The organism is Streptomyces sp. NPDC047017, assembly GCF_040644175.1.
GTDB lineage: Bacteria > Actinomycetota > Actinomycetes > Streptomycetales > Streptomycetaceae > Streptomyces.
Genome location: NZ_JBEYVW010000030.1, coordinates 1 through 55,253 on the forward strand (window position 1 = coordinate 1; position 55,253 = coordinate 55,253).

Consider the following 55,253-nt stretch of genomic DNA (forward strand, 5'->3'; position numbering starts at 1 on the left):
GCGCCTCGAAGAACCTCGCCTTCAGCACCTCAAAATCCACGATCCCCGCAACCCCCTGAAGTCCAGGGTGTTGCGGGGATCAGTAGAACCCGCCCTCGTACGGCGGGGCCCCGTCGCGTCTGTGTGGCGCCCGGCGGTTCAGGAGCCGAGGCGTTCCCGGCGGACCGAATACACCACGAAGCCGGCGCCGACCGCGAGGAAGAGCGAGCCGCCTATGACATAGGGGGTGGTGTCGATGCTTCCGGTGTCGGCGAGTTCGGTGCCGCCCGGGACGCCGAGCGCGTTCGCGGACCCGGACCCGGACTCAGATCCGGACCCGGCCCCGGACCCGGATCCAGAACCAGTCTCGCTCCCGGCCGCCGCCGGCTCGGCCTGCCGCCCGGCGCCGGTGTCCCTCCCCGCCGCGCCCGCCGCGCCCACCGCCGGGTCGGCGGCCCGGCCCTGCTGGGTGAGGTGTCCCGCCGGCGCCGAGTCGGCCACCGTTCTCGCCGGTGTGCCCCCCGTCGCGCTCGCGGAGGGGACGAACCACAGGGCGCCCAGCAGGGTGCCCGCGGCGGTGGCGGTCAGCAACGTACGGCGAGCGGATGACACGGAATATCGATCCCCTTGTGGCGCTGGCGAATTGGCCGTGTGGGGCGATCGTAGTGAACGTCACGGGTCACGGGAAAGTCACGGGAGGTTTGAACTGCGGACCGGGTCCGGGACCGCCGTAGAACATCACGGTATGTACGGATTCGTACGCGCCGAGCGGGGACGCGCGCCGCTGTGACGGACGACACCGTCCCGGAACCGGCGCTTCCGGCGGGCCGGTCCGTACCCCCCGGCGGATCACCGGAGGGCTGCCGCGGCGCATGTCCGGGCCCGCCCTGGGCAGCACCCGGGGAGTGGACCCGACCCCCGCCGGCCCGCGCCCGCAGCCGCCGAGGATGATGGCGAAGGGCCCGGGGACGTGGTGAGGCCCACACCTGTGCGCCCTGGGGAACGGGACGAAACGGTCGTAGCGTTGATGATTCGCGACGGGGGATTCGAGGGGTCTTGGGGATTTCGGCAACGATGGAGAAGCGTGTGATGACGAACAGTAAGCGGCGCAGGGCCCTGATGGCCTCGTCCGCACTGCTCGGCGGTGTACTGGTGCTCTCGGCCTGTTCCGGCAGCAGCAACGCGGCCGGCGGGGACGGCGGCGACAGCACTTCGCAGGCCAAGGCCGACAAGGCGGCGGCCCAGGAGTCGTCGGAGGCGCAGATCAAGATCACGCCGGCGGACGGCTCGGACAACGCCTCCATCAACAACTCCGCCGCCGTCACCGTGGCCCAGGGCACGCTGACGCAGGTCGCGATGACCACGGCCGACGGCAAGGCCGTCCAGGGCCAGATATCGGCGGACAAGACGAGCTGGAAGCCCAGCACCCAGCTGAGCCGCTCCACCACCTACAAGGTCGCCGCCACCGCCACCGACGGCAAGGGCCGCGCGGCGCACGAGAACGCCTCGTTCACCACAGTCGCCCCGGCGCACAGCTTCATCGGCTCCTTCACGCCGGACAACGGCACCACCGTCGGCGTGGGCATGCCCGTCTCGATCAACTTCGACAAGGCGATCACGAACAAGGCGGCCGTCCAGAAGGGCATCACCGTCTCCTCCTCCAGCGGCCAGGAGGTCGTCGGGCACTGGTTCGGCGCCAACCGCCTCGACTTCCGCCCCGAGCAGTACTGGAAGGAAGGCTCCACCGTCACCCTGAAGCTCAACCTCGACGGCGTGCAGGGCGCCCAGGGCGTCGTCGGCGTCCAGCAGAAGACGGTCACCTTCCACGTCGGCCGCAATCAGGTCTCCTACGTCGACGCGAAGACCAAGCAGATGAAGATCACGCAGGACGGCCGGACCGTCAAGACGATCCCGATCTCCGCCGGTTCGCCCGACCACACCACGTACGAGGGCCAGATGGTGATCTCCGAGAAGTTCACCCAGACCCGGATGAACGGCGCCACGGTCGGCTTCAAGGACTCCGACGGCAAGGGCGAGTACGACATCAAGGACGTACCGCACGCCATGCGCCTGACCAGCTCCGGCACCTTCATCCACGGCAACTACTGGGGCGCGCCGTCCGTCTTCGGCGGCGCCAACACCAGCCACGGCTGTGTGGGCCTGCAGGACAAGAAGGGCGCGAGCGACCCGAGCACCCCGGCCGCGTGGTTCTACAACCACACGCTGATCGGTGACATCGTGGTCGTGCAGCACACCGGCGACAAGACCGTCTCCCCGGACAACGGCCTCAACGGCTGGAACATGAGCTGGACGCAGTGGAAGGCCGGCTCCGCCGCCTGATCCGCCCCGCCCCGCCCGCCGGCGCCGCCCTCCCGCAGGGCGGCGCCGGTTTTTTCGCACCGCCCACCGGGCACCGGCCACCCGTGCTGTCCCGCCTGCCGCCGGGTGTCCCGTACCGCCGCCGGGGTTTCCCGTACCGTCGCCGGGCTTCTCATCCTTCTCTTATTCCGGGCTTATCCCTTCATCACGGTGCGTCCCTAACTTACGGCCATGTTCTTCACCTACCTGAGGCGCGAGTTGCGCCGCCGCAGAAAGGCGGCCCTCGTCGTCGCCTCCGGTCTCGCGCTGGGTATCGCCCTGGTCATCGTGGTCACCTCCGTGTCCAGCGGCATGAGCAAGGCACAGGACAAGGTCCTCCAGTCGCTGTACGGGCTCGGCACCGACATGACCGTCACCAAGGCGGCCACGCCCCCCACCGGGGACTCCCAGCGCCCGCGCTTCAAGTTCGGTGCGAAGGGCGACGGCGACAGCGGCACCCAGAGCAGCGACATGGTCCGGGTGCAGGGCTTCACCACCCTGCCCGCCACCACGGTGACCCAGGTCGCCGGGCAGAAGGGCGTCGCGGCCGCCGTCGGCGGGCTCAGCCTCGACGTGGTCAAGGTCGACGGCCAGTTCACCCGCGGCCAGTTCCGGATGCAGAACGGCGGCGGCCAGGGCGGCCGGCGCGGCGGCCAGTCCACCCCGCAGGGCACGGTCCAGGGCGGCGGCGCCGACTTCGACGTCAACCAGTACACGGTCTACGGCGCCGACGTCACCCAGCCCGCGCTCGGCCCGCTGACCTCCTCGAAGGTCACCAGCGGCCGTACCTTCAAGACCACCGAGACCGACGCGAAGGTCGTCGTCGCCGATTCCGCGTACGCCCAGGAGAAGAAGCTCTCGGTCGGCTCCACGGTCACCATCAAGAACGTGAAGTACCAGGTGATCGGCATCGCGACGGCCACCAGCGGGGACGCGGCGGCCAACCTCTACTTGCCGCTGGAGCAGGCGCAGGCCCTCAGCGGCGACAAGGACAAGGTCACCACCGTCTACGTCAAGGCGGCCGACTCCCAGCAGATCGCCTCCGTCAAGAGCGCCGTCCAGAAGAACGTCCCGGGGACCACGGTCACCACCTCCGCCGACCTGGCCAAGACCGTCTCCGGCTCGCTGTCCACCGCCTCCGGCCTGGCCGAGAACGTCGGCAAGTGGCTGTCCATCGCGGTGCTCGTGGCCGCGTTCCTGGTCGCCGGGCTGCTGACCTCCTCGGCGGTCTCCCGCCGGGTGCGCGAGTTCGGCACGCTCAAGGCGCTGGGCTGGAAGTCCGGCCGGGTGACCGGGCAGGTCGTCGGCGAGGCCGTCGTCAACGGCCTGGTCGGCGGTGTCCTCGGCATCGCACTCGGCCTGGCGGGCGCGTACACGGTGACCGCGGTCAGCCCGAGCCTCCAGGCGCAGCTCGGCGGCTCCGGCGGCGGGACGGGCGGCGGCTTCGGCGGCCACGGAGGCGGCTTCGGCGGGGGCGGTGGCTTCGGCGGCGGCGGGTTCGGCCGGCAGGCCGCGAAGTCCCTCGACGTCTCGCTCACCGCGCCGGTCAGCCTCACCACCATCGCCGTCGCGGTCGGCCTGGCCGTGGCCGGCGGACTGATCGCGGGCGCGTTCGGCGGCTGGCGCGCCTCGCGGCTGCGGCCGGCCGACGCGCTGCGGCGCGTCGAATAGCGGCCGCCCGGCCCGCCCTCCCCACTCATCCCAGGAGCTGTTCCACCATGTACGAACTCCGAGGCGTCACCAAGCGCTACACCCGCGGCAAGGAAGCCGTCCACGCCCTCGACGGCGTCGACCTGACCATCGGTGACGGCGACCGCCTGGTCATCCAGGGCCCCACCGGCGGCGGCAAGTCCACGCTGCTGCAGATGCTCGGCGGGCTGGACCGGCCCACCTCCGGCGAGGTCGTGCTGGACGGCACCGACCTGGCCAGGCTGCCCGAGGCCCGGCTGACCCGGGTGCGCAGCGAGAACATCGGCTTCGTCTTCCAGTCCTTCAACCTGATACCGACGCTGACCGCGCAGGAGAACGTCGAGACCGCCCTCGTACCCCTCGGCGTGAAGGCCAAGGACCGGCGCGAGCGGGCCGCCGAGGCGCTGTCCTCGGTCGGGCTCGGCGAACGGCTCGGACACCTGCCCGGCGAGATGTCCGGCGGCCAGCAGCAGCGCGTCGCCATCGCCCGCGCGCTGGTCAAGCAGCCCAAGGTGCTGCTCGCCGACGAACCCACCGGCAACCTGGACGAGTCGACCCGCGACGAGATCATGGCCGTACTCGAACGCCTGTGGGAGGAGCGCGGGCTGACGTTCGTCATGGTCACCCACGACTCCGCCCTGGCCCGCAAGGCGCCGCGCCTGGTGACCATCCGCAAGGGCCGCGTCACGGTCAAGGAGAACGCGCAGGCGTAGCCGAACGGGACCGAGGCCGCCCCCGGTTGAGGTGTCCCCCCGGGGGCGTGCGGAGGAACGGGGGACCGGCGGTCAGGGGGCCGTCCGGGACGGGCCGGGCGCCGCGTCCGCGCCCCAGCTCGCCAGCAGGCGCAGCGCGTCCGCCGACGCCGAGCCCGGCTCGGCGTGGTACACGATCAGGGACTGGTCGGCGTCGTCGGCCAGCTTGAACGTCTCGTACCGGAGGGTCAGCTCGCCGGCCAGCGGATGCCGCAGCCGCTTGACGCCGTGGCCCTTCTCCCGGACCTCGTGCGCCGCCCACAGCCGCCGGAAGTCCTCGCTCTTGACCGAGAGTTCACCGACCAGCGCCGAGAGCCGCGGGTCCTCCGGATAGCAGCCGGCCTCCATGCGCAACGCCCGGACGACGTCGACCGCCTTCTGCTCCCAGTCGATGTACAGCTCGCGGTATCCGGGGCTGAGGAAGACCAGCCGCGCCCAGTTGCGCTCCGGTGCCGGCAGCCGCTCCCAGTCGCCGAAGACGGCCGTCGCCAGCCGGTTCCAGGCCAGCAGCTCCGAGCGGCGGCCGACGATGTAGGCCGGCACCCCGTCCATCGTGTCCAGCAGCTGCCGCAGCGAGGCGCGCACCTGCTGGGTCGGCGCGGTCTGCTTCTTCTTGTGCTTGGGCTTGGCCAGATGGGTCAGATGCGCGTGCTCGGCGTCGCTCAGCCGCAGCGCGCGGGCGATGGAGTCCAGGACCTCCGCCGACACATTGCGGCCGTTGCCCTGCTCCAGGCGCGTGTAGTACGCCACCGACACCCCGGCCAGCTGCGACAGCTCCTCGCGGCGCAGCCCGGGCACCCGGCGCCGGCACCCGTAGTGCGGCAGCCCGACGTCCTCCGGCCGCAGCCGGGCCCGGCGGGTGCGCAGGAACTCGCTCAGCTCGGCCCGGCGGTCCAGACCGGCACCGGTGTCCGGACCTGCGCCGGTGGCCGGTCCGGTGCCGCTGTCCGGACCGGCGCCCGTCGCGGGGTCCTGCCGGGGGCTGTCGGGCTGTTCGTCCATACCTCCAGTATCCGTGGTCGTACGCACGGCAGCCTGACCCCGTCAGTAGTAGGACCAGCGAGCGTACGCAAGGCCGTGACCTGGGTGGATGTCGCCCGGCGGGGCACTCTGGAAGGGTGCCGGGCCGGACAGGCGGCCGGGCACGGCAACCGCTAGGAGAATCCTCGTCATGACCACTGTCGCCGCATACGCCGCACCCGCAGCGAAGGCGCCGCTGGAGCGCACCACCATCGAGCGCCGTCCGGTCGGCGAGTTCGATGTGCTGATCGACATCAAGTTCACCGGTATCTGCCACTCGGACATCCACCAGGCCCGCGAGGGCTGGGGCGAAGCGATCTTCCCGATGGTCCCCGGCCACGAGATCGCGGGCGTGGTCTGCGAGGTCGGGCCCGGCGTCACCCGGTACGCCGTGGGCGACCGCGTGGGCGTCGGCTGCATGGTCGACTCCTGCCAGGAGTGCGACAACTGCCGGGCCGGCCTGGAGCAGTACTGCGACCAGCGCCCCGTCTGGACGTACAACGCGGTCGGCAAGGACGGCGAGCCGACCTACGGCGGCTACGCCCAGCAGATCGTCGTGGACGAGAAGTTCGTCGTCCGCGTCCCCGACGGGCTCGCCCTGGACGTGGCCGCCCCGCTGCTGTGCGCCGGCATCACCACGTACTCGCCGCTCAAGCACTGGGACATCGGTCCCGGCAAGAAGGTCGCGGTCGTCGGCTTCGGCGGGCTCGGCCACATGGGAGTCAAGATCGCGCACGCGCTCGGCGCGGAGGTGACCGTGCTCTCCCAGTCCCTGCGCAAGAAGGACGACGGGCTGAAGCTGGGCGCCGACCACTACTACGCCACCAGCGACCCGGCCACGTTCGAGCAGCTCAAGGGCGGCTTCGACCTGATCCTCAACACCGTCTCGGCCCCGCTGGACTTCCCCGCCTTCCTGTCGCTGCTGCGCACGGGCGGCGCGATGGTGAACGTGGGCCTGCCCGAGGAGCCGGTCCAGGTCCCGCTCGCCGCGCTGTTCGGCAACCGGCGCAACCTGACCAGCTCCAACATCGGCGGTATCGCCGAGACCCAGGAGATGCTGGACTTCTGCGCCGAGCACGGCCTGGGCGCCGAGATCGAGCTGATCGGCGCCGCCGAGATCAACGAGGCGTACGAGCGGGTGGTGGCCAGCGACGTGCGCTACCGCTTCGTGATCGACATCGCGACGATCTGACCGCCGCGCCTCACTGGGGCAGGGTGGCCGGGCTGCCGCCGTTCGCCTCGTAGCCGGCGACCGCGAGGGCCCGGTAGACGGCGAACTCGGCGGCCGGGTCCTGCGACAGTATCCACGGCAGCGCGCCCACGTGGCCGTCGACGTGGAGGAGCTGGTCCATGGCCTCGGCCCAGCGCTCGGAGCGGACCAGGAAGAACACCAGCAGATGGCGGACGTGCGCCGCCACCGGGTCGCCGGGGCGGGCCGCGTGGAGCGCGTGCAGCGCGCCGTGCACCGCCTTGGTGACGACCTCGCTCTGGTAGAAACCGCGGACCAGATTCACCTCGGGAAGGTGCTCGAAGACCGCGAACAGCGGCAGGGCGGCCAGCAGCGAGCCCCGCGGGGCGCGGGCCGCGGCGGCCTGGGCGAACTCCATCGCCTGCTGCCGCGAGCCCTGCCACTTCTCGCACCAGTAGTGCAGGGCCGCCAGGTGCGCGCCCATGTGAGCCGGCGCGCGGTCGAGGATCTTCAGCCAGAGGTGCTCGAACTGCTGCCGCTCGTACGCCAGTCCGCGGGCCACCGACAGCTCGGCGATGTACGGGACCGGGTCGCCCGGCGCCGCCGACGCGGCCCGGCCGCAGGCGTCCCGGGCCTCCTCCATGATGATCCGGAACTCGTCGGTGCCCGGCGTCGCCGTGCGCCACGCCTGCTGCACCAGGAACTCGGCGTGCACGGCCGCGCCGCCCGCGTCCTCGGGCTGCTCGGCCCGCCACACCCGCAGCCACTGCCCGCCGGGCGTCTCGTGCACCCCGCCCGGCCGCTGCCCCAGCTCCAGCGCGGCGGCCCCGGCGAACGCCTGCACGCGCTGCCAGCGCACCTCGCCCTCCGCCTCGGTGCCCGCGAGCAACTGGGCGGCCGCGCGGTAGTCCTGGGTGCGCTGCACCAGGTCCAGCACGTCGAGGAGGTCCTGGTCGGGGCCGGGCATCCGGACGTCCAGCTCCTCCGTCGGCACGAAACCGTAGGTCGCCGGGTCCGCGGCGTCCGGGTGCCCCGGCGGCACCTGCTCGATGACGCCCCGCCCGCGCCGGAGGAACGGAAGCAGCACGAAGCCCAGCAGGACCACCGCCGTCAGGACCCAGAGAATCTCCATGCCTCAAGCGAACCAGACGCCCCCGACAATTGGCGAACCTGCGCCCGAGCCTGTGGATAACCCCGCCCGGGCACGGCACCGCGGCCCGATGCGGCCCGATGCTGCCCGATGCGGCCCGATGCTGCCCGGTGCGTCCCGGCGGCGGGTGTGACGGCAGCATGACGTCCGGCGCCCGCAGGCCGCATGCGGCCGCCACCGGGGCCCTCGGCGCACTACGCTCAAGCCCATGAGCGACAGGCACATCAGTCAGCACTTCGAGACCCTCGCGATCCACGCGGGCAACACCGCCGATCCCCTCACCGGCGCGGTCGTCCCGCCGATCTACCAGGTCTCGACCTACAAGCAGGACGGCGTGGGCGGTCTGCGCGGCGGCTACGAGTACAGCCGCAGCGCCAACCCCACCAGGACCGCCCTCGAAGAGAACCTCGCCGCCCTGGAGGGCGGCCGCCGGGGCCTCGCGTTCGCGTCCGGACTGGCGGCCGAGGACTGCCTGCTGCGCACGCTGCTCACCCCGGGCGACCACGTGGTCATCCCGAACGACGCCTACGGCGGCACGTTCCGCCTGTTCGCCAAGGTCGTCTCGCGGTGGGGCGTGGAATGGTCGGTCGCCGACACCAGCGACCCGGCCGCCGTACGGGACGCCGTCACCCCGAGGACCAAGGTCATCTGGGTGGAGACCCCCTCCAACCCGCTGCTCGGCATCACCGACATCGCGGCCGTCGCCCAGGTCGCCCGGGACGCGGGCGCCCGGCTCGTCGTCGACAACACCTTCGCCACGCCCTACCTCCAGCAGCCGCTGGTCCTCGGCGCCGACGTGGTCGTGCACTCGCTGACCAAGTACATGGGCGGCCACTCCGACGTCGTCGGCGGCGCGCTGATCACCGGCGACGCCACGCTCGGCGACGAACTGGCGTACCACCAGAACGCCATGGGCGCCGTCGCCGGACCGTTCGACTCCTGGCTGGTGCTGCGCGGCACCAAGACCCTCGCGGTGCGCATGGACCGGCACAGCGACAACGCCACGAAGATCGCCGACATGCTCACCCGGCACGCGCGCGTGACGAGCGTCCTGTACCCGGGACTGCCCGGCCACCCCGGTCACGAGGTCGCCGCCAAGCAGATGAAGGCGTTCGGCGGCATGGTGTCCTTCCGGGTCGAGGGCGGCGAGGAGGCGGCCGTCGAGGTCTGCGACCGCGCCAAGGTGTTCACGCTCGGCGAGTCCCTGGGCGGCGTCGAGTCCCTGATCGAGCACCCCGGACGCATGACCCACGCCTCCGCGGCCGGCTCCGCCCTGGAGGTCCCCGCCGACCTCGTCCGCCTGTCGGTCGGCATCGAGAACGTCGACGACCTGCTGGAGGACCTGCAGCAGGCCCTCGGCTAGGACGGTTCCGGCCGGGGGACATGGGGGGCCGGGGTGGGTTCAGGCCGAGAGGCGGCCGCCCCGGTCCTCCGGACCCGCCCAGTCCTGCGAGTGCCGGGGCCGCTCACCGGCGACCGGGCGGAGCAGGGGGCCCGCCAGCAGCCACAGTCCCGCCCAGACACCGCCCATCGTCAGGGCGGCGTGTCCTTCCGCACGGCCGGAGGACGAGAGCGCCGCGCCGAGGATCAGCAGGCCGACGGCCACGGCCGCCGAACCGCCGGCCAGGATCCAGCGGGTGCGCGGCTTCCAGCCGTTGGCGTGCGGGGATTTCTCGTACGTCTTGCGCAGCGCACCGCGTATTCCGTGCCTGCGTTCCCTGAACCCCCAGACGATCCAGAGCATGAACCCGACCAGGTTGAGGAGCATCCCGGCGTTCAGGATGCCGTCCAGCCACAGCACGTGCGTGTAGTCGATGAATCTTCCCGCGCCGGTCTCCACCGCTGCGATCTCCATGGCGGACGGGTTGCCCCGGAGCCACGGAGGTACCGCTTCCGTATGCGCGGATCGCGACACGCGGCCCCGACGCCCCGGGGGCACCGGGGGCACCGGGCCTCACCAGTCCGTCACCTGCGGAGTCGTCTGCGACGGTGGCTCCACCCAGGGCCGTACGGTCAGGGCCCAGACCGTGAAGGCGAGGACCGCGGCGCACAGGAGCAGCCACAGCGTGCGGCGGGCCAGGGCGCGGCGGCGCAGCATGCGGCCGCCGCGGCGCACGGCCTCGTCGTACAGCCCGGCGGGCACCTGGGGCGCCGCCTGCTCCAGGATGCGCCGGGCCGCCGCCTCGCGCTCCGCCCTGTTCACGCTCCGCCTCCCCTCACGCGCCCGCGCCCGATCCCGCGCCGGCCTTCGCGCCGGCGCCCGCCTTCGGGCCCGCGCCCGCTTCCGCGCCCGCCACCGCCGGGGCGGACGGTGGCGCGGACCGCGCGGACGGCGCGGGCGGATGCGCCAGCAGGCCGAGCGCGCGGTCGCACAGCACGCGGACGCGTTCCGGCGGCAGGCCCAGCAGGGCCGCCGTCTGCTCCTCGGCGACCCCCTCGTACAGCCTGAGCACGACGACCAGGCGCGCCTGCGGAGCCAGCCCGGCCAGGACACCGGGCAGCCGGTGGCGGGCACCGGCCCGCACGCCGTGCCGGTGCCAGGCCTCGCGGGCGAACCGGCCCGCCAAGAGCTGACGGGCCCGCTCGTAGGGGTCCTCGCCGCGCAGCCCGTCCCAGCACGCGTACGTGTGCGCCAGGGACAGGGTCAGCAGGCGCCGCGCGCGCGGGTTGGCGTCCGGGGCCTCGGCGGTGAGCAGCGTGGCGGTGTGCAGCAGCCGTCCGCCCGCGCCCGCGACGAACGCCTCGAACTCCCGGGCCCGGCGAGCACCTCGCCGCCCCTGCCGTTCTCGCACCACGCCTCCCCCAAGGCCGACCGTGGAACGGGACCCGGCGCGCACACGGGCGACGGAAACCTCGTGCGGCGGGACCCCGGGTCTCATATCAGGCCAGGGGCGGCCCGCCGGTCAAGACTCGCGCGGCGGTCGGTGCGCGCCGGTGCGCCGCAGGACGCGGGGACCGGGCGCCCCGGTGCGGCTCAGGAGGCCGGTCCGGCTTCCGGTCCCGGCTCCGCGGCCGAGGTGCCCGGAGAGGTCTGGCGAGCGGAGAGGGCGTGGTTGAAGCGGGTCAGCAGGGAGCAGAAGGCCTCGCGCTCCTGCGGCGTCCAGCCCTCGGTCAGCTCGTCCATCAGCCGGCGCCGGGAGGAGCGCACCTCCTCCAGGCGCGCCGCCCCGCGCGGGGACAGCTGCAGCACCACGGCCCGCCCGTCCTCCGGATGCGAGGTGCGCTTGACCAGCCCGGTGTCCACGAGCGGCGCCACCTGCCGGGTGACCGTGGAGGAGTCGATGCCCATGCCCGAGGCGAGCGCCTTGACACCCATCGGGCCCTCCTTGTCGAGGCGGTTGAGCAGCAGGTAGGCGGCGCGGTCCATGGTGTTGCGCACCTGCCCGACGCCGCCGAGCCGGGTCTGTTCCGCCCGGCGGGCGAACAGCGCCACCTCGTGCTGGAGGGTGTCGAGGAGACCGGGGTCACCGACGGTCGTCATGTCCATCGACATTTCAGGTGTTGTGGGCATGGCCGGGGGCTCGCTTCTGAAGAGCTGCTGGGTTGGGGGACAGGGTACGCGGCCCGGCCATGAGGCGTACCGGCGCTGCGCGAACCGGTCTCGCGGGTTGGTCACAGCGGTCCCGCACGGCCGTGAACTGCGAGACTCGACCCATGAGCTACGGCACCACCGGCGCCCCCTCGTCCGTCACCCTGGACGACGTGCTGGGCGCCCAGAAGATGCTCTCACCGGTGGCGCGGGTGACCGCGATGGAGAGCAGCAGACACCTGTCCCAGCTGGTGGGCGCGCCCGTACACCTCAAGTGCGAGAACCTCCAGCGCACCGGTTCGTTCAAGCTGCGCGGCGCCTACGTGCGGATCGCCGGGCTGCTGCCCGAGCAGCGGGCCGCCGGTGTGGTGGCTGCCAGCGCCGGCAACCACGCGCAGGGCGTCGCCCTCGCCTCCGCGCTGCTCGGCGTGCACGCCACCGTGTTCATGCCCAGAGGCGCCCCGCTGCCCAAGATCAGCGCGACCCAGGACTACGGCGCCGAGGTGCGGCTGCACGGCCAGGTCGTCGACGAGACGCTGACCGCCGCCCAGGAGTACGCCGCCGAGACCGGCGCCGTCTTCATCCACCCCTTCGACCACCCCGACGTCATCGCCGGCCAGGGCACCGTCGGCCTGGAGATCCTCGAACAGTGCCCGCAGGTGCGCACCATCGTCGTCGGCATCGGCGGCGGCGGACTCGCGGCCGGTATCGCGGTCGCGGTCAAGGCGCTGCGGCCGGACGTGCGGATCGTGGGTGTGCAGGCGGCGGGCTCGGCGGCGTATCCGCCCTCGCTGGCCGCCGGACGGCCGGTGGCGATCGAGCACCCGACGACGATGGCCGACGGCATCCGGGTCGGCCGGCCCGGCGACGTGCCGTTCGGCCTCGTCGAGGAGCTGGTCGACGAGGTGCGCACGGTCGGCGAGGACCAGCTCTCCGCCGCGCTGCTGCTGTGCCTGGAGCGGGCCAAGCTGGTCGTGGAACCGGCCGGGGCGAGCCCGGTGGCCGCGCTGCTGGGCGGCGCGGGCGCGGACAGCGGCATCGAGGGCCCGGTCGTGGCGGTGCTGTCGGGTGGCAACGTCGATCCGGTGCTGCTCCAGCGCGTGCTGCGGCACGGCATGTCGGCGCAGGGCCGCTACCTGGCGGTCCGGCTGCGCCTGACGGACCGGCCGGGTGCGCTGGCCACCCTGCTCGGGGTGCTGTCGGCGGTCGACGCCAACGTCCTGGACGTCAGCCACGTACGGACCGACCCGCGGCTCGGGCTCAGCGAGGCCGAGGTGGAACTGCACCTGGAGACCAAGGGCCCGGCGCACTGCGCCGAGGTCGGCCACGCGCTGCGCGAGGCCGGTTACCCGGTCATCGACTGAGACGGGTACGGGTACGGCCTCGGGTGCGGGTACGGCCTCGGGTACGGGTACGACGAAGCCCCCGGTGCTCCGTGCGGGGCGCCGGGGGCGGTCAGGAGCCGTACGGCGGCTCAGCCGTTGTAGGGCTCGGCCTTGAGGATCTTCACCGAGGCCTTCTTGCCGTTGGGCAGCTCGTACTCCGCGTCCTCGCCGACCTTGTGGCCGATCACGCCGGAGCCCAGCGGGGACTGCGGGGAGTAGGTCTCGATGTCGGCGCTCGCGTACTCGCGCGAGGCCAGCAGGAAGCTGAGGGTGTCGTCCTCGTCACCGTCGAAGGCGATCGTGACGACCATGCCGGGCGCGACCGCGCCGTCCGTGGAGGCCGGGGCCTCGCCGACCTGGGCGTTCTCCAGGAGCTGGGTCAGCTGGCGCACGCGCAGCTCCTGCTTGCCCTGCTCCTCCTTGGCCGCGTGGTACCCGCCGTTCTCGCGCAGGTCGCCCTCCTCGCGCGCGGCCGCGATCTTGGCGGCGATCTCCGTGCGCGCAGGACCAGTAAGGTACTCAAGCTCGTCCTTGAGCTTGTTGTACGCCTCCTGGGTCAGCCAGGTGACGTTCTCGCTGGTCTGGGTCACAGGTGCTCCTCGTTGGTACTGGGAATACAAATCATCGCCCTACCAAGAAGAATGTTCCCTCGCGGAAGGGCGAAACCACGAGCCTAACAATTCAGCGGCGAAAGGGGGAGGACATAAGCCATCAGAATCACGTCAGCGCAGGTCAGCCGCGTCAGTCGGCGTGGCAGCCCAGCAGCTCGCCGGTGGTGCCCCGGGACGTGGTCCGCAGGGTGAGGATCTTGTCGACCTGCTTGGCGTGCTGGTCGAAGCGGAAGTCCGCGCGGCCCACCTCGTCGCCGTCGGCCGCCTGTGAGCGCAGCGTGCAGTAGCCGTGCGCGTCGGCGTCCTTGTGGACCTCCAGATGGATCTGCACCTCGTCGTCCGCCGTCTGGAACGAGACGACCTGTGCGCTGATCTCGCTCTGGCCCACATAGTGGTAGGCGAAGTAACCGACCAGGACGAGCAGCAGCGCGCCGAGGACGGCGGCCGCGATCTTGAGCTTGTGGTCGGCGCGGTCGTCCCCCGAGCGGCCGTAACGGCCCTCGGGCAGCCGGGTGCTCGCCGTGCTCATGATCGTCCTCTCGGCCGGGGGCGGGACGGGGGTCCCGCGAGGGGCTTCCGGGGCCGTACCCCGGAATTATTCGCTCCCCGATTCGGTCACTATAGAAGCCCCGGCCCGCCGCTCGACCGCCGCCCCGGCGCGACCGACCGCCGGGACGGCACCGTGCGACGCCCGCCGGGGCCGGGCACCGACTTGACCTTGAGGACTGAGCCTTGACTGACCAGCTGCGACTGATGGCCGTGCACGCGCACCCCGACGACGAGTCGAGCAAGGGCGCGGCCACCATGGCCAAGTACGTGTCCGAGGGGGTGGACGTGCTGGTGGTGACCTGCACGGGCGGTGAGCGCGGCTCCATCCTCAACCCCAAGCTCCAGGGCGACACGTACATCGAGGAGCACATCCACGAAGTACGCAAGAAGGAGATGGACGAGGCCCGGGAGATCCTCGGCGTCGGGCAGGACTGGCTCGGCTTCGTCGACTCCGGGCTGCCCGAGGGCGACCCGCTGCCGCCACTGCCCGAGGGCTGCTTCGCCCTGGAGGACGTCGACAAGGCGGCCGGCGAGCTGGTGCGCCGCATCCGTTCCTTCCGGCCGCAGGTGATCACCACCTACGACGAGAACGGCGGCTACCCGCACCCCGACCACATCATGACCCACAAGATCTCCATGGTGGCGTTCGAGGGCGCGGCGGACACCGAGAAGTACCCCGAGGACGAGTACGGCCCGGCCTTCCAGCCGAAGAAGCTGTACTACAACCAGGGCTTCAACCGGCTGCGCACCGAGGCCCTGCACAAGGCCCTGCTGGCCCGCGGCCTGGAGTCCCCCTACGGGGAGTGGCTGGAGCGCTGGGAGAAGTCCGGGCACAAGGACCGCACGCTGACCACGCACGTGCCCTGCGCGGACTTCTTCGAGGTCCGCGACAAGGCGCTGATCGCCCACGCCACGCAGATCGACCCCGACGGCGGCTGGTTCCGGGTGCCGATGGACGTGCAGAGGGAGGTCTGGCCCACCGAGGAGTACGAGCTGGCGAAGTCCCTCGTGGACACCTCGCTCCCGGAGGACGACCTCTTTGCGGGCGTTCGGCAGCACTGAGGGACAATGCCTGACATGAGCGCAAGCGCGAGCCTGGCAACCACGCATCTGGTCACCCTGGCCGAGTTCGACAAGAACAAGGTCACCCCCGGCGTCCTCGGCTTCATCGTCTTCGCGGTGATGGCCCTGGCGGTGTGGTTCCTGATGAAGTCCATGAGCCGGCACATGGGCAAGGTCGACTTCAAGGAAGCCCCGGACAGCGAGGAAAAGGCGTCCGGCACGGGCGCACAGGGCACCGGCACCGGGCGGGCCCACCCCTCCAAGGGCTGACCGGCCCTTTGACGGGCTGACCGGTCCCTTGACGGGCTGACCGGTCCCTTGACGGGCTGAGCGGTCCCTTGACGGGCTGAGCGGCCGCTCCGAGGGTTGACCGGCTCCTTTCAAGGATCGGCCGCACCGCCCCTCCAGGGGCTGACCGGCCCGCCGCGACCGGTCGCCCGGCAGAGTGATTCCGTGACCCCGCGCACCCGGGTGCCGCGGAGTCACGGCGCGGTGCGCGCGGGTCACTCCGGGTGCGCGCGCGAGTCACCGCGCGGTGCGCGGGTCACTCCGGGTGTACCCGAATCACGCCGGGGGGGGGGCGTCACCCTGCGCTGCTGTGCGCGTCCGCTCACCCCTCTCACCCCCGGTCACGCGCGATCTCCACCCCCATCACCTCGCGCGCGTGCCGGTCCGGCACCATGCCCAGGCGCCAGCCCTGCCAGCCCGCGTCCAGGTCCACGCCGCGCTCCAGCAGCAGCCGGTAGGCGTCGAGGGAGTGCTCCAGCCTGCCGTCGCGCAGCCGGTGCCCGGCCCGGGCCAGGGCGGCCAGGTCCTCCTGGGCGACCGCCGTACCGACCTCCACCCCGCCCGGCGCCGCGTACGGCAGCAGGGTGCAGCGCAGGAACCGGGCCCAGTCCTCGCCCCGGCGGTCGCCGTAGGAGCCGAACAGGGCCAGCGCCTCGTCGCACAGGGCCAGGGCCTGCGCGCTGCGGGCGTTGCCCGCGTCGACCACGGCCAGCTCCAGGCAGGTCCACGCCTCGCCGTGGGCGACGCCGATGCGCTGGAAGTCGGCCCGGGCGTCCACCAGGAGCTGGCGGGCGAAACCGGAGTTGCGCAGCGAGCCCGTCTGCGCCGCCCGCTGGTCGCGGGTCACCCGCGCCGAGTGGTGCCGGGCGCACGCCAGGCCGTAGACGTCCCGCATCCGGGAGAACATCGTGCGGGCGCGCTCCAGCTCGCGCACCGCCTGGTCGAGCGCGCCGGTCTCCTCCAGCGCCTGCCCCAGGTGGTACAGCGTCCACGCCTCGCCGCGCGCGTCCTCGTTGTCCCGGTGCCGGGCCGCCGCCCCGCGCAGCCCCTCCACCGCCTCCGGGGCCTCCCCGGCCACCAGCCGGGCCCGGGCCAGCTGGGTCAGCGCCCACGCCTCGCCGCGGGCGTCGCGGGTGCGGCCGTACCGCTCCAGGGCTTCGCGCAGATCGTCCTCCGCGCGCTCCACCTCGCCCAGCCGCAGCGCGAGCTGGCCCAGCTGGAAGTGCGCCCAGGCCTCGCCGTGCACCGAGCCGCCCTCCCGGTGCAGCACCAGGGAGCGGGTCAGCAGGTCCAGCGCCTCGGACAGATTGCCCCGGTCGCGCTCCACCGCCGCCAGCGCGTGCATCGTCCACGCCCGGTCGGTGGCCAGCTCGGGCACCGACTGCAACTGCATCGCCTCGCGCAGCCGTGCCGCCGCCTCGGTCAGGTTGCCCTGGTGGTGCAGGGTGATCCCGAGCGAGTTCAGGGCCCGGGCGGCGCCCGCGTCGTGGTCGGCCTCGCGGTAGAGGTCGACGACGGAGGCCAGGGTGGTGCGCGCCTTGTCCAGCTCGCCGAGCTGGCGGGCCGCGATACCGGTACGCCACTGCACCGAGCGGACCAGCAGTCCCTGGTCCACGGCCTGCGTCAGCTCGCTGATCTCACCGAGCCGGTACAGGTCGCCGCGCAGCAGGCAGTAGTCGCACAGCGCACCGAGCAGGTTCAGCACGGCCGCCTGGTTCACGCCCTCGGCGTGCCGCAGCGCGGCCGTGATGAAGCTCGACTCGTCGTCCAGCCAGCGCAGCGCCTCATCGAGGGAGGTGAAGCCGTGCGGGCTGAACCGGTCCGAGCGGGTCGAGTTGTTGCCGTCGACCAGGCGCAGCACCGAGTCGGCCAGCTCGGCGTAGTTGCCGATCAGCCGGTCCTGCGCGGCCGTCCGCTCGGCGGGTTCCTCCTCGTCGAGCAGGCGGGCGTGGGCGAAGGCGCGGACCAGGTCGTGCAGCCGGTAGCGGCTGCCGCGCACATGGTCGATCAGGCCCGCGCGGGCGAGCGCCGTCAACTGGCGGGTGGCCTCCTCCTCGTCCGTGCCCAGCAGCGCGGCCGCCGCGGCGGTGCCGAGCGAGGCGCGTCCCGCCAGGGCCAGGCGGCGCAGCAGCCGGCGGCCCGCCTCCGGCTGGTCGGTGTAGCGCAGCCACAGCGCCCGCTCCACCGGCTGCACCGGCCCGTACGCCTCCAGGTCCGTGGCCAGCCGGCGCGGCGAGCGCGGGCCGAGCGCGGAACCCGCGATGCGCAGCGCCAGCGGCAGCCCGCCGCACAGCCGGCGGACGCGCTCGGCGGACTCGGCGTCGTAGGGCTCCGAACCGTCCTGCGCGGCCGCGCCCATCAGCTCCTCCGCACCCGCCTCGTCCAGCGCCTCGACCGGCAGCTGGTACACCCAGGCCGGCAGGTCGGCGGGCAGCTCCAGGGGCTCGCGGGCGGTGACCAGGACCAGCCCGTCGGACCGCTCGGGCACCAGGGCGCCGACCTGGCCGGCGTCCGAGGCGTCGTCCAGCACGATCGTCACCGGCAGCCCCGTCAGCTGCTGGTCGTACAGCTCGCCCAGCCGCTTGAGCTGCTGCTCGGCGGAGGAACGGTCGCGGAAGAGCAGCTGCTCGCGGGGCGCGCCGAGCCGGTTCAACAGGTGCAGCAGCGCCTCGCGGGTGCTCAGCGGGGCGTCCTCCGGGCTGCCGCCGCGCAGGTCGACGACGACCGCGCCGCGGAACTGGTCCCGCAGGTCGTGCGCCGCCCGCACGGCGAGGGTGCTACGCCCGGAACCGGGCGCCCCGTGCAGCACCACCACCGTCGGCCGGGTCTGGCTGCTCGCGCGGGCCGCCTGCACCCACTGCCGGATCCGCGCCAGCTCCTGCCGCCGCCCCGCGAACACACCGACCGGCTCGGGCAGTTGCCCGAACGACTGCTCCAGCACGCTGCGCCGGCGCGCCGCCGCGCTCTTGTCCGCGCCGCGCAGCCGGGGCGCCGCCTTCTTCGGCGCGGTGGCGGCGGTCAGCACGCGCTGCTGGTCCAGGAACGGGCGGATGCCGCGCACCTCCAGCGCCGTCAGCCACTGGAGCCGCAGCTGCTCGGCGCCGCCTGGCTGCCCGGCCGCGCCCGCCCGGTGGTGGGCCGCGGGCAGATGGGCGGCGGTCACCTTCGCCACGGTGGCGGCCGCGCCGGCCACCCCGGCGACCACGCCCGCGCCGACGGCGGTGCCCGTACCGGTGCCCAGCGCCACATCGGCCACCACCGCGCCGAGCGCCCCGACCACCGCGACCACCAGCGGTGTCCCGGCGCCCTCGCGCGCATAGCGCTGCGCGAAGGTCAGCTGCCCGGCCGCCGCCTCGTCCAGCGCCCGGGTGTACGCCGCGTACTCCTCCTCCGCCGGAGCGGCGAGCGTGTCCAGCGCCGTCCGCGCCCGGGACAGCAGCACGGCCCCGTCCACCCGCCCGCCCGACCGCCGGACCTCCTCCTCCACGGCCCGCGCCAGCAGCCGCTCGGCCTCCGCCCGATGACCGTCCCGCATGTCCCGTCCCCCTCCGCACGCAACTCCATTGCCTACGAGTGTCCTTCGCCCCGCCCGCGAGCGCGAGGGTGCGTGGATCATCGGGCGGGGCTTGTGGGGGGCGCGTTCGGGAACCTTGTGGGCGATCACGGAGCCGGCCGCGAGGAAAGGCGCCTTCAGGTACTCGCGAAGCTTCTGCTCTCCCTCGCCGTCAGATGATCCCCAGGTCCACAGTGACGGAGAAGGGCGCGGCAGCCTTGATCGTGCCGGTGAACATGTCGCCGTCCCGGTAGGCCCTGGCGGCGGGGTCGAGAACGTAGGTGTAGACGATCGGGACACCGGTGGCGGCCTGCTCGACCCGCCAGTAGAAGGGGATTCCGGCCTTGGCGTACTGGTCCACCTTCACGATCCGGTCGGTGGTCTCCGAGCCGGGCGACACGACCTCGACGACCAGAAGTACATGCTCGGGGCGGGTGGGCGTGAGGTCGATGGTCTCCGCCCGGTAGACGATGACGTCAGGACGGCGGTTGGTGAGCGGGACGTCCTGCAGACGGACGTCGAAGTCCGTGTCGGCGTTCCAGTCCGGGCCCGCAGCGGCGTCCAGAGCGTTGGCCAGGATGCGGGCCAGCCGGTTGTGGCGCTTGGAGGCGCTCGGGCTCACGACGACCATCCCGTCCACGATCTCGATGCCGGCGCACTGCTCCTCGGACCAGGAGTCGTACTGTTCCGCGCTGATCTGCGTATGCATCCACGCGGGCGCCACCATCTCGGCGGTCATGGTGTACCTCCTTCGAGAGGCCTCGGCAGGTCCGGCGCTGCTGCGCCAAGCCTACTGTTTGGAGGTGCCGGGCTGCCTGACTCGGAAGGGAAGGAGCCGCCCGCCACGTGATGGCTCACCAGTGCAATTCGGCCAAGCGAGCAGGGCTCGTGAGGGTTTCGTCGGCCGAGCCGGGTGCTGTGAGAGGCTGGATCACATGAACCGGCTGGCTGGTGTGACCTCGCCTTATCTGCTTCAGCACGCGGACAACCCGGTCGACTGGTGGCCGTGGACCCCGGAGGCGTTCGAGGAGGCGCGGCGGCGGGATGTTCCCGTGCTGCTGAGCGTCGGGTACAGCGCGTGCCACTGGTGCCACGTCATGGCCCACGAGTCCTTCGAGGACCAGGACACCGCCGGCTACCTCAACGAGCACTTCGTGAGTGTCAAGGTCGACCGGGAGGAGCGGCCCGATGTCGACGCGGTGTACATGGAGGCGGTGCAGGCGGCCACCGGGCAGGGTGGGTGGCCGATGACCGTGTTTCTGACGCCGGAGGCCGAGCCGTTCTATTTTGGTACGTACTTTCCGCCCGAGCCCCGGCACGGGATGCCCTCCTTCCGGCAGGTGCTGCAGGGGGTGCGGCAGGCGTGGGAGACGCGGCGGGAGGAGGTCACCGAGGTCGCCGGGAAGATCGTGCGGGACCTCGCCCAGCGGGAGATCGGCTACGGGGGCACCCGGACGCCGGGCGGTGAGGAGCTGGGGCAGGCGCTGCTCGCGCTGACCCGTGAGTACGATCCGCAGCGCGGCGGCTTCGGCGGGGCGCCCAAGTTCCCGCCGTCCATGGTGATCGAGTTCCTGCTGCGCCACCACGCCCGCACCGGCTCCGAGGGCGCCCTCCAGATGGCCCAGGACACCTGCGAGCGGATGGCCCGCGGCGGGCTGTACGACCAGCTCGGCGGCGGCTTCGCGCGCTACTCGGTCGACCGCGACTGGACGGTCCCGCACTTCGAGAAGATGCTGTACGACAACGCGCTGCTGTGCCGGGTCTACGCCCACCTGTGGCGTACCACCGGCTCCGCGCTCGCCCGCCGCGTCGCCCTGGAGACCGCCGACTTCATGGTCCGCGAACTGCGTACCGAGCAGGGCGGGTTCGCCTCCGCGCTGGACGCCGACAGTGACGACGGCAGCGGGCGGCATGTCGAGGGCGCCTACTACGTGTGGACGCCGGAGCAGTTGCGCGAGGCGCTCGGCGAGCAGGACGCGGAGCTTGCCGCCCGGTACTTCGGGGTCACCGAGGAGGGCACCTTCGAGGAGGGCGCCTCCGTGCTGCAACTGCCGCAGGACGACGGGCTCTTCGACGCGGAGCGGATCGCGTCCGTGCGGCGCCGGCTGCTCGCCCGGCGCGCCGAGCGGGCCGCCCCCGGCCGGGACGACAAGGTCGTCGCCGCCTGGAACGGCCTGGCGGTCGCCGCGCTCGCCGAGACCGGCGCCTACTTCGACCGCCCCGACCTCGTCGAGGCCGCCCTCGGCGCCGCCGACCTGCTGGTCCGGCTGCACTTGGACGAGCACGCCGCGCTGGCCCGCACCAGCAGGGACGGCCGGGTCGGGGCGAACGCCGGGGTGCTGGAGGACTACGCCGACACCGCGGAGGGCTTCCTCGCACTCGCGTCCGTCACCGGCGAGGGCGTCTGGCTCGACTTCGCCGGGCTCCTCCTCGACCAGGTCCTGACCCGGTTCACCGACCCCGCCACCGGCTCCCTGTACGACACCGCCGCCGACGCCGAACAGCTGATCCGCCGCCCCCAGGACCCCACGGACAACGCCACCCCGTCCGGCTGGTCGGCCGCCGCGGGCGCCCTGCTCGGTTACGCGGCCCACACCGGCTCGGAGGCGCACCGCACCGCCGCGGAGCGGGCGCTCGGCGTGGTCCAGGCGCTCGGCCCGCGCGTGCCGCGCTTCACCGGCTGGGGGCTGGCCGTCGCCGAGGCCGCCCTCGACGGGCCGCGCGAGGTCGCCGTGGTCGCCTCCGCGCCCGACGAGCCGGGCGCCCGGGAGCTGCACCGCACGGCCCTGCTGGCGGCCGCGCCCGGCGCCGTGGTCGCCTTCGGCACGGCCGACGGCGACGAGTTCCCGCTGCTCGCCGGCCGTCCCCTGGTGGGCGGCGAGCCGACCGCGTACGTCTGCCGCGGCTTCACCTGCGACGCCCCGACGACCGACCCGCAGGGGCTGCGGGCCGCGCTGGGCGGCTGACGCCAGGTATCGGGCCGGGTACCGGGTCAGGTGCCGGATCTGACGAAGTCCAGCGCCCCCGCCACGATCGCCTCCAACTGCTCGTGGTGGGCGCCCTTCCAGTAGGCGCGCCCGCAGTCGCGGCACTGGGCGAAGACGTCGTACGTGCTGCGCGTGCCGTGTTCGAGCCGGTCGGCCACCTCGTCCTTGGTGGCCTGCCGCAGCGGGCCGTTGCAGGCGGTGCAGCGGGTCCAGGGCCGCAGTCCGGGGTGGAAGCGGTCCAGGACGTCGTGGAGCTGGTCCTCGGGGCGGGTGCTGTAGACGAAGGCGCCCGCCCACAGTTCGCGGCGGCGCAGCAGCCCGCGGTCGCGGCTGAGCAGCACCCGCCGCTCGGCCGCCGAGCGGGCGGCGAGCGCCGGGTCCCCGATGTCCGTGGACTCGTACGCCGTGTCCACGCCGAGCAGGCGCAGCCGGCGGGCGAGGGTGCCCAGGTGCACGTCGAGCAGGAAGCGCAGCGGAGCGCCGGGCACCCGCTGGGGGCGTACGACGGCACCGACCCGGACCGTCTCGCCGGCCCGCGGCACATGCGCCACGGGCACCTCGCGGCCGTCCACCTCCAGTGCGCCGACCTCGGTCAGCGGGACGCCGAGGGACTCCACGACATGGCCGAGCGTGGAGACGCCGTCGGTGACGACCGCGGTGGCGCCCCGGCGTCGCCCGTGCGGGACGAACAGGCGCAGGCCGGGGGCGAACTCGACATGGATCTCAGGACCGTTCACCCGGTCAGGATGGCACGGGCGGCACCGGGCGCCTCAGCCGTTCTCCGGCGGCGGCCCGTGGCCGAGGACGGCGAGGGCGCGGTCGACGAGGTCCGCGAGGTCGTCGCGGTGGCCGTGCTCGGCCCAGTACAGGGTGGTCTCCAGGAGCGTGCCGGCCAACGCCATGGCCCAGGCCCGTACCTCCAGGCTCTCCGGGTCGCGGCCGGTGCGCTCGGTGAGGGCGGCGCACAGCAGGCGGCCGGTGGCCGACGCGCTCTCCATCATCCGCGAGCGCACCGCGGGCACCTCGACCATCAGCCGGGTGCGCAGGCGGGAGATCTCCGGGTCGTCGTCCACGCCCGGGGCGAGGGCCTCGCGCAGCACCTGGCGGACGGACTCCGGCCACGGCTCGCCGGCCGGCCGGGCACGCAGCCGCGCCGCCGGGAACGGGTCGTACGCGTCGGTGAGGACGATGTCCTCCTTGGCGGGGAAGTACCGCAGGACGGTCGACGGCGACACCTCGGCCCGGTCGGCGATCTGCTCGATCGTCGTGGCGTCGTACCCCTGCTCCCGGACCAGCGTGTACGTCGCCGTGCGGATCGCCTCCCGGGTCCTGATCTTCTTCCGCTCCCGCAGGCCGGTCCGGGGACGGTCGGCGGGAGCGTTTCCGGAAGAGCCCCCGGGTCCGCCCCCGGGAGCGGACGGGGAAGAGGGCTTGGGGGAGCGTGCGGCCGTCATGGGTTCATTGTCCGGTGTTCGCCCCGGGGCTAGCCGTGCTGGTACGCCACCAGGGAGATCCCCACGTAGTGCACGACGAAGGCGGCCAGGGTCAGGGAGTGGAAGACCTCGTGGAAGCCGAACCAGCGCGGGGAGGGGTTGGGGCGCTTGATGCCGTAGATGACGCCGCCCGCGCTGTAGAGCAGTCCGCCGGCGATCACCAGGACCAGCACCGCGATGCCGCCGGTGCGCAGGAAGTCGGGCAGGAAGAAGACGGCGGCCCAGCCCATCGCGATGTAGCACGGGGTGTAGAGCCAGCGCGGGGCGCCGACCCAGAAGACGCGGAAGGCTATGCCGGCCAGGGCGGCGGCCCAGATGCCCCACAGCAGCCACTCGCCGGTACCCCCGGGCAGGAGCAGCAGGGCCAGCGGGGTGTAGGTGCCCGCGATGATCAGGAAGATGTTCGCGTGGTCCAGGCGGCGCAGGAGGCCGCCCATGCGCGGACCCCAGTCGCCCCGGTGGTAGAGCGCGCTCACCCCGAACAGCAGGCAGGCGGTGAGGACGTAGATCCCGCAGGCGACGCGCCCGCGGGTGGAGTCGGCGAGCGCGGTCAGCACCAGGCCGGCGATCAACACGGCCGGGAACATGCCGAGATGCAGCCAGCCGCGCAGCTTCGGCTTGATCGGATGCGGCAGGGAGAGCGCGACCGGACCGCGGCCGTCGGCCGGCGTGTCCAAGGGCGCGTCGGAGGCGGACGCAGTCATGCGCGCATGGTACCTACGTCACCGTAAGTCGGTCGTCAGTGCGGTCGGTGAGCGCGGTGATCACGGGCGAACGGGGCGAACGCAAAAAGTCCTTCAGTCGAAGCCAACACGAACGCAAAGAATCGCGGAAATCGTGGGATTCGTCACGCTGCTCACCTGTGCGGCCCTCTGGACAGATGGGCACGCGCGTCGGATGATCAAATGAGTGCGGTCGGCACCGGATGAGCGGCTACGAAGCATCCGGGTCGCAGCCCCCACGGGGCGGACAAGACAAAAACCCCTCATTTAGGAGCAATCGTGGCGCGCGACATCGCGGCTCCCTCCGTCGTTCCCACCCAGCACCAGGACCTGGTCTCGTGGGTCAACGAGATCGCCGAACTGACCCAGCCGGACAACGTGGTCTGGTGCGACGGGTCCGAGGCCGAGTACGAGCGGCTGTGCGAGGAGCTGGTCCGGCAGGGCACCTTCCGCAAGCTCGACCCGATCAAGCGCCCGAACTCCTACTACGCGGCCTCCGACCCGTCCGACGTGGCCCGCGTCGAGGACCGTACGTTCATCTGCTCCGCGAAGGAGGCGGACGCCGGCCCCACCAACCACTGGAAGGCCCCCGCCGAGATGCGGGAGATCTTCCGGGGCGAGGGCGGCGAAGGCGGCATCTTCCGCGGCTCGATGAAGGGCCGGACGATGTACGTCGTCCCGTTCTGCATGGGCCCGCTGGGCTCGCCGCTGTCCGCGATCGGCGTCGAGATCACCGACTCCGCCTACGTCGCCGTGTCCATGCGCACCATGACCCGCATGGGACAGCCGGTCCTCGACGAACTCGGTGCCGACGGCTTCTTCGTGAAGGCCGTGCACACCCTCGGCGCCCCGCTGGAGCCGGGCCAGGCGGACGTCCCCTGGCCGTGCAACTCCACCAAGTACATCTCGCACTTCCCCGAGGACCGCGAGATCTGGTCCTACGGCTCCGGCTACGGCGGCAACGCGCTGCTCGGCAAGAAGTGCTACGCGCTGCGCATCGCCTCCGTGATGGCCCGCGACGAGGGCTGGCTGGCCGAGCACATGCTGATCCTCAAGCTCACCCCGCCCACCGGCGAGTCCAAGTACGTCGCCGCCGCCTTCCCGAGCGCCTGCGGCAAGACCAACCTGGCCATGCTGGAGCCGACGGTCTCCGGCTGGACCGTGGAGACCATCGGCGACGACATCGCGTGGATGCGGTTCGGCGAGGACGGCCGGCTGTACGCGATCAACCCGGAGGCCGGTTTCTTCGGTGTCGCGCCCGGCACCGGCGAGCACACCAACGCCAACGCGATGAAGACGCTGTGGGGCAACTCGGTCTTCACCAACGTCGCCCTCACCGACGACAACGACGTGTGGTGGGAGGGCATGACCGAGGAGGTCCCGGCCCACCTGACCGACTGGAAGGGCAACGACTGGACGCCCGAGTCCGGCACCCCGGCCGCGCACCCCAACGCCCGCTTCACCACCCCCGCCGCCCAGTGCCCGATCATCGCGCCGGAGTGGGAGGACCCCCGGGGCGTGCCGATCTCGGCGATCCTCTTCGGCGGCCGCCGGGCCAGCGCGGTGCCGCTGGTGACCGAGTCCTTCGACTGGAACCACGGGGTCTTCCTCGGTGCGAACGTCGCCTCCGAGAAGACCGCCGCCGCCGAGGGCAAGGTCGGTGAGCTGCGCCGCGACCCGTTCGCCATGCTGCCGTTCTGCGGCTACAACATGGGCGACTACATGGGCCACTGGATCGAGGTCGGCAAGGACAAGGACCAGTCGAAGCTGCCGAAGATCTACTACGTGAACTGGTTCCGCAAGGACGACCAGGGCAAGTTCGTCTGGCCCGGCTTCGGCGAGAACAGCCGCGTGCTGAAGTGGATCGTCGAGCGCCTGGACGGCAGGGCCGAGGGCGTCGAGACGCCGATCGGCGTGCTGCCGACCGAGGCGGCCCTGGACACCGACGGCCTGGACCTGTCCGCGTCCGACCTGAAGTTCCTGCTCACGGTCGACAAGGACGTATGGCGTGAGGAGGCCGCGCTGGTCCCCGAGCACCTGAACACCTTCGGCGACCACACGCCCACCGAGCTGTGGGACCAGTACCGCGCGCTGGTGGAGCGCCTGGGCTGAACCGGCCGGCCACGGCAGCACCCGCGAGGGGCCGGACACGCGCGACGGCGTGCGGGTCCGGCCCCTCCGGCGTGCGCGGGCTCACCCGGACGGCGTACACCGCCGTATGGCCCGGTCCGCTCCGGGTACCCGGGGGCCGTCCCGGTGAAGGAGTGTGATGAGGGCATGGCTGGAGACGGCGACTTCTACAAGCACGACCGTCCGGACGAGACCGACCTGGAGGAGGACCGCCCGCGCGGCGGCGGCCCCGAGGACCCGCAGGGCCGGGGCAACTGGCCGGTCTGGGCGGTGGTCCTGGCGATCCTGGTGCTGTTCGTGGTCTTCGTGGTCATCTTCGGCTGACGCCGGCGCGCCCGGCGCGCATCCGGTGTGCCCGGTGGTCCTGGGTGTGCTCGCCGCGCCCGGCCGGTGCCCGGCGGGTTCCGCGGGTGCTGATGGCGCCCGGTCCGCGCGTCGCTGCGGGTGCACGCGGACCGGGGCCGTTTCAGGAGCCCTTCGGGGAGAGGGGCCGGCGGGGGCCCTTCGCCGTCAAGGGCCGGCGGGAACCCCTCGGGGAGAGGGGCTAGTGGGCGGCACCGCTGAGCTTTTGGTGGTCATCCCGCCCGGCGGCCGCGTGCGCGTCCATCCGCTCGGCCGCCAGGATCGCCGCCGCCGTGTCCGCGCGGGAGGCGGCGACGACGAGGGCGCGCCCGGCCAGCGCGTGCGCCCGCCGGTGCAGCGCCGCCGCCTGGCCGGCCACGTCGCCGGGGGGCGCCGAGGCGCGCAGCGGAGCGCGGCCGCGCAGCCGCGTGACCTGCTCCGCGAGCCGTTCGGCCGCCTGGTCCAGGTCGGCGCACGGGCCGCTCGCGCGCAGCTCGTCGGTGACGGCGAGCAGGGCGGCGAGATGGCCCGCGAGCTGGAGGTCCAGCTCCTCCTCGCGGGAGCGGTGGGGGAAGTCGGAGGGGGTGCCGGCCATCGTGCTGTGGACCGACTTGCTGCGGATCGGCTCGTACATGGGATGGCCTCCTGTGCTCTGACAGAAAGCATCCTACATTAGAATCCGTCTAAAGTTGAGTCGGGTCGCGGAACCGGACCGCGAGGGCACGCACAGTGAGCGCCACAGGGGCGTCACACCTGGCCGTACCCGTCCAGGAAGGTGCCGATCCGGCTCACCGCGTCCCGCAGGTCGCCGACCGTGGGCAGGGTGACCACGCGGAAGTGGTCGGGCTCGGGCCAGTTGAAGCCGGTGCCGTGGACGACCATGATCTTCTCGCGGCGCAGCAGGTCCAGGACCATCCGCCGGTCGTCCTTGATCTTGAAGACCTTGGGGTCCAGGCGCGGGAAGAGGTACAGCGCGCCCTTGGGGCGTACGCAGGTGACGCCCGGGATCTGGGTGAGGAGCTGGTGGGCGGTGTCCAGCTGCTCCTTGAGCCGGCCGCCGGGCAGCACCAGGTCCTCGATGGTCTGCCGCCCGCTGAGCGCCGCGACCACGCCGTGCTGTCCCGGCATGTTGGCGCACAGGCGCATGTTGGCGAGGATGGTCAGGCCCTCGATGTAGGAGTCGGCGTGCGCGCGCGGACCGGACAGGGACATCCAGCCGACCCGGTAGCCCGCCACCCGGTACGCCTTGGACATGCCGTTGAACGTCAGGGTCAGCAGGTCGGGGGCGACGGCGGCGGTCGGGGTGTGCACGGCGCCGTCGTAGAGGATCTTGTCGTAGATCTCGTCCGAGCAGACCAGCAGGTTGTGCCTGCGGGCGATGTCGGTGAGCCCCTTGAGCACCGCCGGGTCGTAGACCGCGCCGGTGGGGTTGTTGGGGTTGATGACGACGATCGCCTTGGTGCGGTCGGTGACCTTGCGCTCCACGTCGGCCAGGTCGGGCATCCAGTCGGACTGCTCGTCGCAGCGGTAGTGCACGGCGATGCCGCCGGACAGCGAGACGGCGGCGGTCCACAGGGGGTAGTCCGGCGCCGGGACGAGGACCTCGTCGCCGTCGTCGAGCAGCGCCTGCATCGCCATCACGATCAGCTCGGAGACCCCGTTGCCGATGAAGACGTGCTCGACGTCGGTCTCGATGCCGAGGGTCTGGTTGTGCATGACGACCGCGCGGCGGGCGGCCAGCAGGCCCTTGGCGTCGCCGTAGCCATGGGCCGTGGACACATTGCGGAGGATGTCCTCCAGGATCTCCGGGGGGCACTCGAAGCCGAACGCCGCCGGGTTGCCGGTGTTCAGCTTGAGGATGCGGTGACCTGCGGCTTCCAGCCGCATCGCCTCCTCCAGGACCGGACCCCGGATCTCGTAACAGACGTTGGCGAGCTTCGTCGACTGGATCACCTGCATGTCTGGGAGCTTACGGCCCGGTAACGCCCGATGGCTCGTGTTTTCCGCCACTGGGGATGCCCGCGTCCCGGAGCCTGGCGTGTGGATCATGCCGGGTGACCCCGTGCAGGGAAACCCCTATGACCTGAAACCGCTCCTTGTCCCCGCCCCGCGCTGCGCTGAGAATGCGCATGACAAATCAGAGGGCGGCCGGGAGAACTCCGGCCGCCCCCGTCGCAAGAGGGGACCCCCACATGAGAAAGCCTCTCGTCGCCGCGCTCTTCACCCTGGCGATCGCCGGGGCCGGCGCGGCACCCGCCCTGGCGCAGGGCGCCGAGGGCGGCCCGGCGCACGCCGCCGCCCCACGGGCGGCCGCCGCCGTCAAGCAGGCGCCCACGGCCAAGGCGGTCGACTTCGCCGGCACCGTCGCGCTGAGCAACTGCTCCGGCTCGGTCATCCGCTTCCCCGCCTCCGCGGACAGCGACCCGGCGCTGGTGCTCAGCAACGGCCACTGCCTGGAGACCGGCTTCCCCGAGCCCGGTGAGGTCATCACCAACCAGTCCTCCAGCCGCTCCTTCGGGCTGCTCAACTCGGCCGGCTCGCAGGTGGCCACGCTGCGCGCGAACAAGGTCGTCTACTCCACGATGACCGACACCGACATCACGATCTACCAGCTCACCCGCACCTACGCGCAGATCAAGAGTTCCTACGGCATCAGCCCGCTGACGGTGAGCGACACCCACCCGGTGGCCGGCACCGCCATCAAGGTGGTCTCCGGCTACTGGAAGAAGATCTACAGCTGCAACGTCGACGGGTTCGTCTACCGCCTCAAGGAGGGCGACTGGACCTGGAAGGACTCGCTGCGCTACACCTCCGCCTGCAACACCATCGGCGGCACCTCCGGCTCGCCCGTCGTCGACGCGTCCACCGGCAAGGTCGTCGCCGTCAACAACACCGGCAACGAGGACGGCGAGCGCTGCACGGTGAACAACCCGTGCGAGGTGGACCAGAGCGGCAACGTCACCGTCCGCAAGGGCATCAACTACGCCGAGGAGACCTACCAGATACCGGCCTGCTTCACAACCGGCAACAAGCTGAACCTGAACGCGGCCGGGTGCGTCCTGCCCAAGCCGTAACCGCCCGGCGCGGGGCGGGCGGTCACACCGGAGTGCGGCGGACCGCGCGCCCCGCCAGCACATCCGTGCGCCGCCCGTCCTCGATCACGAACCGGCCGTCGACCAGGACGTGCGGAATGCCCGTGGGCAGCGCGCGCGGCCGGTCGAAGGTCGAGCCCGCCGCCACCGTGGCCGGGTCGAAGAGGACCAGGTCGGCCCGGTGCCCCTCGCGTACGACGCCCCGGTCCGGCAGCCGCAGCCGCGCCGCCGGGCGGCCGGTGAGGTGTGCGACGCACTCCTCCAGCGACAGCACGCCCAGCTCCCGCACGTACCGCCCGAGGTAGTGCGGGAAGGTGCCGTGGGCGCGCGGGTGCGGCTTGGTGCCCTGGAGGATGCCGTCGGAGCCGCCGGTGTGCACCCGGTGCCGCATGATCGCCCGTACGTTCTCCTCGTGGCCGACGTGCTGGAGGATCGTGGTGCCGAGCCGGTCCTCGACCAGCAGGCGGCGGGCGACGGCCCAGGGGCTCTCCCCGCGCCGGGCCGCCGACTCCGCGACCGTGCGGCCGACATGGCCGGCGAGCGCCGGGGCGGTCACCCCGGAGACCTCGATCGTCTCCCACTCCACCGGCACGCCGTGGCAGCCGTCCGCGCCGGTGACCTCCAGATGGTGGCGGACCCGCTCGGCGGTGTCCTCGTCCGCGAGCCGGGCGAGGACCCGCTCCGGGCCGCCCTCGCTCGCCCAGCTCGGCAGCAGTGCGACCAGGGTGGTGCAGCCGGGCGTGTAGGGATAGGTGTCGAGGGTGATGTCGGCGCCGGCGGCGAGCGCCTCGTCCAGCAGCGCCAGCAGCTCGGGCGCGCGGCCCTTGTTGGGGCCGAAGTTCATGGTGGCGTGCGCCAGGTGCAGCGGGCAGCCCGCCTCCCGGGCCAGGGCCACCATCTCCGCGTACGCCTCCAGGGCGCCGGCGCCGTAACTGCGGTGGTGCGGGCAGTAGTAGCCGCCGTACCGCGCCACCACCCGGCACAGCTCGGTCAGTTCGGCGTCCCGGGCGTACATGCCGGGCGTGTAGGTGAGCCCGGAGGACAGGCCCACCGCGCCCTGCGCCAGGCCCTCGGCGACCAGTCGCCGCATCCGGTCCAGCTCGGCGGGCGTGGCCGGGCGGTCCTCCCAGCCGACCGCGAGCGCGCGGACCGTGCCCTGCGGGATCAGGTACGCGGCGTTCACCGCGATGCCCCCGTCCAGCCGGTCCAGGTACTCGCCCACCGACCGCCAGTCGAAGTCGACGTCGTCGCCGTGCCCGTTCCAGCCGGTGATCGCCCGGCGCACCTCGGCCAGGGTGCGGTCGTCGACCGGCGCGTACGACAGCCCGTCCTGGCCGATCACCTCCAGGGTGACGCCCTGGGCGGCCTTCGCGCTGTGATCGGGGTCGCGCAGCAGGGCCAGATCGCTGTGGGCGTGCATGTCGATGAAGCCGGGCGCCAGGACCAGACCCTCGGCGTCCACCGTGCGGCGCGCCCAGGGGCGTCGGCAGCCGGCCGCCGCGGCCTCCTTGACGACCGACACGATCCGGCCGTCGCGGACCGCCACGTCGGCGCGGTAGGAGGGCGCGCCCGTGCCGTCCACGACGTCCGCGTCGCGGATGACGAGGTCGGCGCGGTCGGCCGGCTCGACCGGGTCCATGGGGCTCCTCCTCTTCCGGTCCCAGAAGGACGTGTGGTCTTGGCCGTGTGGTTCTGGCTGTGCGGTTCTGACCGTGTGGTTCTGGCTGTGTGGTTCCGACCGTGTGGTTCTGGCCGTGTGGTTCTAGAAGAACGTGCGGACGTAGTCGACGACCGTGCCGTCCGCCTCGGCCACCGGGATCAGCGGCCACTTGTCGAAGGACGTGCACGGGTGGGACAGCCCCATCCCGACCCAGTCGCCGACCGCGAGGTCCGCGCCGGGGGCGGTGCGCAGCCAGGCGTGCTGGTCGGACAGGCCGGTGACCGTGATGCCGGTCGCCGGGCGCTCGGCGTCCGCGCCGGGGCGGCGCACCACCTGGGCGAAGGGCAGGTCGAGGTCATGGGCCGCGTCGCGCTTGCCGGCGTTGACGAACGCCTGCTCCCCGGTGGGCCGCGAGACGACCTGCGCCCACAGCCGGAACGCCGGCTCCAGCGCGCCCTCCTCGGGGACCCGGTTGAACGGGGTGAGCGCGCGGTAGTGGCCGTCGTCGTGCGAGACGTACGCGCCCGAGCGCAGCAGCTTCAGCACCGGCCGGGACAGCTCGGGGACGCGGGCGAACTCGTCGGCCACCGCGTCGAACCAGGCGCTGCCGCCCGCGCTGACGACGATCTCCTCCGCCCCGGCGAACCGGCCGGCCGCGTCCAGCCCGGCGGCCAGCGCCACCAGCCGCCGCAGGTACGCCCGTACCCGCTCCGGGTCGGCCCGCGGGACCTCGCCCTCGTACCCGGCGACCCCGACGAGCCGCAGGGTCCCGGCCGCCGCGACCGCCGCCGCGACCGCCGCGCACTCGGCCTCCGTACGCGCCCCGGTGCGCGCGCCCTCGCCCGCGCCCAGCTCCACCACCACGTCCACCGGACGCCCGGCGCCCGCCGCGCGCAGCGCCGCGTCCATCAGGGCGACCCCGGGCACGGAGTCGGCGTAGCAGACGAACCGGAAGGACGGGTCGGCGTCCAGTTCGGCGGCGATCCAGCGCAGGGCGGCCGCGTCGACCAGCTCGTTGGCGAGGAAGACCCGCCGGACGCCGAAGGCCCGCGCCACCCGCACCTGGTGCGGCACGGCCAGGGTGATGCCCCAGGCGCCGTGCTCGATCTGCCGGTGGAAGAGCTGCGGGGCCATGGAGGTCTTGCCGTGCGGGGCGAAGGCCAGGCCGTGCCGGGCGGCGTAGGTCTCCATCAGCTCCAGGTTGTGCGCCAGGCGCTCGGCGGACAGCGCCAGCACCGGTGTGGCGAAGCCGCCGGTGAACAGGTTGCGCCGCTGGGCGGCCAGCTCGCCGACGGTCAGCCCGTCCGCGTCCGGCGGGAGCCCCTTGAAGCGGTGGTCGACCCGTTCCTCGGCCAGGCCGGTGAGCGCCTCGCTGCTCATGGAACCTCCCTGATCAGGTACGTTGCATTATGTGCAATGCTCATTGCGTATATCGCTTGGTGCTGTCTAACATCTCGGCCACGCGAGGTCAACGAAACGACCGCGCCCGCACCCCCCGGCACCGGCCCCGCACCCCCACCACCGAACCGAGGAGCTACGAGCATCGTGACCCCCACCGGACCCCGCGACGGCCCCGGCGTCGTGGACGTCGTCGCGCTCGGCGAGTCCATGGTCACGTTCCTGCCCTCCCGCCCCGGCCGCCTCGCCGACGTCCCCTCCTTCACGCGGGCCATCGGCGGCGCCGAGTCCAACGTGGCCTGCGCGCTCGCCGCCGCCGGGCACTCCGCCCGCTGGATCAGCCGGGTCGGCGCGGACGGCTTCGGCGACCATCTGGTGGAGACGATCGGGGCGTACGGCGTCGACGTGGCCTGCGTACGCCGCGATCCAGGACGGCCCACCGGCGTCTACTTCCGCACCGCGGGCGACCGCGCCACCGACGCCCACGAGGTGGCGTACTACCGGGCCGGGTCCGCGGCCTCCGCGATGGCCGTCGACACCCTCGACCGGGCCGCCGCCGACGCCTGCCGGGTGCTGCACCTGTCCGGGATCACCGCCGCGCTCTCCCCGCGGTGCCTCGGCCTGCTGCGGCACCTGCTCGCCCCGCGCCCCGGCCGCCCGCTGCTCTCCTTCGACGTCAACCACCGGCCGGGCCTGTGGCGGGCGCCCGGCGGCGCCCGGGTGCTGCTGGACCTGGCACGCGGCGCCGACCTCGTCTTCGTCGGCGAGGACGAGGCCGAACACGCCTGGGCGGTGCGCGGCGGCCCGCGCGCCGTCCGCGACCTGCTGCCCGAACCCGCGACCCTCGTCGTCAAGCAGGGCGGTGCCGGAGCCACCGTCTTCCACTCCGGCGGCACCGCCTTCGTCCCCGCCCTGCACGTCGACGTCGTCGCACCGGTCGGCGCCGGCGACGCCTTCGCCGCCGGGTTCCTCTCCGCCACCCTGCGCGCCCTGCCCGCCCGCGACCGGCTGCGCCACGGCCACCTGATGGCCGCCGCCGCCCTCACCGTCCCCGGCGACCTCGCCCCGCCCCCCGCCCGCGACCACGCCGACCGCCTGGCCGCCCTCGACGACCGGGCGTGGGGGAGACTGCGACTCGGCCCCGGCTGGACGGACACCGCCCAGGGGCCCCAGGAGGAGGAACGTACGCCATGAGCCAGACCGTCGACCGCGCGCTGAGCATCCTGCCGCTGCTCGCCGAGGGCCCCGCCGACCTCGGACAGGTCGCCGACCGCCTCGGCGTCCACAAGTCCACCGCCCTGCGGCTGCTGCGCACCCTGAACGAACACGGCCTGGTCTACCGCCAGTCCGACCAGCGCTACCGCCTCGGCGCCCGGCTCTTCGCCCTCGCCCAGGAGGCCGTGGAGAACCTCGACATCCGCGAGATCGCCCACCGCCACCTGCTGCGCCTCAACGAGACCTGCGGCCACACCGTGCACCTCGCGGTGTACGAGGAGAACGAGGTCCTCTACATCGACAAGGTCGACAGCCGCTACCCGGTGCGCATGTACTCGCGGATCGGCAAGCCCGTCGCGATAACCGTCGCCGCCGTGGCCAAGCTGCTGCTCGCCGACCTCCCCGAGCCCGAGCGGCGCACGGTCGCCGAACGGCTCGACTACCCCCTGTACACGGCCCGTTCGACCCCCGGCCCGGCCGCCTTCCTCAAGGAGCTGGCCACCGTGCGCGAACAGGGCTGGGCCACCGACCTCGGCGGCCACGAGGAGTCCATCAACTGCGTCGCCGCCCCCGTCCGCGGCGCCGACGGCCGGGTGGTCGCCGCGATGTCGGTGTCCGCGCCGAACGTCGTCGTCACCGCCGACGAACTCCTCACCCTGCTCCCGCTGGTGCGCCGGACCGCGGACGCCATCAGCGGCGAGTACTCCGGCAGAACCCCCGTGACCACCCCAGACAGGGACACCGTATGACCGAGAAGACCGCCCTCACGCCCACCACCCACACCGTGCCGCCCGCGAAGTTCTCCCACGGCGTGCGGAAGGGCGACATCCTCCAGGTCGCCGGCCAGGTCGGCTTCCTGCCCGCCGAGGAGGGCAAGCCCCCCACGCCCGCCGGCCCCGGCCTGCGCGAGCAGACCCTGCAGACCCTCGCCAACGTCAAGGCCATCCTCGAAGAGGGCGGCGCGAGCTGGGACGACGTGATGATGATCCGCGTCTACCTCACCGACGTGGACCACTTCGCCGAGATGAACGGCATCTACAACACCTACTTCGAGGAGCAGGGCCTCACCCAGCCGCCCGCCGCGCGCACCACGGTCTACGTGGGCCTGCCCGCCGGACTCCTCATCGAGATCGACGCGCTCGCCGTCCTCGGCTGACGCCCGCCTCGGCTGAAGCCCCCCTCGGCTGACACTCCACCCCTCGGCTGAAGCCCCCCTCGCCCCACCGCACGTCGTCCCGCACGGCGCGGCGCCCGCACTTCCCGGGTGCCGCGCCGCGATCCCCCCTGCCCGAAAGCCCCCTGCACTTACGGTACTTAGCCAGAGGACCCCCGAATGTCCCCCTCGCTCGCCGCCGCAGCCCCGCAGACACCCCCGCACACCGGAGGGCTGCTCCTCCTCGTCGACGGGACGACCGGCCTGCTCCTGGTGGCCGCCCTCGGCATCGCCCTGCTGCTGTTCCTGATCATCAAGGCGCGGCTCCAGCCGTTCGTCGCGCTGCTGGCCGTCTCCATAGCCGTCGGCCTGCTGGCCGGCCTGTCCGTCACCGAACTCTTCGGCACGGTCCAGAACACCGGCGCCGTCTCCACCATCGAGTCCGGCATGGGCGGCATCCTCGGCCACGTCGCCATCATCATCGGCCTGGGCACCATGCTCGGCGCGATCCTGGAGGTCAGCGGCGGCGCGGAGGTCCTCGCCGACCGGCTGCTCGGCCTCTTCGGCGAACGGCGCGCCCCGCTCGCCATGGGCCTGACCGGCCTGATCTTCGGCATCCCGGTCTTCTTCGACGTCGGCATCTTCGTCCTCGCGCCGCTCGTCTACGCGGCCGCCAGGCGCGGCGGCAAGTCGATCGTGCTGTACTGCATGCCGCTGCTCGCCGGCCTGTCCATGACCCACGCCTTCCTGCCGCCGCACCCCGGCCCGGTGGCCGCCGCCGGGCTGCTGCACGTGCAGCTCGGCTGGATCATCCTCATGGGCGTCGTCTGCGGCATTCCGGCGGTGCTGGCCGCCTGGGCGTACGCCGCCTGGATCGGCAGGCGCGTCCTCGTCGAGGTGCCCCAGGACATGGCCGAGGCGGCCGAGGAGGCCAAGCGGGCGGTACTGGAGGAACAGCGGGCCTCCGGCGTCCAGCCGCGCGAGACGCCCGTGCCGCTGGGCACCGTCCTCGGCATCATCGGCACCCCGCTGGTACTGATCCTCGCCGCCACCTTCTCCTCGGTCGCGCTGGACCCCTCCACCGGCCGGTCCGTGATCGAGTTCTTCGGCCACCCCTTCGTCGCCCTCACCATCGCCCTGGTGCTCGCCTACTACCTGCTGGGCGTGCGCCGCGGCTGGTCCCGCAAGTCCCTGGAGAAGGTCTCCACGGCCTCCCTCAAGCCGGTCGGCAACATCCTGCTGGTGGTCGGCGCGGGCGGTGTCTTCGGCGCGGTGCTCAAGGCGAGCGGCGTGGCGCAGGCCCTGTCCGACACCTTCCACGGCGTGGGCCTGCCGGTGATCGTGCTGGCCTACCTGATCTCGCTGGTGCTGCGCGTCGCGCAGGGCTCGGCGACGGTGGCGATCGTGACCACGGCCGGGATCGTCGCCCCGCTGCTGGCCGCGGGCCACCACTCCCAGGCGTTCACCGCCCTGGTCATCATGGCCATCTCGGCCGGCTCCATCTTCGCCTCGCACGTCAACGACGGCGGCTTCTGGATGGTGGCGAAGTACTTCGGCATCAGCGAACGGGACACGCTGCGCACCTGGACGGTCCTGGAGAGCGTGCTGTCGGTGGCGGGGTTCGCGGTGGCGGCCGTGCTGAGCCTGTTCGTGTGAGCGGTCGCCGGCCGGTTGTAGGAGTCTGATAACGAAGTAGGGGCTGACTGTCCCCGGCACAGGATCGTGAACCATACTGCCCGCTGTGGAGCAGCGCAAAGGTTCGAGCAGCCAGCCCCTGAAGAACGAGCCCGTGACGGGCGCCGGATTCGACCCGGCGTTCGTCCCCGGCCTCACCTCACCCGCGCAGGCGCGCCCGCGCACGGAACCGGAGACGGAACCGGAAGCGGAAGCGGTAGCGGAACCGGTGGAGACGCGGCCGGAGGAGGCGGCGGCGCCGGTCACGCCGGCCGAGGACGCGGTGCCGGACGGCCCCGGGCCCGGCGCCGGTTCCGACGCCGAGGACGGCGAGGACGCCGGCGAGCCGGACGCCGAGGAGCCGGACGGCCCGGTGTTCGAGGCCGCCGACCGCCGCGCCCGGATCGTCGCCGACCACCGGGGCGTACGCCTCGTCCTCGACGACCAGGAGTGCGAGTTCCGCTGGGACGAGATCGCCGCCGTCGAGTCGGCGACCCCGCGCTTCGGCAAGCGGTTCACCGTCACGGTCCACACCCCCGAGCGCCGCTGGTACCCCATCGAGATCGAGGCCCCGTCGCGGTCCCGCTTCAGCGAGTGGGAGACGCGGTTGGACGCGGTCCTGGACGCGTACTTCGAGGACGGGGAAGCGGAGGCGGAAACGGACGAGTCGCCCAAGGACGAGTCCACCAAGGACGGGACGCCCAAGGACGGGACCACCAAGGACGAGTCGTCCAAGGACGGGACCACCAAGGACGAGTCGTCCAAGGACGGCGTGGAGTCCTGACCGCCGCCGATGCCGCACCCCCCTCGGCGAGGGCGGTGCGGCACCGGCCGTTCCGGTTCCGGGGCCGGTGGCAGCCGGGGTTACGGCAGGGCGTGGACGTGCGCGCCCACCGAGTTCGACCAGGCGTTGCCCGCCGCCGCGTCCCAGTTGGTGGACCAGGTCATGGCGCCGCGCAGGTCGGGGTAGGTCTTCGACGGCTTGAAGGTGCCGCAGCCGGTCTGCCTGGTCAGGCAGTCCAGGGCGTTGTTCACCACGGTGGGGGAGACATAGCCGCCGCCCGCGGCGCTGGATGAGGCGGGCAGGCCCAGGCCCACCTGGGACGGCGCGAGGCCGCCTTGGAGCTGGATGCAGGCAAGGGCCGTCAGGAAGTCGACGGTGCCCTGCGCGTACACCTTGCCGTCGCAGCCCAGCATGGCGCCGCTGTTGTAGTACTGGGTGTTGACGACCGTGAGGATGTCCTTGATGTCCAGCGCGGTCTTGAAGTAACCGGCGGACGTCGACTGCATGTCGATGGTCTGCGGGGCCATCGTGATGATCAGGGACGGTCCGGCCTTGGCGGACAGGGCGCGCAGGGCCTGTGCCATGTAGGTGGGGTTGAGGCCGTTCTCCAGGTCGATGTCGACGCCGTCGAAGCCGTACGTCTGCATCAGGGAGTACACCGAGTTGGCGAAGTTGGCCGCGGAGGCGGAGTCGCTGACCGAGACGGTGCCCTTCTCGCCGCCGACCGAGACGATGACCTTCTTGCCGGCCGCCTGCTTGGCCTTGATGTCGGCCTTGAACTGGTCGACGGTGTAGCCGTTCAGGCCGGCCGAGTCGAGGGTGAAGGTGACCGCGCCCGGCGTGGTGGTGGCGTCCGCGAAGGCGACCGCGATGATGTCGTAGGCGGCGGGGACGTCGGAGATCTTCTGCACGGTGGCGCCGTTGTTGAAGTTCTGCCAGTAGCCCGTCACGGCGTGCTTGGACAGGGTGCCGCCGCCTCCGCCTCCGCCGGTGGCCGACGTGGTGGCCGTCACCGCCGCCGACCTGGCCGACTCGCCCGCCGCGTTCACCGCGGTGACCTGGAAGGAGTACGCGGTCGAGGCGGTCAGTCCGGTCACCGTGGCCGATGTGCCGCTCACCGACTGGACCTTGGCGCCGCCGCGGTAGACGTTGTAGCCGGTCGCGTTGGAGACGGGGTTCCAGGCCAGGGAGACCGAGGAGGACGTGGTGCCGGTGGCCGCGAGGCCGGCCGGCGCCGCCGGGACCGTGGGCGCCGGGTCACCGCCGCCGCCCCCGTCCGGGCCGGAGACCGACACGTCGTCCGCGTAGTACGCGGCCTGCCCGTACCAGCCGTGCAGGTACACCGTCACCGAGGTGGTCGAGGACCCGGTGGTGAAGGTGGTGGACAGCTGCTTCCAGCTCGCCGTGTCCGGCGTCCACGTCGACACGTCGGTGGTGCCCGTGCCGGTGGCGCCCAGGTAGGCGTACCCGCCCTGCACCCACGCGCTGAGCGTGTACGTCGAGTTGGGCTTGACCGCGACCGCCTGGGTGCACTGGGCGTTGTCCTGCCCGGCCGGGGTGGCCTTGAGCGCGGCCGAGCCGCTGTGCACCGGCGAGGAGACGGTCGTGCCGCTGCCGGCCGAGCACGTCCAGTTGCTCAGGCCCGACTCGAAGCCGGCGTTCCTGGCGTTGTTGACGTCGGCGGCCGAGGCCAGGCCGGTGCCCGCGAAGGAGAGGGCGAGGGCGGCGATGACGGCTCCGGACCAGATGGTCAGCGGCCGGAGCCGACTGGGGCCGGTCGTGCCTGGTGCGCCTGGTACGCGGTCCACTGGGTCCTCCGAGGGGAAGAAGGGGAGGGAGGGGGAGGGGGCTGAGCGACGGTGGCCACCGTTGGTCGTACAAGTTGGTCCAGACCAATTGGCTTGTCAAGAGGTCCAGACCAAGAACGGTGCCGTTCCTCCCGGTTCGGCCCGCACCCCCTTCCCGCGCGCCCGGCGGCCGCGGTCAACGGGCGGCACCGGCGCCCACGCTTGAGGGGGTGTGCAGGATGCACAACCTGCCCCCTTTTGCAGTGACTTGTGCGCCCCCAGTTGCCATAGAGCTGCTGAATCGCTGTTCTCCCCTCACAGCGCCGTGGTTACAGTGCTCACGTAGTCACGCTGTGAAGTCGACTCGGTGCGCCGGCGGAACGACGGCGGGCCGGCAGGGGCGTCAGACGGGGAGTGCGCGTGTCCACTGCGATCGCTGTGACCGGCGCCGACATGGCGCTGCCCGCGCAGGACGAGCGGACCGTGCCCGCCGTCGTCCTGCGCGACCTCGGCCAGGAGCCGTTGGAACGCACGCTCGACACCCTGCGGACCCTGCTCGACCAGCACGGACACCTGATCGTGGTGTGCTCGCGGGCCCTGCCCGAGGCCGCGGTGCGCCGGCTGCACACCGCCCGCGTGCTGCTGGAGAGCGACCGCATCGCCCTGTTCCGGCCCGAGCTGCCGCCCCTGGCCGTCGCCGTCCTGGCCCGGCAGTTACGCCAGCTCGCCTCCTGCGACCTCGGCCCCGGCGTACTCGCCTCCGCGGGCCGGCTGCTCACCCACTACGTCCACTGCGGAGCCGTCCTCAACTCCGTCACCCGGCTGGACCGCGTCCCCGTCGGCCTCAAGGCGCACGCCAAGTCCTGGGTGCCGGGCAGCCAGTTCGGCGTCATCGCCCACCCCGAGCCCCAACTGGTCCGCATCGGCCCCGAGGCCGCCCTGGCCGGACCCGACTTCGCCACCTGGCTGCTCGTCGCCAAGGGCCAGCTCCAGAGCGACTGGATCACCACCTCCCTCGCCCCGGCCTGGCAGGTGCTCGGGCTGCGCGAGGCCGCGCTCCCGGCCGAGTCCGCCGCCTGGTGGGGCACGGGACGGCTGGTCGAGTTCTGCGGCTACCTGCCCGACCTGTCGGTCCTCTACCAACTGGTCACGTCCGTGCGCCAGAGCCCCTGCCACTGGTGCGGCATCGACGTCATCGGGGACCGCTGCGTCTTCTGCTCCGCCGTCCCGCCCCTGCCCGAGGAACCGGCCCGGACGGCCCCGACGGCCCGGACGGGCGGGCCCCGCCGCGGCCACGCCCCTCACGACCCCACTGCCCCTCACGACCCCACTGCCCCCGAAGGCCCCCAAGGCCCCTACGAGAGCCGCACATCCGCCGGGTGAGCCCCGGGCACCGCCCTCCGATTCCGCTCGAACGACTACCCCCCGACGAGGTCGTACGGTTCATGAACTCCCGTCAGCGCCGCGGCGTGATAATCCTGGTCCTGTCCGTCATCTGCGCCCTCGGCGCGTTCGTGGGCGTGCTCTCGGTCATCGGCGACGTCAAGTCCAAGGTCGGCCCCGAGGTCACGGCGTACCGGCTCAGGACCGACGTGCAGCCCTACACGGCGCTGAGCACGAGCCAGTTCGAGAAGATCTCCATGCCCAGGCGGTGGCTGTCGCCCACCGCCGTCACCGACCTCGCGCAGCTCCGCGGCAAGATCGCGGTCACCACGCTCCAGCGGGGTTCCCTGCTGCAGAGCGACATGATGGTGGACCGGCCCGCCCTGCGCCCCGGGCAGCAGGAGGTCGCCATCATGATCGACGCGGCGACCGGTGTGGCCGGCAAGATCACACCGGGCGCCACGGTCAACGTGTACGCCACCTTCCCCGGGCAGCGGCAGGGCGACCCCGCCCAGTCCAAGATCATCGTGACCGGTGCCAGGGTGCTCGACGTGGGCCACATCACCGCCCTCGACCCGGGCGCCGACAACCGCGGCCAGCAGCCCTCCGAGGCCGTCCCGATCACCTTCGCGCTGACCACCATCGACGCCCAGCGCATCACCTACGCCGAGTCCTTCGCCCAGCGGGTCCGGCTCGCCCTGGTCGCCCCGGGCAGCGACACCGGCGTCCCCGCCAAGGACCGCACGTACGAACTCGCGAACGACAAGTGAGAGGCCCGCACGCATGCCCACCAGGATCCTCCCGGCCGTAGGCGACGCGGACGCGGTCCGGTCCATCACGACCCTGCTCAGCCAGCTCCCCGACGCCGAGCCGCTGCCCCCCGTCGCCGACTCCACCCAGCTCGTCGACTCCCTGGCGCGGCTGGCCGCCGAGTCCGTGGACGACCTGCCCGAGATCGTGGTCGTGCACGAGCGGATCGGCCCGGTCCCGGCCCTGGAACTGGTCCGCGAGGTCGCGCTGCGCTTCCCGGCGGTCGGCGTCATCCTCGTCACCGCCGACGCGGGCCCCGGCCTGTTCCCGGCCGCCATGGACGCCGGCGCCCGCGGCCTGCTCGCGCTGCCGCTGAGCTACGAGGAACTGGCCGCCCGGGTGCAGGCGGTGGCCCAGTGGTCGGCGGGCGTACGGCGCCACCTCGGGCACGGCGGCGACGTGCTGCCCGGTGTGGGCGGGCGCGTGGTGACGGTCAGCGGCGCCAAGGGCGGCGTCGGCGCCACCCTGACCGCCGTCCAGCTCGCCCTGGCCGCCCAGGCCGCCGGGCGCAGCACCGCCCTGGTCGACATGGACCTCCAGACCGGCGACCTCGCCTCCTACCTGGACGTGCAGTTCCGCCGCTCGGTCGTCGACCTCGCCGCCATCGCCGACATCTCCCCGCGCGTCCTGGCCGACGCCGTCTTCCGCCACGACAGCGGCCTCGCGCTGCTGCTCGCCCCCGCCGAGGGCGAACGCGGCGAGGAGGTCACCGACCGGGCCGCCCGGCAGATCATCGGCGCCCTGCGCTCCCGCTACGAGATCGTCGTACTGGACTGCGGGGCCCAGCTGAGCGGCGCGAGCGCGGCGGCCGTGGAGAGCGCCGACACCGCCCTGCTGGTCACCACCCCCGACGTGGTCGCGGTGCGCGCGGCCAAGCGGACGGTACGGATGTGGGACCGGCTGCAGATCCGCAAGGCGGAGGAGACCACGGTCGTGGTCAACCGCCACACCCGGGCCACCGAGATCCAGCCACCGCTCATCCGCAAGATCACCGGCACCGCGGTGGCCGGCACCGCGATCCCCGCCAACTTCAAGGAACTCCAAGGCGCGGTCGACGCCGGCCGCGTCCACGAACTGGACAACCGGAGCACCGTCAAGCAGGCCCTGTGGGGCCTGGCCGGCGAACTCGGCCTGGTCGCGGCCCCCGAGACCGCCGCCAAGGGGCACGGCCGGCCGCGCGGCGAGCGGGGCGCCGGGGGCCTGCGGCGGCGCAGGGAGGCGGGCGGATGAACAGGCGCACCGCAGCGCGGTTACGGTCCGACAGCGGACAGGTCGCCATCGAACTCCTGGGCATGGCACCGACCATCGTCATCACCCTCGTACTGCTGTGGCAGTGCGTGCTGCTGGGCTACACGTACACCCTGGCGGGCAACGCCGCCGACGAGGCGGCCCGGGCGGCCACCGCGGCGACGGGGGACCGGACGGCGGCCTGCCGTGCGGCCGGCGAGCAGGACCTGCCGGCCGCCTGGCGCGACGGCGCCGACATCACCTGCGGGGCGGGCGGCACGGGTTACGTCACGGCCGACGTACACCTGAAGGTCCCCGTCCTCCTGCCCGGCCTGATCGGCTTCCCGATCCCGGTGACCGGCCACGCCGCCGCGGTGGAGGAGGTGAAGGACTGACATGCGCCGCGTTCGTACCGCTGGAGGTGGCTGCGCTTGTGTCGCCGGTGGTGGCTGCGCCGGTCAGGGTGGAGGTGGCTGCGCTTGTGTCGCCGGTGGTGGCTGCGCCGGTCAGGGTGGAGGTGGCTGCGCGTGTGTCGCCGGTGGTGGCTGCGCCGGTCAGGGTGGAGGTGGCTGCGCGTGTGTCGCCGGTGGTGGCTGCGCCGGTCACGGCGGAGGTGGCCGCGCCCGTTACGCCGGTGGTGGCCGCGCTCGTACAGCCGATGGCGGCAACGTCCGCGCCGCCGGAGATCGCCGCGCTCGTACCGCCGGTGGCGGCAGCGCCCGCACGACTGGTGACGGCAGCGCTCTTGCGGCCGGTGACGGCAGCGCCCGTACCGCCGGAAAAGGCCGCATCGCGCTCCCCGCGCCCTCCGGGCCCTCCGCGCGCCCCGCCCCCCGCCGCGAGCGCGGGCAGGTCGCCATCGAGTATCTCGGGTTCATCCCCGTCCTGTTGCTGGTCGCCCTGGCCGCCGTCCAGATCGGGCTCGTCGCCTACAGCGCCCAGCAGGCCGGCACCGCGGCCCGGGCGGGGGCCCGCGCGGCCTCCCTGGACAAGGACGCCCAGCAGGCGTGCGCCGAGGCGGTCAGCGGCTGGCTCGCCGGGCGTACCAGCTGCGCGGCCGCGCCCGGCGGCGACACGGTCACCGTCACCGCCACCGTCCGCATCCCGTCGGTCATCCCGCTGTGGAACCCGGTCGGCACCGCCACCAAGACCGCCACCATGCCGCTCGACCACTGACGAAGGACGAGGAGCCCGCACCCATGAGCCTGCGCGCACGGATCACCTCCCCCGAGGAGAACGGCAACCGGGGCGAGGACGGCCATCTGGTCGCCTCCTACCGGGCCAAGCTGCTGGAGGAGATCGACCTCGCGGAGATGAGCGCGCTGGCCACCGCCGACCGGCGGGCCCGGCTGGAGCGGGTGCTCGGGCACATCATCAGCCGCGAGGGCCCGGTCCTGTCCACCGTCGAACGCGCCCAGCTGATCCGCCGCGTGGTCGACGAGGCACTCGGCCTCGGCATCCTCGAACCCCTCCTCGAAGACGCCTCCATCACCGAGATCATGGTCAACGGCCCCGACGCGGTCTTCGTCGAGCGCGGCGGCCGGGTCGAACAGCTCCCGCTGCGCTTCGCCTCCCACGACCAGCTGATGCAGACCATCGAACGGATCGTCTCCACCGTCAACCGGCGCGTGGACGAGTCGAACCCGATGGTCGACGCCCGGCTGCCGTCCGGCGAACGCGTCAACGTGATCATCCCGCCGCTGTCGCTGACCGGCCCGATCCTCACCATCCGCCGCTTCCCGCGCTCCTTCACCCTGCCGGAGCTGATCTCCTTCGGCTCGCTCGACGAACCCATGCTGTACCTGCTGGCCGCCCTGGTGCAGGCCAAGTTCAACATCATCGTGTCCGGCGCCACCGGCACCGGCAAGACCACTCTGCTCAACGCCCTCTCCGGCCTGATCCCCGAGGGCGAACGCATCATCACCATCGAGGACTCCGCCGAACTCCAGCTCCAGCAGGCGCACGTCGTACGGCTGGAGGCGCGCCCGCCCAACGTGGAGGGCCGCGGCCGGATCGGCATCCGCGACCTCGTGCGCAACTCGCTGCGCATGCGCCCCGACCGCATCGTCGTCGGCGAGGTCCGCGGCGGCGAGTCCCTGGACATGCTCCAGGCCATGTCGACCGGCCACGACGGCTCGCTGGCCACCGTGCACGCCAACAGCGCCGAGGACGCCCTGATGCGCCTGCAGACCCTCGCCTCCATGTCCGACGTGGAGATCCCCTTCCCCGCCCTGCACGACCAGATCAACAGCGCCGTGGACGTCCTGGTGCAGCTCACCCGGTTCGCCGACGGCGCCCGCCGCGTCACCGAGATCGCCCTGCTGGACAGCCACGGCAGCGAGCCGTACCGGCTGGCGACCGTCGCCCGCTTCGCCGCCCGCCCGATGACCGGCGACGGCCGTATCCATGGCGTCTTCGCGTACCACCCGCTGCCCCGCCGCGCCGCCGACCGCCTCTACATGGCGGGCCAGCCGCTGCCCGCGGCCTTCGGCGTCGCCCAGTCCGCCGACCAGTTGGCCACCCGGGAAGCCAGGTAGGAGCACCCCATGGACATGACCACGGACAGGTGCACGGGCCGGAGCACGGACAGGTGCACGGGCCGGAGCACGGACAGGAGCACGGACAGGAGCACCCCATGGACTTGAGCACCCTCGTCGCCCTCACCACCGGCGCCACCCTGCTGGCCTGCGTCCTGGCCGTCGTCGGCCTGCACGCCCACACCACGGGCCGCGCCCAGCGGGCGGAACTCGTCGACCGGCTGACGTACACCGGCCCGGCCCCGGCCGGCCGCCGGCGCCGCTTCCCGAACCTCGACCGCCGCCTGCGCCGCACCAAGACCGGCCGCCGGCTGGAACGGAGACTGGCCGCCACCGGCCTGGACGTCACCCCCGGCGAGTTCTTCGCCGCCATGCTCGCCGTCACCGCCGCCCTCTGGCTGATCGGGCAGGCCGCCCTGGCCCCCTTCTTCGGCCCGCTCGCCGGCCTCCTCGGCATCTGGGCGGCCCTGCAGTTCCTCACCTGGCAGCGGCAGAAACGCATCGAGAAGTTCATCAACCAGCTTCCCGAACTGGCCCGCATCCTCGCCAACGCCACGCAGGCCGGCCTCGCCCTGCGCACCGCCATCGGCATGGCCGCCGAGGAACTGGAGGCCCCGGCAGGCGAGGAACTCGGCAAGGTCGCCCACCAGCTCGCGCTGGGCGCCTCGATGGACGACGCGCTCGGCGAGTTGGCCGACCGGCTGCCCTCACGTGAACTGGTCGTCCTGGTCACCACCCTGGTCCTGTCCAACCGGGCGGGCGGCCAGGTGGTCAGCGCCCTGCGCAACCTCACCGAGACCCTGGAGGAACGCAAGGAGACCCGCCGCGAGATCCGCACCCAGCTCTCCCAGGTCACCATGACCTCCTACGCCGTCCCCGTGCTCGGCGTCGGCGCGCTCTTCCTGATGAACGGCGTCCGGTCGGGCGCCCTCGAACGCATGACCGGCTCCCCGGCCGGCCAGATCGCGGTCATCATCGCCTTCGCCCTGTACGCCGTCGGGTTCTTCCTGATCCGGCGGCTGTCCCGCATCGACGTCTGAACCACCCGGCCGACGCAAGACGGAAGGAGGCGCGGCGACCGATGGCATGGCTGCTCGCGCTCATGATGGGCCTCGGCGTCTTCGGCGCCTTCGCCGGCGTCCGCATGTACCGCGCCGACGCCCGGCTGCCCAGCGACCTGGCGCTCGCCCTGGAGGTCGGCGCCACCCGCACCGGCGCGGTCGACTCGGTCATCGACCGCCTCGGCATGCGCTACGCCCCCGCCGTCCTGCGCCTGATGGGCCCGAAGCTGGTCGCCCGCTACCGCCGCAGGATCGACCTGGCCGGCAACCCGGGCGGCCTGACCATCGACCGCTACGCGGCCCGGCGCGCGGTCTACGGCTTCCTGGGCGGCGTCGGCGGCCTGGTGTTCGTGGTGCGCGGCCAGTATCTGGTGGCCGTGCTCCTGCTCGCCTTCGGCGCGTTCTGGACGGAGGTCGGCATCTGGTCGGCCATCCGCATCCGGCGGGACGTGATCGAGCGGACCCTGCCGGACTTCCTCGACGTGCTCGCGGTCGTGGTCAGCGCCGGACTCGGCTTCCGCCAGGCCCTGGACCGCGTCGCCACGCGCTACGAGGGCCCGTGGGCGGACGAACTGCGCATCACCCTGCGCCAGATGGACCTCGGCATGAGCCGCCGCGAGGCCTTCGCGGAACTGCGCCGCAGGAACGACTCCGAGCAGGTCGCCATGTTCGTCACCGCCCTCCAGCAGGGCGAGGAACTGGGCGCCCCGATCGTGGACACGCTGGTCGCCCTCGCCAAGGACATGCGCCGCACCGACGCGCAGAACGCCCGCCGCAAGGCCGCCCGCGCCGTCCCCAAGGCCACCTTGATGATCACCACCTTCATGGTCCCGGCCACCCTGATCCTCCTCGCCGCGGGCCTGATCCTGGGCTCCGGAGTGGACTTCGGCTCGGTGACGGGGAAGTAGGGGAAGTCAGGGGCGGGACGAGGGGGAGGGGTGAGGTCATGACGGTGACGGGGGAGCGGACGGGGCGGGGAGCGGGCCCGGCGTCGGTGTCGACGTCGGCGCCTTCGCCGCTGCCGGGGATACCGAGGCAACCGGGTGGGCGTATGACGCGATCGGCACGGGCCGGACGACGCGATACGGCAGGTGACCGGGCAGGGGACGGCCACGAGGCCCCGGACGATGGCGGCGTCATGGATGACGTGGCCGGGGTCGGCGTCCCGGACGGCGGCGGCGAGCGCATCCAGATCAGCGCGCTCCAGGCGATGTGCCGCCACGTCTTCGCCTTCCGCCTGGCGATGATCGCCCTCTCCGCCCCCGCCGCGCTCGTGCACGCCGCCCCCGGCCTGGCCGTGCGCCTGGTCGGGACGGCCGTGGTCGTCACGTTCATGGGCTCGTACGTCCTCTTCCGGGACTGGGAACGCTTCGGCCCCCTCCTGCTGCGCCACCCCACCCTCCTCGCGCTGGACACCCTCCTCGGCTCGCTCCTGCTCGTCGCGGCCGGCCCCGACAGCCCCCTGGCCTACGTCAGCGTCTGCACCCCCCTGCTGGCCGGCCTGGTCTACAGCTGGCGCGGCGCGGCGATCTTCGCCTCGCTCCAGTCACTGATCCTGCTCCTCGTCCACACCGCCTCCAGAGGCCCGCACACCGGCCTGGCACAGGCCGCGCTCTTCCCCGGCCTGTGCCTCATCGCGGGCGCGGCCGGCGCCACCCAGCGCACCCTGCTGCTCCGTTTCGGAGCGGCGACGCGGGCCCTGACCGCGGTCCAGGCGCGGCTGGCCGTCACCGAGGCGGTGGCCGCCGAACGGGCGCGCCTGGCACGGGAGATGCACGACTCGGTGGCGAAGACGCTGTACGGCGTGGCACTGGCCGCCGACGGCCTGGCGAACACGGCGGGCGCGGCGGGCACGGACCATGGGGACCCGGAGCTGATCGCGCGGCAGGCGGAACTGGTGGCCCGCTCGGCACGCCGCGCCGCCGCCGAGGCACGGGAGCTGCTGACGGACCTGCGCCGCGAGAACGACCCGAGGCAGGGAATCGACATCCTGGCGGAACTGGCGGCCAAAGTGCGGGATTTCAGCGTTCGCACGGGACTGCCCGCCGTCTGCCGCCACCGCCCGTCCGACGACACGGACGCACCGGACGCGGGAGACATGCCGTTGCTGCCCCCCGCCGTGGCCCGGCAGCTCCTCGCGGTGGCCGCGGAGGCGATGGAGAACGCCCACCGCCACGCGGCACCGACCCGCGTCGAGGTGAGCGCGGGCCGCGAAGGCGACCTGCTGTGCCTCACCGTCAGCGACGACGGCCGCGGCCTGCCCCCCGGCACAACGCTCGAACAATTACGCGGCTCGGGCCACTTCGGCCTGGTCGGCATGGCCGAGCGGGCGGCGTCGGTGGGCGCCCGCCTCCGCATCGGCCGCGGCACTCACCAAAGGGGCACGGAGGTCCGCCTGGAACTCCCGCTGGGAGCCGTGACGCCACCACCCCCTGACTCTTTGACCCTGTGAACCCCGAGAGGAGGCCACCGATGCCGACGCCGACGCCGACGCCGAACGAGCAACCCGCGCCCCTGCGCGTCGTCGTCGCGGACGACAACCCGGTCGTCCGCGCCGGCCTGACGGCCCTGCTCTCCGGCCGCCCGGACATCACGGTGGTCGCGGAGGCCGCCGACGGCCGCGAGGCGTGCGAGGCGACCCGCGCCCACCGTCCGGACGTCGTCCTCCTGGACGTCCGCATGCCCGGCGTCGACGGCATCTCCGCGCTGCCGTACCTCGTGCCGATCGCCCCGGTGGTGATGCTCACCTACAGCCGCGAGCCGGAGGTCGTCCAGGAGGCCCTGCGCCGGGGCGCGGGCGGCTATCTGGTCCACGGCGAGTTCACAGCCGCCCAACTGGTGGACGCGGTACGCGACGTCAGGGCGGGCAGGGCCCACTTCACCGCCACGGCGGCGGACGCGCTGCTGGCCCGGCTGCGTGAGGACGGTCCCCCCGGGGGGTCGAGAGGCTTAGAAGATGCAACTGCACATGCGCATCAGCCATCAACTCCCAACCAGCCCAACATTTCTGTAAAAAACCTTTCGCACTTGCAACTGAATATGGGACAGTCGTCGTCGGGACGGGCGAGTGACCGCCCGGCCACCGTCGACAGGTCGAAGTACCAACTCAGCGCGAGGGAGGCGGAGATCATGGATCTCATCGCGTCCGGCATGACGAACCACCAGATCGCCGCCGCCTGCTTCATCAGCGAGAAGACCGTCAAGAACCACATCAACCGCATCTTCGCCAAGCTCCACAGCACCAGCCGCTCCGAGGCCGCCGCAAAGTGGCTGGGCACGGCTCCGGGCTCGTCGCACCGAGGGCGGGGGTGAAAGCCGGGATGCCGCTACGACTTTGGGCCCGGAAATGGGCCCAGGGACCCTCGCGGACCCTCACCCCTCCGGCGTACGGTTCCGCCGCCGCAAGCGGCACCGAGCCCGAACCCGGAGGGGAACACCATGAGCAACCTGATGCTGAAGACCGCGGTTGCGACCAAGATCCGCGTGAACGGCTGGAAGAACACCACGGCGGAAGCGATGCGCCGCCGCGCCGGCGACAAGGGCCAGACCGCGGTGGAGTACCTGGGCATCATCGCGGTGGTGGTAGCGATCGTGCTGGCGATCACGGGCACGGGCATCGGCCAGACGATCCTCGGAAAGATCACGGGACTGATCGCCAAGGTCGGCAATTGACACGACCGCGGCGCCACGGCGACGAAGGGCAGGCTTTCCCCATCTACCTCACGGTGGTGGCGGGCCTGCTCTTTCTCGCTTTCGCGTACTTCGCGGTCGGCCAGGCGACGGTGAACAGGAGCGGTGCCCAGACGGCCGCCGACGCGGCGGCGCTCGCGGCGGCCCAGGACACCCGGGACCAGCTCGCCGGAGAGTGGGTCAAGGACATACTCGATCCGGCCAAGTGGCAGCAGATCTTCGACGGCGACGGCCCGGGGCTCCAGCTGTCGTGCCGGCGGGCGTACGAACTGGCCCAGCGGAACGACGCCCATGTGCTGGACTGCGCGCCCAGCGGGCCGCTGTCCTACGCGGTCGATGTCGAGACCGACAAGTCCATGGGGAAGTCGGTCGTCCCCATCACCGAGAACAAGCACTCGAAAGCGCACGCCACTGCCGTGATCGAGCCGCTCTGCTCGTTTCCGTCTCCGGCTGCGGCTCCAGGCCCTGACGCGTTGCCGCGTCTCACCTGCAAGAACAGGTACTGGGACCTGGATCCGAAGGATCTCACCGACCTTCCCAAGCCGAACGATCTCTTCGACGTCCATCTGGCCGACCGATAAGCGAACGACGAGTGACGAAGGAAGCAGAGCGATGAGCATTCGTTTCACTGCGAAGGCCCACAGGGGGGTGGTCGCCCTGGCCTTGACGGCCGGACTTGCCTTCGGAGCAGTCGGCTGCGGTGGTGGGGGCAGCGGGGGCGGGGATGACAAGAAGCCGGAGGCTCCGGCGACGGCCTCGAAGGACGGCGGTTCCAATCCGAGTACGCAGGAGGGGCAGTCCCAGGCACCCATCGCCGAGATTCAGGGCCAGGACGGACTGCTTCTTCAAATCACGTCCGCTCAGCGGGACGCGGGTGGCTTCGTCACGGTCAACGGAACACTGAAGAACGACGGAGCCAAGTCGGTGGTTGTCCCGCCACAGACCAGCGGCAACGAAACCGAGATCATCAAGAACGGACCCTCGCTGGGCGGCGCCACGCTCGTGGACGCGAAGGGTAAAAAGCGCTACTACGTGCTGCGGGACACGGACGGGCGGCCGTTGACCACGACCGGTCTCGGCAACATGGAACCAGGCCAGACACTCCCCGTCTTCATGCAATTCCCCTCCCCCCCGACCACCACCACAGACGTCACCCTCCAACTCCCCACCTTCTCCAGCGCCACCGTCAAGATCTCCGGATGAGGCGGCCACCATGACCCGACCCCGTCTCACCCTCACCCTCACCCTCACAGCCACCACCGTCCTCCTCGCCGCCCACCTCTGCGGTGCCGTCGCGGCGCGGGCGGACGGCGGGCCGAGTGTGCCGCCCGGCACGGAACCCTCCGCGTCCGCTCCCGTGAAGGTCGACCCGAACGACCCGGACCTCAAGCTCCCCGAGGGCGCCACCCTCGCCGCGCCCAAGGTGCTGGACATCAAGTCGGTGGTCGAGGACCAGGGCGGCGAGGAACGCCGTGAGGACACCAACACCGACGTGACGTTCGCCCTTCAGGCCGAGGTGCTGTTCGCCAAGGACAGCGCGAAACTGAGCGACCAGGCACGCTCCCGTATCGACGCCATCGCACAGGAGATCAAGAAGCAGCACGCGACCCAGGTCCGCGTCTTCGGCTTCACCGACAACCTCGGCACCCACGAACACGGCGTCGCCCTGTCCAAGCAGCGCGCCAACGCCGTCCAGGACGTCCTCTCCCAGGAGCTGAACGACCCGACCGTCACCTTCGACGTGCGCGGCTACGCGGAGGACTACCCCATCGCGGACAACTCCACGGAGGACGGCCGCAAGAAGAACCGCCGAGTGGAGGTCACCTTCCCCCGCACCCAGAGCTGAGCGGCCACCCCTACACCCCTTGCTCGCCCTCCGCCTCCGCCTCCACCGCCACCCGTACCCCGGCCCGCAGCCCCCACCCCGCCATCGCCCCCGCCGCCGCCTCCAGGACATGGCGGGAGCGGAGGCGGGGGAGGCCGAGGCGGTTGGGCCGCATGGTGCGGACGGCGAGGACGCGCAGCCCGCGGTCGAGATAGGCGACGTCGATCGGGACGCGCATGCGGAAGGTGTGCACCCCGCTCGCCGGGGAGAGCAGCATCGCGCCGTCGACCGTGTCCCGGCCGAGCAGGCCCTTGGTACGGGCCCGGTAGGAGGTCGCCAGCTCCACCCCGACCCTCACCGGCGCCACCGCACCAGCCCCTTCGCGCTCACCCCCGTACACGACCAGCGTCCCCACCCCGTCCCGCCAGCGCCGCCCCATGCCCCGTCGCCTCCTCACCGCCCCGACCACCACCACCACCGCGCCGCCGCCGTCATCGTCGTCGAGCCGCAGCCGTACGACCGTATCCGCACCACGGCGCCCCCACACGCCCTCCACCGATGCCCGCCCGCCCGCGCCGCCGGCGAATAGGGCGAGCGCCACCAGCCCGTACCTGAAAAGATCCCCCCATGGCAGCCCCCCACCCCGGCCCGCACCCTCAACCCCACCCCCACCCCCGCCCCAACCCCCGCTCCCGCTCCCACCCTCGCCCCTTCGAAGATCTCGTGGCCGAGGGGGTCGCCGCGCCCACCGAAGGGTGGGACTTCTCGTGGTTCGAGGGGCGGGCCACCGAGGCGCGGCCCTCGTGGGGGTACGCCGTGTCGCTGGCCGGACGGCTGTCCCGCGCGCGGGCGGTGCTCGACGTGCAGACCGGCGGCGGCGAGGTCCTCGACTTCGCGCTCGGGCGGGCCGCCCGGGCGCCCGCGCTGCTCGCGGCCACGGAGGGCTGGCCGCCCAACGTCGCCAAGGCCACCGAACTGCTGGGCCCGCGCGGCGTCGTGGTGGTCGCGGCCGAGGAGGACGCGCCGCTGCCGTTCGCGGACGCCGCCTTCGACCTGGTCATCAGCAGGCACCCGGTCCGCCCGCACTGGACGCGGCTCCTGCGCGTCCTGCGGCCCGGCGGCACGTACTTCGCCCAGCACGTCGGACCGGCCAGCGCCTTCGAACTCGTCGAGTACTTCCTGGGCCCGCAGCCCGAGGAGGTCCGCACCGCCCGGCACCCCGACCGGGAGCGGGCGGACGCGCGGGCGGCCGGGTTCGAGATCGTCGGCCTGCGCGCGGAGCGCCTGCGCATGGAGTTCCACGACATCGCGGCCGTCGTGCACTTCCTGCGCAAGGTGGTCTGGATGGTGCCGGGCTTCACCGTCGAGGCGTACGAGCCGAGGCTGCACGAGCGGATCGCGGCCGAGGGCCCGTTCGTGGCGCACAGCACGCGCCATCTGGTGGAGGCCCGCCGGCCCGGGTGACGCCGTCCGGTGGTGACGGGACGGCGTCCGGAGCGGCTCCCACCGGTCACAGTTTCCACATCGTTATCGCCTGCCCCTCCCGTCACTAGGCCGTCTGGCGTAAGTTCAGACCAACGAAATTCGCGTGCGCAAAGCTGCGCGGGGTGGGCATCGCGCAGTGGAGGGGGCTGCGCGAAGCCGGGCCCCTGATGGCGGCGGCCACGCGGCCGCCGGCCGGCCGCGGCCGGGGCGCCGCCCGCGTCAAGCGGGTGTTCGCGGCCGGGTCGCCCACACGGGGGACTCGGGGACAACTCGCCGAGCGCGTCCCAGATGGCGCAAACCTTTCGAAATCTGTCGCATCCAGGCTGTATTGCCTGTGAATCCACTGTGATCCGGCCATGATCGGCTCATGATCGGTCGCGGAATGGCAGCTTCCAGACCCCTGGAGGTGTCGCCGGGCGACTCCGGAGAGTAGTTGTGGCGCGCTGATGCACGCAGCATCACTTACGAAGGGTTATGGTGGAAACCCCCCCCTCGGGCCGGTCCGTCTCCCCCCCACGGACCGGCCCGTTTTTCTTGCACGGCGCTGCACGACGGCGCTGCACGGTGCCGTACGACGCTTCCCCCGGGCCCCTCCGGCTTCCCCGCGGAGGGCCGGCACCGCGTCGTACTCCCGGGCGCGCGCCACGGCCCGTGGGGGCACCCTGGGGAGGGCCGGGGGTAGGCTTCGCCCCCGAGGACCGCCATACGGACGAGGCCGCCGCACGGACAGGGAACGCCCCCGGGCCGCGCCTGTCCGATCCATACGGAGGGGCTGACGAACACGTGAACCTGCGCGACAAGCTGCGCAGCCTGCTGGTCAGGCTGTACGCGCGCCGGGTGGAAGGCCACCTGGACCACGCTCAGGTGCCCAAGCACATCGGCGTCATCATGGACGGCAACCGGCGCTGGGCGAAAGCCGCGGGTTCCAGCGCAATGCACGGCCACCGGGCCGGCGCCGAGAAGATCGAGGAGTTCCTCGGCTGGTGCACCGAGACGGACGTCGAGGTCGTCACCCTCTGGCTGCTGTCCACGGACAACTTCGACCGCCCCCCGGACGAGCTGGTCCCCCTGCTCGGCATCATCGAGGACGTCGTGCGCACCCTGGCCGCCGACGGCCGCTGGCGCGTGCACCACGTGGGCACCATGGACCTGCTCCCGGCGGGCATGCAGGCCGTCCTCAAGGAGGCCGAGGAGGCCACCGCCGACGTCCGGGGCATAGTGGTCAACGTCGCCATCGGGTACGGCGGGCGCCAGGAGATCGCCGACGCGGTGCGCTCCATGCTGCACGACGCCCACGACCGGGGCGTGGCCATGGGGGACCTCGCCGAGGCCGTCGACGTCGAGATGATCGGCCGCCACCTCTACACCAAGGCCCAGCCCGACCCCGACCTGGTGATCCGCACCAGCGGCGAGCAGCGGCTGTCCGGCTTCATGCTCTGGCAGACCGCCCACTCCGAGTACTACTTCTGCGAAGTCTTCTGGCCGGCCTTCCGCAAGGTCGACTTCCTGCGCGCGCTGCGCGACTACGCGGCCCGCCACCGCCGCTACGGAGGCTGATCCTCCGGCCGGCCCACCCGCGCGGGCGCTGTCCGCCGGGTCCTGCCCGCGCGCCTTTCCCCAGGACGCGCGTACCTCCCTTCACAGGGAGTTCATCAGCGCGCCGTCCCGTGCATTTGCATGGCGG

At 72.6% G+C, this 55,253-nt stretch carries 53 protein-coding genes; 33 read left to right on the plus strand and 20 right to left on the minus strand.

Annotated features, from left to right (window positions below; genetic code table 11):
• Positions 1-138: 138 nt before the first annotated feature.
• Entirely contained in the window at positions 139-591 is a 453-nt protein-coding gene (locus ABZ858_RS34635) for a cell wall protein (protein ID WP_361388056.1), read from the minus strand.
• A gap of 462 nt (positions 592-1,053) precedes the next feature.
• Here ABZ858_RS34635 and ABZ858_RS34640 point away from each other — a divergent pair, with 462 nt between their 5' ends.
• The 3 genes from ABZ858_RS34640 to ABZ858_RS34650 all read left to right on the plus strand — a co-directional run bounded on the left by ABZ858_RS34640 (position 1,054) and on the right by ABZ858_RS34650 (position 4,739).
• Complete coding sequence (locus ABZ858_RS34640) at positions 1,054-2,319, plus strand: Ig-like domain-containing protein (protein ID WP_361388058.1); 1,266 nt, start codon at positions 1,054-1,056, stop codon at positions 2,317-2,319.
• Between the two features lie 210 nt (positions 2,320-2,529).
• On the plus strand, positions 2,530-4,008 hold the full coding sequence (locus ABZ858_RS34645; protein ID WP_361388061.1) for an ABC transporter permease: 1,479 nt from the start codon (positions 2,530-2,532) through the stop codon (positions 4,006-4,008).
• A 47-nt stretch (positions 4,009-4,055) separates the two neighbouring features.
• The gene (locus ABZ858_RS34650; protein WP_361388064.1) at positions 4,056-4,739 is read left to right on the plus strand and encodes an ABC transporter ATP-binding protein; all 684 of its coding nucleotides are present in this window, start codon (positions 4,056-4,058) and stop codon (positions 4,737-4,739) included.
• A 72-nt stretch (positions 4,740-4,811) separates the two neighbouring features.
• On the opposite strand, the gene ABZ858_RS34655 is transcribed toward ABZ858_RS34650, so the two are convergent.
• Positions 4,812-5,780, minus strand: coding sequence for a helix-turn-helix transcriptional regulator (locus ABZ858_RS34655; protein ID WP_361388067.1), 969 nt, complete (start codon positions 5,778-5,780; stop codon positions 4,812-4,814).
• 169 nt (positions 5,781-5,949) lie between these two features.
• Between ABZ858_RS34655 and ABZ858_RS34660 the strand changes: the two genes are divergently transcribed.
• On the plus strand, positions 5,950-6,990 hold the full coding sequence (locus ABZ858_RS34660; protein WP_361388070.1) for an NAD(P)-dependent alcohol dehydrogenase: 1,041 nt from the start codon (positions 5,950-5,952) through the stop codon (positions 6,988-6,990).
• Positions 6,991-7,000: 10 nt separating this feature from the next.
• On the opposite strand, the gene ABZ858_RS34665 is transcribed toward ABZ858_RS34660, so the two are convergent.
• Entirely contained in the window at positions 7,001-8,119 is a 1,119-nt protein-coding gene (locus ABZ858_RS34665) for a hypothetical protein (protein ID WP_361388073.1), read from the minus strand.
• Between the two features lie 226 nt (positions 8,120-8,345).
• Between ABZ858_RS34665 and ABZ858_RS34670 the strand changes: the two genes are divergently transcribed.
• Entirely contained in the window at positions 8,346-9,500 is a 1,155-nt protein-coding gene (locus ABZ858_RS34670; RefSeq protein WP_361388076.1) for a cystathionine gamma-synthase, read from the plus strand.
• 39 nt (positions 9,501-9,539) lie between these two features.
• Here the strand turns inward: ABZ858_RS34670 and ABZ858_RS34675 are convergent, their stop codons facing one another.
• From ABZ858_RS34675 to ABZ858_RS34690, 4 genes are all read right to left on the minus strand, one after another.
• A complete protein-coding gene (locus ABZ858_RS34675) occupies positions 9,540-9,992 on the minus strand; it encodes a hypothetical protein (RefSeq protein WP_361388079.1) in 453 nt (150 codons plus the stop codon).
• A 99-nt stretch (positions 9,993-10,091) separates the two neighbouring features.
• Complete coding sequence (locus tag ABZ858_RS34680) at positions 10,092-10,340, minus strand: hypothetical protein (RefSeq protein WP_361388082.1); 249 nt, start codon at positions 10,338-10,340, stop codon at positions 10,092-10,094.
• A 13-nt stretch (positions 10,341-10,353) separates the two neighbouring features.
• Positions 10,354-10,929, minus strand: a complete 576-nt coding sequence (locus ABZ858_RS34685; protein ID WP_361388085.1) for a sigma factor-like helix-turn-helix DNA-binding protein — start codon at positions 10,927-10,929, stop codon at positions 10,354-10,356.
• Positions 10,930-11,111: 182 nt separating this feature from the next.
• Positions 11,112-11,624 carry a MarR family transcriptional regulator gene (locus ABZ858_RS34690; RefSeq protein ID WP_361388243.1) on the minus strand — a complete coding sequence of 171 codons (513 nt, stop codon included), beginning with the start codon at positions 11,622-11,624 and terminating at the stop codon, positions 11,112-11,114.
• 167 nt (positions 11,625-11,791) lie between these two features.
• Here ABZ858_RS34690 and ilvA point away from each other — a divergent pair, with 167 nt between their 5' ends.
• Entirely contained in the window at positions 11,792-13,030 is a 1,239-nt protein-coding gene (ilvA, locus tag ABZ858_RS34695) for a threonine ammonia-lyase (RefSeq protein WP_361388088.1), read from the plus strand.
• A 110-nt stretch (positions 13,031-13,140) separates the two neighbouring features.
• On the opposite strand, the gene greA is transcribed toward ilvA, so the two are convergent.
• Together greA and ABZ858_RS34705 are read right to left on the minus strand one after the other, a co-directional pair.
• A complete protein-coding gene (gene greA / locus ABZ858_RS34700) occupies positions 13,141-13,641 on the minus strand; it encodes a transcription elongation factor GreA (RefSeq protein WP_361388091.1) in 501 nt (166 codons plus the stop codon).
• A gap of 151 nt (positions 13,642-13,792) precedes the next feature.
• Positions 13,793-14,191, minus strand: a complete 399-nt coding sequence (locus tag ABZ858_RS34705) for a DUF4307 domain-containing protein (RefSeq protein ID WP_361388094.1) — start codon at positions 14,189-14,191, stop codon at positions 13,793-13,795.
• Between the two features lie 224 nt (positions 14,192-14,415).
• Between ABZ858_RS34705 and mca the strand changes: the two genes are divergently transcribed.
• Both mca and ABZ858_RS34715 read left to right on the plus strand, forming a co-directional pair.
• On the plus strand, positions 14,416-15,273 hold the full coding sequence (mca, locus tag ABZ858_RS34710) for a mycothiol conjugate amidase Mca (RefSeq protein WP_361388246.1): 858 nt from the start codon (positions 14,416-14,418) through the stop codon (positions 15,271-15,273).
• 6 nt (positions 15,274-15,279) lie between these two features.
• A complete protein-coding gene (locus tag ABZ858_RS34715; protein WP_361388097.1) occupies positions 15,280-15,543 on the plus strand; it encodes a hypothetical protein in 264 nt (87 codons plus the stop codon).
• A 349-nt stretch (positions 15,544-15,892) separates the two neighbouring features.
• On the opposite strand, the gene ABZ858_RS34720 is transcribed toward ABZ858_RS34715, so the two are convergent.
• Both ABZ858_RS34720 and ABZ858_RS34725 read right to left on the minus strand, forming a co-directional pair.
• Complete coding sequence (locus ABZ858_RS34720; RefSeq protein WP_361388100.1) at positions 15,893-19,096, minus strand: tetratricopeptide repeat protein; 3,204 nt, start codon at positions 19,094-19,096, stop codon at positions 15,893-15,895.
• A 190-nt stretch (positions 19,097-19,286) separates the two neighbouring features.
• A complete protein-coding gene (locus ABZ858_RS34725) occupies positions 19,287-19,853 on the minus strand; it encodes a Uma2 family endonuclease (RefSeq protein ID WP_361388103.1) in 567 nt (188 codons plus the stop codon).
• 196 nt (positions 19,854-20,049) lie between these two features.
• On the opposite strand from ABZ858_RS34725, the gene ABZ858_RS34730 reads away from it, so the two are divergent.
• Complete coding sequence (locus ABZ858_RS34730) at positions 20,050-22,080, plus strand: thioredoxin domain-containing protein (RefSeq protein WP_361388106.1); 2,031 nt, start codon at positions 20,050-20,052, stop codon at positions 22,078-22,080.
• A gap of 26 nt (positions 22,081-22,106) precedes the next feature.
• Here the strand turns inward: ABZ858_RS34730 and ABZ858_RS34735 are convergent, their stop codons facing one another.
• The 3 genes from ABZ858_RS34735 to ABZ858_RS34745 are packed head-to-tail and all read right to left on the minus strand — an operon-like array spanning position 22,107 to position 24,298.
• Entirely contained in the window at positions 22,107-22,838 is a 732-nt protein-coding gene (locus tag ABZ858_RS34735; RefSeq protein ID WP_361388109.1) for a Mut7-C RNAse domain-containing protein, read from the minus strand.
• 33 nt (positions 22,839-22,871) lie between these two features.
• Positions 22,872-23,555, minus strand: coding sequence for a TetR family transcriptional regulator (locus ABZ858_RS34740; RefSeq protein ID WP_361388112.1), 684 nt, complete (start codon positions 23,553-23,555; stop codon positions 22,872-22,874).
• 29 nt (positions 23,556-23,584) lie between these two features.
• Complete coding sequence (locus ABZ858_RS34745; protein ID WP_361388115.1) at positions 23,585-24,298, minus strand: hemolysin III family protein; 714 nt, start codon at positions 24,296-24,298, stop codon at positions 23,585-23,587.
• A gap of 297 nt (positions 24,299-24,595) precedes the next feature.
• Here ABZ858_RS34745 and ABZ858_RS34750 point away from each other — a divergent pair, with 297 nt between their 5' ends.
• Together ABZ858_RS34750 and ABZ858_RS34755 are read left to right on the plus strand one after the other, a co-directional pair.
• Complete coding sequence (locus ABZ858_RS34750) at positions 24,596-26,428, plus strand: phosphoenolpyruvate carboxykinase (GTP) (RefSeq protein ID WP_361388118.1); 1,833 nt, start codon at positions 24,596-24,598, stop codon at positions 26,426-26,428.
• Between the two features lie 165 nt (positions 26,429-26,593).
• A complete protein-coding gene (locus ABZ858_RS34755; RefSeq protein WP_361388121.1) occupies positions 26,594-26,770 on the plus strand; it encodes a hypothetical protein in 177 nt (58 codons plus the stop codon).
• A 220-nt stretch (positions 26,771-26,990) separates the two neighbouring features.
• Here ABZ858_RS34755 and ABZ858_RS34760 read toward each other — a convergent pair whose 3' ends face one another.
• Both ABZ858_RS34760 and ABZ858_RS34765 read right to left on the minus strand, forming a co-directional pair.
• Entirely contained in the window at positions 26,991-27,422 is a 432-nt protein-coding gene (locus ABZ858_RS34760; protein WP_361388124.1) for a hypothetical protein, read from the minus strand.
• A 113-nt stretch (positions 27,423-27,535) separates the two neighbouring features.
• Positions 27,536-28,747 (minus strand): pyridoxal phosphate-dependent aminotransferase, encoded by a 1,212-nt coding sequence (locus ABZ858_RS34765; RefSeq protein WP_361388127.1) that lies wholly within the window; start codon positions 28,745-28,747, stop codon positions 27,536-27,538.
• Between the two features lie 233 nt (positions 28,748-28,980).
• On the opposite strand from ABZ858_RS34765, the gene ABZ858_RS34770 reads away from it, so the two are divergent.
• Positions 28,981-29,862: a serine protease gene (locus ABZ858_RS34770; RefSeq protein WP_361388130.1), complete on the plus strand. Its 882-nt coding sequence runs from the start codon at positions 28,981-28,983 to the stop codon at positions 29,860-29,862.
• Between the two features lie 22 nt (positions 29,863-29,884).
• Here ABZ858_RS34770 and ABZ858_RS34775 read toward each other — a convergent pair whose 3' ends face one another.
• Together ABZ858_RS34775 and ABZ858_RS34780 are read right to left on the minus strand one after the other, a co-directional pair.
• Positions 29,885-31,519, minus strand: a complete 1,635-nt coding sequence (locus tag ABZ858_RS34775) for a D-aminoacylase (RefSeq protein ID WP_361388133.1) — start codon at positions 31,517-31,519, stop codon at positions 29,885-29,887.
• Positions 31,520-31,642: 123 nt separating this feature from the next.
• Positions 31,643-32,920, minus strand: coding sequence for an amino acid deaminase (locus ABZ858_RS34780; protein ID WP_361388136.1), 1,278 nt, complete (start codon positions 32,918-32,920; stop codon positions 31,643-31,645).
• Positions 32,921-33,085: 165 nt separating this feature from the next.
• On the opposite strand from ABZ858_RS34780, the gene ABZ858_RS34785 reads away from it, so the two are divergent.
• The 5 genes from ABZ858_RS34785 (at position 33,086) to ABZ858_RS34805 (ending at position 37,764) form a co-directional block, all read left to right on the plus strand.
• Positions 33,086-34,132: a sugar kinase gene (locus ABZ858_RS34785; protein WP_361388139.1), complete on the plus strand. Its 1,047-nt coding sequence runs from the start codon at positions 33,086-33,088 to the stop codon at positions 34,130-34,132.
• Positions 34,129-34,902, plus strand: coding sequence for an IclR family transcriptional regulator (locus tag ABZ858_RS34790; protein WP_361388142.1), 774 nt, complete (start codon positions 34,129-34,131; stop codon positions 34,900-34,902). Before ABZ858_RS34785 ends, ABZ858_RS34790 begins: the two co-directional genes overlap by 4 nt.
• Positions 34,899-35,309, plus strand: coding sequence for a RidA family protein (locus ABZ858_RS34795; protein WP_361388145.1), 411 nt, complete (start codon positions 34,899-34,901; stop codon positions 35,307-35,309). The genes ABZ858_RS34790 and ABZ858_RS34795 overlap by 4 nt, the downstream gene beginning before the upstream one ends.
• Before the next feature lie 177 nt (positions 35,310-35,486).
• A complete protein-coding gene (locus ABZ858_RS34800) occupies positions 35,487-36,962 on the plus strand; it encodes a gluconate:H+ symporter (RefSeq protein WP_361388148.1) in 1,476 nt (491 codons plus the stop codon).
• A gap of 85 nt (positions 36,963-37,047) precedes the next feature.
• Positions 37,048-37,764 carry a hypothetical protein gene (locus ABZ858_RS34805; RefSeq protein WP_361388151.1) on the plus strand — a complete coding sequence of 239 codons (717 nt, stop codon included), beginning with the start codon at positions 37,048-37,050 and terminating at the stop codon, positions 37,762-37,764.
• Positions 37,765-37,844: 80 nt separating this feature from the next.
• On the opposite strand, the gene ABZ858_RS34810 is transcribed toward ABZ858_RS34805, so the two are convergent.
• A complete protein-coding gene (locus tag ABZ858_RS34810) occupies positions 37,845-39,512 on the minus strand; it encodes a glycoside hydrolase family 18 protein (RefSeq protein ID WP_361388249.1) in 1,668 nt (555 codons plus the stop codon).
• A 492-nt stretch (positions 39,513-40,004) separates the two neighbouring features.
• Here ABZ858_RS34810 and ABZ858_RS34815 point away from each other — a divergent pair, with 492 nt between their 5' ends.
• The 14 genes from ABZ858_RS34815 (at position 40,005) to ABZ858_RS34880 (ending at position 52,105) form a co-directional block, all read left to right on the plus strand.
• Entirely contained in the window at positions 40,005-40,934 is a 930-nt protein-coding gene (locus ABZ858_RS34815) for a hypothetical protein (protein WP_361388252.1), read from the plus strand.
• Positions 40,935-40,996: 62 nt separating this feature from the next.
• On the plus strand, positions 40,997-41,704 hold the full coding sequence (gene cpaB, locus ABZ858_RS34820; RefSeq protein ID WP_361388154.1) for a Flp pilus assembly protein CpaB: 708 nt from the start codon (positions 40,997-40,999) through the stop codon (positions 41,702-41,704).
• 13 nt (positions 41,705-41,717) lie between these two features.
• The gene (locus ABZ858_RS34825; RefSeq protein WP_361388157.1) at positions 41,718-42,974 is read left to right on the plus strand and encodes an AAA family ATPase; all 1,257 of its coding nucleotides are present in this window, start codon (positions 41,718-41,720) and stop codon (positions 42,972-42,974) included.
• On the plus strand, positions 42,971-43,366 hold the full coding sequence (locus tag ABZ858_RS34830; RefSeq protein WP_361388160.1) for a TadE/TadG family type IV pilus assembly protein: 396 nt from the start codon (positions 42,971-42,973) through the stop codon (positions 43,364-43,366). The genes ABZ858_RS34825 and ABZ858_RS34830 overlap by 4 nt, the downstream gene beginning before the upstream one ends.
• A gap of 394 nt (positions 43,367-43,760) precedes the next feature.
• Positions 43,761-44,147 carry a TadE/TadG family type IV pilus assembly protein gene (locus ABZ858_RS34835; RefSeq protein WP_361388255.1) on the plus strand — a complete coding sequence of 129 codons (387 nt, stop codon included), beginning with the start codon at positions 43,761-43,763 and terminating at the stop codon, positions 44,145-44,147.
• 23 nt (positions 44,148-44,170) lie between these two features.
• Complete coding sequence (locus tag ABZ858_RS34840) at positions 44,171-45,508, plus strand: CpaF family protein (protein WP_361388163.1); 1,338 nt, start codon at positions 44,171-44,173, stop codon at positions 45,506-45,508.
• Positions 45,509-45,606: 98 nt separating this feature from the next.
• On the plus strand, positions 45,607-46,548 hold the full coding sequence (locus ABZ858_RS34845) for a type II secretion system F family protein (RefSeq protein WP_361388166.1): 942 nt from the start codon (positions 45,607-45,609) through the stop codon (positions 46,546-46,548).
• 41 nt (positions 46,549-46,589) lie between these two features.
• Positions 46,590-47,477 carry a DUF5936 domain-containing protein gene (locus tag ABZ858_RS34850; RefSeq protein ID WP_361388169.1) on the plus strand — a complete coding sequence of 296 codons (888 nt, stop codon included), beginning with the start codon at positions 46,590-46,592 and terminating at the stop codon, positions 47,475-47,477.
• 230 nt (positions 47,478-47,707) lie between these two features.
• Positions 47,708-49,021 (plus strand): histidine kinase, encoded by a 1,314-nt coding sequence (locus tag ABZ858_RS34855; protein WP_361388172.1) that lies wholly within the window; start codon positions 47,708-47,710, stop codon positions 49,019-49,021.
• A gap of 20 nt (positions 49,022-49,041) precedes the next feature.
• Positions 49,042-49,881 (plus strand): response regulator transcription factor, encoded by an 840-nt coding sequence (locus ABZ858_RS34860; RefSeq protein ID WP_361388175.1) that lies wholly within the window; start codon positions 49,042-49,044, stop codon positions 49,879-49,881.
• A gap of 126 nt (positions 49,882-50,007) precedes the next feature.
• On the plus strand, positions 50,008-50,241 hold the full coding sequence (locus tag ABZ858_RS34865; RefSeq protein ID WP_361388178.1) for a hypothetical protein: 234 nt from the start codon (positions 50,008-50,010) through the stop codon (positions 50,239-50,241).
• A complete protein-coding gene (locus ABZ858_RS34870; protein WP_361388181.1) occupies positions 50,238-50,840 on the plus strand; it encodes a pilus assembly protein TadG-related protein in 603 nt (200 codons plus the stop codon). The genes ABZ858_RS34865 and ABZ858_RS34870 overlap by 4 nt, the downstream gene beginning before the upstream one ends.
• Positions 50,841-50,871: 31 nt before the next feature.
• The gene (locus tag ABZ858_RS34875; protein WP_361388184.1) at positions 50,872-51,462 is read left to right on the plus strand and encodes a hypothetical protein; all 591 of its coding nucleotides are present in this window, start codon (positions 50,872-50,874) and stop codon (positions 51,460-51,462) included.
• A gap of 10 nt (positions 51,463-51,472) precedes the next feature.
• A complete protein-coding gene (locus tag ABZ858_RS34880) occupies positions 51,473-52,105 on the plus strand; it encodes an OmpA family protein (RefSeq protein ID WP_361388187.1) in 633 nt (210 codons plus the stop codon).
• A gap of 10 nt (positions 52,106-52,115) precedes the next feature.
• Here the strand turns inward: ABZ858_RS34880 and ABZ858_RS34885 are convergent, their stop codons facing one another.
• Entirely contained in the window at positions 52,116-52,523 is a 408-nt protein-coding gene (locus tag ABZ858_RS34885) for a DUF192 domain-containing protein (protein ID WP_361388258.1), read from the minus strand.
• A gap of 188 nt (positions 52,524-52,711) precedes the next feature.
• On the opposite strand from ABZ858_RS34885, the gene ABZ858_RS34890 reads away from it, so the two are divergent.
• Together ABZ858_RS34890 and ABZ858_RS34895 are read left to right on the plus strand one after the other, a co-directional pair.
• Complete coding sequence (locus ABZ858_RS34890) at positions 52,712-53,548, plus strand: methyltransferase domain-containing protein (protein WP_361388190.1); 837 nt, start codon at positions 52,712-52,714, stop codon at positions 53,546-53,548.
• An 804-nt stretch (positions 53,549-54,352) separates the two neighbouring features.
• Positions 54,353-55,126, plus strand: a complete 774-nt coding sequence (locus ABZ858_RS34895) for an isoprenyl transferase (protein ID WP_361388193.1) — start codon at positions 54,353-54,355, stop codon at positions 55,124-55,126.
• Positions 55,127-55,253 lie beyond the last annotated feature (127 nt).

Excerpts from the sequence above, each read along its gene's own strand:
- cpaB (WP_361388154.1), top strand. The coding sequence starts at position 40,997 with ATGAACTCCCGTCAGCGCCGCGGCGTGATAATCCTGGTCCTGTCCGTC.
- ABZ858_RS34765 (WP_361388127.1), bottom strand. The coding sequence starts at position 28,747 with ATGCAGGTGATCCAGTCGACGAAGCTCGCCAACGTCTGTTACGAGATC.
- ABZ858_RS34655 (WP_361388067.1), bottom strand. The coding sequence starts at position 5,780 with ATGGACGAACAGCCCGACAGCCCCCGGCAGGACCCCGCGACGGGCGCC.
- ABZ858_RS34825 (WP_361388157.1), top strand. The coding sequence starts at position 41,718 with ATGCCCACCAGGATCCTCCCGGCCGTAGGCGACGCGGACGCGGTCCGG.
- ABZ858_RS34720 (WP_361388100.1), bottom strand. The coding sequence starts at position 19,096 with ATGCGGGACGGTCATCGGGCGGAGGCCGAGCGGCTGCTGGCGCGGGCC.
- ABZ858_RS34840 (WP_361388163.1), top strand. The coding sequence starts at position 44,171 with ATGAGCCTGCGCGCACGGATCACCTCCCCCGAGGAGAACGGCAACCGG.
- ABZ858_RS34645 (WP_361388061.1), top strand. The coding sequence starts at position 2,530 with ATGTTCTTCACCTACCTGAGGCGCGAGTTGCGCCGCCGCAGAAAGGCG.
- ABZ858_RS34795 (WP_361388145.1), top strand. The coding sequence starts at position 34,899 with ATGACCGAGAAGACCGCCCTCACGCCCACCACCCACACCGTGCCGCCC.
- ilvA (WP_361388088.1), top strand. The coding sequence starts at position 11,792 with ATGAGCTACGGCACCACCGGCGCCCCCTCGTCCGTCACCCTGGACGAC.
- ABZ858_RS34875 (WP_361388184.1), top strand. The coding sequence starts at position 50,872 with ATGAGCATTCGTTTCACTGCGAAGGCCCACAGGGGGGTGGTCGCCCTG.
- ABZ858_RS34730 (WP_361388106.1), top strand. The coding sequence starts at position 20,050 with ATGAACCGGCTGGCTGGTGTGACCTCGCCTTATCTGCTTCAGCACGCG.
- ABZ858_RS34815 (WP_361388252.1), top strand. The coding sequence starts at position 40,005 with ATGGCGCTGCCCGCGCAGGACGAGCGGACCGTGCCCGCCGTCGTCCTG.
- ABZ858_RS34640 (WP_361388058.1), top strand. The coding sequence starts at position 1,054 with ATGGAGAAGCGTGTGATGACGAACAGTAAGCGGCGCAGGGCCCTGATG.
- mca (WP_361388246.1), top strand. The coding sequence starts at position 14,416 with ATGGCCGTGCACGCGCACCCCGACGACGAGTCGAGCAAGGGCGCGGCC.
- ABZ858_RS34670 (WP_361388076.1), top strand. The coding sequence starts at position 8,346 with ATGAGCGACAGGCACATCAGTCAGCACTTCGAGACCCTCGCGATCCAC.
- ABZ858_RS34690 (WP_361388243.1), bottom strand. The coding sequence starts at position 11,624 with ATGGACATGACGACCGTCGGTGACCCCGGTCTCCTCGACACCCTCCAG.
- ABZ858_RS34800 (WP_361388148.1), top strand. The coding sequence starts at position 35,487 with ATGTCCCCCTCGCTCGCCGCCGCAGCCCCGCAGACACCCCCGCACACC.
- ABZ858_RS34715 (WP_361388097.1), top strand. The coding sequence starts at position 15,280 with ATGCCTGACATGAGCGCAAGCGCGAGCCTGGCAACCACGCATCTGGTC.
- ABZ858_RS34660 (WP_361388070.1), top strand. The coding sequence starts at position 5,950 with ATGACCACTGTCGCCGCATACGCCGCACCCGCAGCGAAGGCGCCGCTG.
- ABZ858_RS34775 (WP_361388133.1), bottom strand. The coding sequence starts at position 31,519 with ATGGACCCGGTCGAGCCGGCCGACCGCGCCGACCTCGTCATCCGCGAC.
- ABZ858_RS34865 (WP_361388178.1), top strand. The coding sequence starts at position 50,008 with ATGAGCAACCTGATGCTGAAGACCGCGGTTGCGACCAAGATCCGCGTG.
- ABZ858_RS34675 (WP_361388079.1), bottom strand. The coding sequence starts at position 9,992 with ATGGAGATCGCAGCGGTGGAGACCGGCGCGGGAAGATTCATCGACTAC.
- ABZ858_RS34665 (WP_361388073.1), bottom strand. The coding sequence starts at position 8,119 with ATGGAGATTCTCTGGGTCCTGACGGCGGTGGTCCTGCTGGGCTTCGTG.
- ABZ858_RS34745 (WP_361388115.1), bottom strand. The coding sequence starts at position 24,298 with ATGACTGCGTCCGCCTCCGACGCGCCCTTGGACACGCCGGCCGACGGC.
- ABZ858_RS34845 (WP_361388166.1), top strand. The coding sequence starts at position 45,607 with ATGGACTTGAGCACCCTCGTCGCCCTCACCACCGGCGCCACCCTGCTG.
- ABZ858_RS34705 (WP_361388094.1), bottom strand. The coding sequence starts at position 14,191 with ATGAGCACGGCGAGCACCCGGCTGCCCGAGGGCCGTTACGGCCGCTCG.
- ABZ858_RS34880 (WP_361388187.1), top strand. The coding sequence starts at position 51,473 with ATGACCCGACCCCGTCTCACCCTCACCCTCACCCTCACAGCCACCACC.
- ABZ858_RS34830 (WP_361388160.1), top strand. The coding sequence starts at position 42,971 with ATGAACAGGCGCACCGCAGCGCGGTTACGGTCCGACAGCGGACAGGTC.
- ABZ858_RS34760 (WP_361388124.1), bottom strand. The coding sequence starts at position 27,422 with ATGTACGAGCCGATCCGCAGCAAGTCGGTCCACAGCACGATGGCCGGC.
- ABZ858_RS34755 (WP_361388121.1), top strand. The coding sequence starts at position 26,594 with ATGGCTGGAGACGGCGACTTCTACAAGCACGACCGTCCGGACGAGACC.
- ABZ858_RS34790 (WP_361388142.1), top strand. The coding sequence starts at position 34,129 with ATGAGCCAGACCGTCGACCGCGCGCTGAGCATCCTGCCGCTGCTCGCC.
- ABZ858_RS34780 (WP_361388136.1), bottom strand. The coding sequence starts at position 32,920 with ATGAGCAGCGAGGCGCTCACCGGCCTGGCCGAGGAACGGGTCGACCAC.
- ABZ858_RS34855 (WP_361388172.1), top strand. The coding sequence starts at position 47,708 with ATGGATGACGTGGCCGGGGTCGGCGTCCCGGACGGCGGCGGCGAGCGC.
- ABZ858_RS34850 (WP_361388169.1), top strand. The coding sequence starts at position 46,590 with ATGGCATGGCTGCTCGCGCTCATGATGGGCCTCGGCGTCTTCGGCGCC.
- ABZ858_RS34890 (WP_361388190.1), top strand. The coding sequence starts at position 52,712 with ATGGCAGCCCCCCACCCCGGCCCGCACCCTCAACCCCACCCCCACCCC.
- ABZ858_RS34770 (WP_361388130.1), top strand. The coding sequence starts at position 28,981 with ATGAGAAAGCCTCTCGTCGCCGCGCTCTTCACCCTGGCGATCGCCGGG.
- ABZ858_RS34860 (WP_361388175.1), top strand. The coding sequence starts at position 49,042 with ATGCCGACGCCGACGCCGACGCCGAACGAGCAACCCGCGCCCCTGCGC.
- ABZ858_RS34725 (WP_361388103.1), bottom strand. The coding sequence starts at position 19,853 with ATGACCGCCGAGATGGTGGCGCCCGCGTGGATGCATACGCAGATCAGC.
- ABZ858_RS34740 (WP_361388112.1), bottom strand. The coding sequence starts at position 23,555 with ATGACGGCCGCACGCTCCCCCAAGCCCTCTTCCCCGTCCGCTCCCGGG.
- ABZ858_RS34650 (WP_361388064.1), top strand. The coding sequence starts at position 4,056 with ATGTACGAACTCCGAGGCGTCACCAAGCGCTACACCCGCGGCAAGGAA.
- ABZ858_RS34885 (WP_361388258.1), bottom strand. The coding sequence starts at position 52,523 with ATGGGGCGGCGCTGGCGGGACGGGGTGGGGACGCTGGTCGTGTACGGG.